Origin of the sequence: Amycolatopsis sp. NPDC102389 (genome assembly GCF_044765885.1) — a bacterium.
Taxonomy (GTDB): Bacteria; Actinomycetota; Actinomycetes; order Mycobacteriales; family Pseudonocardiaceae; genus Amycolatopsis.
Map to the genome: position 1 here is coordinate 1 of NZ_JBIWKX010000008.1, position 57,671 is coordinate 57,671.

The 57,671-nt window shown below is 68.5% G+C and carries 32 protein-coding genes and 1 pseudogene (1 of these 33 running past the window's edge); 5 read left to right on the forward strand and 28 right to left on the reverse strand.

The window, feature by feature from the left end; all coding sequences use genetic code 11:
- From ACIRGA_RS09665 to ACIRGA_RS09745, 17 genes are all read right to left on the reverse strand, one after another.
- The coding region (locus ACIRGA_RS09665; protein WP_400939056.1) for an amino acid adenylation domain-containing protein at positions 1 to 4,274 on the reverse strand (4,274 nt) is incomplete at its 3' end.
- 2 nt (positions 4,275 to 4,276) lie between these two features.
- Entirely contained in the window at positions 4,277 to 5,848 is a 1,572-nt protein-coding gene (locus tag ACIRGA_RS09670) for a (2,3-dihydroxybenzoyl)adenylate synthase (RefSeq protein WP_400938710.1), read from the reverse strand.
- On the reverse strand, positions 5,845 to 7,047 hold the full coding sequence (locus ACIRGA_RS09675) for a cytochrome P450 (protein WP_400938712.1): 1,203 nt from the start codon (positions 7,045 to 7,047) through the stop codon (positions 5,845 to 5,847). Before ACIRGA_RS09675 ends, ACIRGA_RS09670 begins: the two co-directional genes overlap by 4 nt.
- Positions 7,048 to 7,072: 25 nt before the next feature.
- Positions 7,073 to 8,914 (reverse strand): asparagine synthase (glutamine-hydrolyzing), encoded by a 1,842-nt coding sequence (gene asnB / locus ACIRGA_RS09680; protein WP_400938714.1) that lies wholly within the window; start codon positions 8,912 to 8,914, stop codon positions 7,073 to 7,075.
- Positions 8,915 to 8,942: 28 nt separating this feature from the next.
- Complete coding sequence (locus tag ACIRGA_RS09685) at positions 8,943 to 11,237, reverse strand: methyltransferase (RefSeq protein WP_400938716.1); 2,295 nt, start codon at positions 11,235 to 11,237, stop codon at positions 8,943 to 8,945.
- Positions 11,234 to 12,232, reverse strand: coding sequence for a hypothetical protein (locus ACIRGA_RS09690; RefSeq protein ID WP_400938718.1), 999 nt, complete (start codon positions 12,230 to 12,232; stop codon positions 11,234 to 11,236). Before ACIRGA_RS09690 ends, ACIRGA_RS09685 begins: the two co-directional genes overlap by 4 nt.
- Positions 12,229 to 13,974, reverse strand: coding sequence for an ABC transporter ATP-binding protein (locus tag ACIRGA_RS09695; RefSeq protein WP_400938721.1), 1,746 nt, complete (start codon positions 13,972 to 13,974; stop codon positions 12,229 to 12,231). The genes ACIRGA_RS09690 and ACIRGA_RS09695 overlap by 4 nt, the downstream gene beginning before the upstream one ends.
- Before the next feature lie 448 nt (positions 13,975 to 14,422).
- Positions 14,423 to 16,252: an ABC transporter ATP-binding protein gene (locus ACIRGA_RS09700; RefSeq protein ID WP_400938723.1), complete on the reverse strand. Its 1,830-nt coding sequence runs from the start codon at positions 16,250 to 16,252 to the stop codon at positions 14,423 to 14,425.
- Complete coding sequence (locus ACIRGA_RS09705; protein ID WP_400938725.1) at positions 16,249 to 21,444, reverse strand: amino acid adenylation domain-containing protein; 5,196 nt, start codon at positions 21,442 to 21,444, stop codon at positions 16,249 to 16,251. Before ACIRGA_RS09705 ends, ACIRGA_RS09700 begins: the two co-directional genes overlap by 4 nt.
- Entirely contained in the window at positions 21,441 to 22,961 is a 1,521-nt protein-coding gene (locus ACIRGA_RS09710) for an ABC transporter ATP-binding protein (RefSeq protein ID WP_400938727.1), read from the reverse strand. Before ACIRGA_RS09710 ends, ACIRGA_RS09705 begins: the two co-directional genes overlap by 4 nt.
- Entirely contained in the window at positions 22,958 to 23,746 is a 789-nt protein-coding gene (locus tag ACIRGA_RS09715; RefSeq protein ID WP_400938729.1) for an ABC transporter permease, read from the reverse strand. Before ACIRGA_RS09715 ends, ACIRGA_RS09710 begins: the two co-directional genes overlap by 4 nt.
- Complete coding sequence (locus ACIRGA_RS09720) at positions 23,743 to 24,690, reverse strand: ABC transporter permease (protein ID WP_400938731.1); 948 nt, start codon at positions 24,688 to 24,690, stop codon at positions 23,743 to 23,745. Before ACIRGA_RS09720 ends, ACIRGA_RS09715 begins: the two co-directional genes overlap by 4 nt.
- Positions 24,687 to 26,240 carry an ABC transporter substrate-binding protein gene (locus ACIRGA_RS09725; RefSeq protein WP_400938734.1) on the reverse strand — a complete coding sequence of 518 codons (1,554 nt, stop codon included), beginning with the start codon at positions 26,238 to 26,240 and terminating at the stop codon, positions 24,687 to 24,689. Before ACIRGA_RS09725 ends, ACIRGA_RS09720 begins: the two co-directional genes overlap by 4 nt.
- A gap of 17 nt (positions 26,241 to 26,257) precedes the next feature.
- Positions 26,258 to 26,905 carry a VOC family protein gene (locus tag ACIRGA_RS09730; RefSeq protein WP_400938737.1) on the reverse strand — a complete coding sequence of 216 codons (648 nt, stop codon included), beginning with the start codon at positions 26,903 to 26,905 and terminating at the stop codon, positions 26,258 to 26,260.
- Positions 26,902 to 27,972 (reverse strand): Gfo/Idh/MocA family oxidoreductase, encoded by a 1,071-nt coding sequence (locus ACIRGA_RS09735; RefSeq protein WP_400938739.1) that lies wholly within the window; start codon positions 27,970 to 27,972, stop codon positions 26,902 to 26,904. The genes ACIRGA_RS09730 and ACIRGA_RS09735 overlap by 4 nt, the downstream gene beginning before the upstream one ends.
- Entirely contained in the window at positions 27,969 to 29,306 is a 1,338-nt protein-coding gene (locus ACIRGA_RS09740) for a salicylate synthase (protein ID WP_400938742.1), read from the reverse strand. Before ACIRGA_RS09740 ends, ACIRGA_RS09735 begins: the two co-directional genes overlap by 4 nt.
- Positions 29,303 to 30,058 carry a thioesterase II family protein gene (locus ACIRGA_RS09745; protein WP_400938744.1) on the reverse strand — a complete coding sequence of 252 codons (756 nt, stop codon included), beginning with the start codon at positions 30,056 to 30,058 and terminating at the stop codon, positions 29,303 to 29,305. The genes ACIRGA_RS09740 and ACIRGA_RS09745 overlap by 4 nt, the downstream gene beginning before the upstream one ends.
- A 1,319-nt stretch (positions 30,059 to 31,377) precedes the next feature.
- Here ACIRGA_RS09745 and ACIRGA_RS09750 point away from each other — a divergent pair.
- Positions 31,378 to 32,181, forward strand: coding sequence for a DUF3050 domain-containing protein (locus tag ACIRGA_RS09750; protein ID WP_400938746.1), 804 nt, complete (start codon positions 31,378 to 31,380; stop codon positions 32,179 to 32,181).
- 923 nt (positions 32,182 to 33,104) lie between these two features.
- Here the strand turns inward: ACIRGA_RS09750 and ACIRGA_RS09755 are convergent.
- From ACIRGA_RS09755 to ACIRGA_RS09775, 5 genes are all read right to left on the reverse strand, one after another.
- Entirely contained in the window at positions 33,105 to 33,374 is a 270-nt protein-coding gene (locus ACIRGA_RS09755) for a hypothetical protein (RefSeq protein WP_400938749.1), read from the reverse strand.
- Between the two features lie 865 nt (positions 33,375 to 34,239).
- Positions 34,240 to 35,730 carry a flavin-containing monooxygenase gene (locus tag ACIRGA_RS09760; protein ID WP_400938751.1) on the reverse strand — a complete coding sequence of 497 codons (1,491 nt, stop codon included), beginning with the start codon at positions 35,728 to 35,730 and terminating at the stop codon, positions 34,240 to 34,242.
- Positions 35,727 to 42,683, reverse strand: a complete 6,957-nt coding sequence (locus ACIRGA_RS09765) for an SDR family NAD(P)-dependent oxidoreductase (RefSeq protein WP_400938753.1) — start codon at positions 42,681 to 42,683, stop codon at positions 35,727 to 35,729. Before ACIRGA_RS09765 ends, ACIRGA_RS09760 begins: the two co-directional genes overlap by 4 nt.
- Before the next feature lie 144 nt (positions 42,684 to 42,827).
- Positions 42,828 to 42,968, reverse strand: coding sequence for a hypothetical protein (locus ACIRGA_RS09770; protein WP_400938755.1), 141 nt, complete (start codon positions 42,966 to 42,968; stop codon positions 42,828 to 42,830).
- A 62-nt stretch (positions 42,969 to 43,030) separates the two neighbouring features.
- Positions 43,031 to 43,180 (reverse strand): hypothetical protein, encoded by a 150-nt coding sequence (locus ACIRGA_RS09775; protein WP_400938758.1) that lies wholly within the window; start codon positions 43,178 to 43,180, stop codon positions 43,031 to 43,033.
- 650 nt (positions 43,181 to 43,830) lie between these two features.
- On the opposite strand from ACIRGA_RS09775, the pseudogene ACIRGA_RS09780 reads away from it, so the two are divergent.
- The 4 genes and pseudogenes from ACIRGA_RS09780 to ACIRGA_RS09795 form a co-directional block, all read left to right on the forward strand.
- A pseudogene (locus ACIRGA_RS09780) lies at positions 43,831 to 43,956 on the forward strand (NAD(P)-binding domain-containing protein); the annotation flags it as partial.
- A 21-nt stretch (positions 43,957 to 43,977) separates the two neighbouring features.
- Positions 43,978 to 44,859, forward strand: coding sequence for an alpha/beta hydrolase (locus ACIRGA_RS09785; protein ID WP_400938760.1), 882 nt, complete (start codon positions 43,978 to 43,980; stop codon positions 44,857 to 44,859).
- Between the two features lie 385 nt (positions 44,860 to 45,244).
- Positions 45,245 to 52,264, forward strand: a complete 7,020-nt coding sequence (locus ACIRGA_RS09790; RefSeq protein WP_400938763.1) for an SDR family NAD(P)-dependent oxidoreductase — start codon at positions 45,245 to 45,247, stop codon at positions 52,262 to 52,264.
- Positions 52,261 to 52,914: a TIGR03560 family F420-dependent LLM class oxidoreductase gene (locus tag ACIRGA_RS09795; RefSeq protein ID WP_400938765.1), complete on the forward strand. Its 654-nt coding sequence runs from the start codon at positions 52,261 to 52,263 to the stop codon at positions 52,912 to 52,914. The genes ACIRGA_RS09790 and ACIRGA_RS09795 overlap by 4 nt, the downstream gene beginning before the upstream one ends.
- A 167-nt stretch (positions 52,915 to 53,081) precedes the next feature.
- Here ACIRGA_RS09795 and ACIRGA_RS09800 read toward each other — a convergent pair whose 3' ends face one another.
- The 6 genes from ACIRGA_RS09800 to ACIRGA_RS09825 all read right to left on the reverse strand — a co-directional run.
- Positions 53,082 to 53,636, reverse strand: coding sequence for a hypothetical protein (locus tag ACIRGA_RS09800; RefSeq protein ID WP_400938768.1), 555 nt, complete (start codon positions 53,634 to 53,636; stop codon positions 53,082 to 53,084).
- Positions 53,637 to 53,945: 309 nt separating this feature from the next.
- Complete coding sequence (locus ACIRGA_RS09805; protein WP_400939059.1) at positions 53,946 to 54,350, reverse strand: ATP-binding cassette domain-containing protein; 405 nt, start codon at positions 54,348 to 54,350, stop codon at positions 53,946 to 53,948.
- Between the two features lie 503 nt (positions 54,351 to 54,853).
- Positions 54,854 to 55,135, reverse strand: a complete 282-nt coding sequence (locus tag ACIRGA_RS09810; protein ID WP_400938771.1) for a hypothetical protein — start codon at positions 55,133 to 55,135, stop codon at positions 54,854 to 54,856.
- Positions 55,136 to 55,182: 47 nt separating this feature from the next.
- Complete coding sequence (locus ACIRGA_RS09815) at positions 55,183 to 55,680, reverse strand: bacterial transcriptional activator domain-containing protein (protein ID WP_400938774.1); 498 nt, start codon at positions 55,678 to 55,680, stop codon at positions 55,183 to 55,185.
- A complete protein-coding gene (locus ACIRGA_RS09820) occupies positions 55,677 to 56,597 on the reverse strand; it encodes a hypothetical protein (protein WP_400938777.1) in 921 nt (306 codons plus the stop codon). Before ACIRGA_RS09820 ends, ACIRGA_RS09815 begins: the two co-directional genes overlap by 4 nt.
- Before the next feature lie 609 nt (positions 56,598 to 57,206).
- Positions 57,207 to 57,671 carry the 3' portion of a LysM peptidoglycan-binding domain-containing protein gene (locus tag ACIRGA_RS09825; RefSeq protein ID WP_400938779.1) on the reverse strand. It continues 165 nt past the right edge of the window, so only the last 465 of its 630 coding nucleotides appear in the window; the start codon falls outside the window, past its right edge; its stop codon occupies positions 57,207 to 57,209.

The following is a 57,671-nucleotide window of genomic DNA, read 5'->3' on the forward strand; positions in this document are numbered from 1 at the left end:
CGGGCCAGTTCCCGCAGCACCCACACGGCCGAAACGTCGCGGTGATCGAGCGCGCCCCACAACTCCTCCTGAACCTGGCGCACCCGGTCGAGCCAGCCCCCGTCGAGCGCCGGGCGGCAGGCCACCAAGAGCAGGGAGGTGAAGTCGCCCAGCACGCGTTCGATGTCGGGGTGGACCTCCTTGCGGTCGAAGAGCGTGACGTTGAGTGTCAGGTCCGCTCTCGCGCTCCATCTGCCCAGCACCTCGGCGAACGCCGTCATCAGCACGGCGGACGGTGTGACCCCGTGTTCCTTGGCCCGGTCGGTGATCACGCGCCATCGTGCGGGTTCCACCCTGGCGGACCGCCGGTCGAACCGCGGTACCGCCACTTCGGCCGGGTCCTTCGCCAGCGGCAGCCGCGGCGCGGGGGGCAGTTCGGGCACCAGCCCGCTCCAGTAGGCCTTGGCCTGGTCCAACGCGGCGGGTTCGACGCCGAGAACGTAGTCGCGGAACGACATCCCGATCGCCGGGAGTTCGACGTCCGGGTTCTCGTACAGCGAGGCGAGTTCGGCGTAGAAGACGAGGATGCTCAAGGCGTCGAGCACCAGGTTGTCCATGCCGATCGCCAACCTGGTCCGGCGACCGGCCCGGGCCGTGCGCACGGTGAACAGCGGCCACACGGCAGGGTCGAAAACGGTGTGCGAGGTGGTGGCACGGAGTTCGTCGAATCCGCCGTCGATCAGGTCCACCCGGAACCACGGCACCTCGGGCAGCACCCGCTGGTCGCCTTGCTCGTCGAAGACGGCGCGCAGCATCTCGTGCCGCTCGACGAGCCGGTTGACCGCGGTCTCCAGCCGCGCCAGGTCGAGGTCCTCCACGTCGTACTCGCGATAGAAGTGGCAGCCGACACCGCCGAGGGTGAAGCCCTCGTCGCGCCCGAGCCAATACGCGCGCTGGACTTCCGTCGGCGGGAACGGCTCGTATCGGTTCGCGGGATCGGAGACGAGCCTGACCGGCGCTTCGTCGGCTGAGGTCAGGGAGAGCCCGGCGGCGAAATCGGCCAGCACCGGACGCGCGAAGAGATCGCTCAGCGACACACCCGATAGCCCGGCCGCGCGCAGTTTGCCGATCAGCCTGGTCGCCAGCAGCGAATCTCCACCGAGGGCGAAGAAGTCGTGTTCACGTCCGATCTCCTTGCTCAGCAGCACTTCCGCCCAGGCCGCCGCGACCAGGCGTTCGATTTCGCCTTGGGGCGCGGAGACAGCCGCCTCTTCGCTGGGCCGGTCGTCCAGCGTGCGCGACAGCAGCCCGCGGTTGATCTTGCCGTTCGCGGTCAGAGGCAGCGACGGAAGCGCCGAGAGGACGTCCGGCCGCATCGCCGCCGGCAGCCACCCGACCAGGAAGTCTTCGAGCTCCGCGATCGACACCGTCCCGGTGACGGCGGCGGCCAGCCGCCGATTCGCCGTCACGACCACGGCGGCGGCGGTGACGCCGGGGTGCGCGGTGAGCGCGGCCTCGACCTCACCTAGTTCGACACGGTGACCGCGGATCTTGACCTGGTGGTCATCGCGGCCGAGGAACTCCAGGCTTCCGTCGGGCAGGTACCGCGCGCGATCACCGGTCCGGTACCAGCGCGTACCCGCGAACTCCACGAACTTCTCCCGCGTGCGCGCGGGATCCCCTCGATAGCCCCGCGCGACCCCCGCCCCTCCGATCCACAGTTCTCCCGGGACCCGATCAGGACGGTCACGACCGAGCGGATCGACCACGCGGCACAGGACGTTGTCCAGCGGCGTGCCGTAGGGCACGCAAGTCCACTGTGGATCCACAACGTCGACTTCGCACACCGTGGAATGGATGGCGGTCTCGGTGGTGCCGCCCAGTCCGGCGAAGCGGCACTCGGGCGCGTACTCGGCGAGCCTGGCGGGCAGGTCTCTGGTGACGCGGTCACCACCGAGCAGCACCACCCGCAGCGGCAACGGCTCCTCCGCCACGGTCAGCACCATGTCGAGCAAGGCGGGGACGCAGTTGAGCACGGTGGCCCGGTGCCGCAGCAGCGCATCGACCCACACGGAAGCGTCACGGCGGCCGGAGTCGCGTACGCACACCACCGCGCCGCCCACCGAAAGCGGGCCGAACAGGTCATAGACCGACAGGTCGAATTCGAGCGCGGACAGCGCCAGCGAGCGGTCCTCCGGCCCGATGCCGAACCGGTGGTTGAGGTCGTCGACGGTGTTGACCGCGGCAGCGTGGCCGATCTCCACACCTTTGGGTTCGCCGGTCGAGCCCGAGGTGTAGATGACGTAGGCGAGCGCGGAGTCATCACCGCTCACGGGTTCCGCGAGCGCCGTCGCCCCGCTCGCCGGAGCCAGGTCGTCCAGCACGAGGGTCACCCCGGCGGTCCGCAGGATCCGGTCCCGTCGCACCGCGGGCTGGTCGACGCCCAACGGCAGGTACGCCGCGCCCGCCGCGAGCACCCCGAGCACCGCGGCCACCTGATCGGGCCCCTTGGGCAGCGAAACCGCCACCAGATGCCCGGGGCCCGCTCCCTTGGCGGTCAGGTGCCCCGCGATCCGCAGGGCGTGTTCGGCGAGTTCTCCGTAGGTCCTGGATTCCCCGTCGGAGAACACCGCCGGTGCGTCCGGGCACGCGGTGGCGTGGGCGAAGAACGCGTCGTACAGGCGACGCGCCCGCCTGAGCACCTTCGTGTCGTTCACCTCGGCCCTCACGAGGGCTTGGGCGGGCGGGATCAGATCCGGGATTTCCGACCAGACGTCCTCGTTCTCGATGAGCCGATCGAGCAAGGTGCGGTAAGCGGCGAACATCACGTCCGGCACGCCCTCGACGAAGACGTCCTCCCGGACGTCCCAGTTCACCAGCAGTCCGCCGTCGAGTTCGGTCACCTGCGCGTCGAGCCAGACCTGCGGGCCCTGGGAGATGATCCACGAGGCCTGGCCGAAGGTGCCGGTGACCTCCGGGGCGAACAGCTCACCCAGACCGAGCGCGCTGGTGTAGACGACGGGCGCGAGCACCTGGTCACCGTGCAGACGTGAGAGGTCGCGCAGCACCTCGACACCGGAGTAGGCGGTGTGCGCCACGTCGGCGTGGAATCGCCGCTGTAGCGACCCTGCCCGTTCGGCGAAGGAGCCGGGAGCAGCCCCGTCCCATTCCAGCAGCACCGACGAGGTGAAATCGCCGACCAGCGAGTCCACCTCGTCGTGCAGCGGCTCACGGTCGAACAGCGGAAGGTTGAGCAGGAAACGCGGTTCGGCGCTCCACGCCGTCAGTGTCTCGGCGAACACCGCCGCCAGGGCCATCGCCGTGGTCAGCCCGTGGCGACGAGCCGAGCGCTCGATCGCGCTCACGGATTCCGGTCCCAGCCAACGGTGATGCCGCACTACGGCGGGCTCGCCGCCCACGTCGGTCGCCGGGAGCTGCGGCGCTCCGGGAAGCGTCGGCAGCCGGGCTGCCCAGTACTCGCGCGCGACGTCTTGGCCACCGCTCCCCCGATCGGCCAGGTAGCGCGGGTAGCTGTAGCCCAGTGTGGGCAGCGCTTCGCCTTCGTAGGCGCGGGCCAGGTCTGTGAGCAGCACCCGCAGGCTCAGCGCGTCCGCCGCGATCATGTCCAGGTTGACGTGCATCCGCGTGCGGCCTTCCGGCAGCAGGGAAAGCTGGACGTCGAAGACCTCACCGGAGGAGATGTCCATCCTGCGGTGCGACAGCGCGGTGCGACGTGCGTCCAAAGTGGACTGATCGACCCAGTGGTGGACACGCAGGCCGGCCCAGGGGCTCTCGGGAAGCACACGCTGGGTTCCGTCGTCCGACACCGCCACACGCAACATCCCGTGCCGGGCGAACAGTGCCCGGACGGCGGTCTCAAGCCGCTCCGGATCGACGCCCGTGCCGTCGAACTCGTGATAGAAGTGCGCGTCGACGCCGCCCAGCCGTTGCCCCGGCGCTCGGCCGACCCAGTAGGCGTGCTGCATCAGCGCCAGCGAGAACGGCGCGGACTCGTCGATTTTCTTGTCCGCCCGGGCGATCTGTCCGGACTCGACGGCCAGCATGGCTCGCCACGCGGCGAGCGTGGGCGTGGTGACCAGATCGGCGAACGTGACGTTCGCTCCTGCTTTGCGCCAATTCCCGGCCAGTCGCATCATCGTGATCGAGTCCAGGCCGAGTTCGATCAGGTTCTCGTGTTCGTCGATGACTTCGTCGGACAGGTCGAGGAGCTCGGCGACTTGCTGCGAGAGTTCTTGCGACGAGAAGTTGCCGGGGTGGACGCCAGGACGATGCATGGTCACGATCGGCTCTCCAGAGTGGACAAAGCTTTGCGGTCGACCTTGCCTAGGCCGGTGCGAGGGAACGACTTCACGAAGCGGACCCGATCCGGCAGCTTGAAAGCCGCGACACCGTGTTCGCGTAGATGTGCCAGGAGGTCCTTGCGACTGGGTGGCGTGCCGCGAGCAATCACGTAGGCACAGCTCCGTTCACCCATCACGTCGTCGGGGATTCCGACGATCGCGACATCGTGCACGGCTGGGTGGCTCAGCAGGAGGTTCTCCACCTCTTCGACGGGTATCTTGTCGCCGCCGCGGTTGATCACGTCCTTGACCCGGCCCTCGACGACGAGTTCCCCGCTCGGCAGCCGCCGGACGAGGTCTCCGCTGCGATAGAAACCATCGGCGGTGAACGCACCCGCGTTGTGTTCGGTGGCCCGGTAATAGCCGCGAATGGTGTACGGCCCCCGGACGTGCAGTTCGCCGACCTCGCCCGCGGGCACCGGCTCGTCGTCCGTGGTCACGATCCGCACCTCGTCGTCCGCGCAGAGCGGCCTGCCCTGGGTGTCGTTGACGATGGCGTCCGGATCACCGATGCGCGTGTAGTTAAGCAGGCCCTCGGCCATGCCGTAGACCTGCTGGAGCACGCAGCCCAGCACCGGCGTGACCCGGCGAGCGGCTTCGGCCTTGAGCCGGGATCCGCCCGCCTGGAGCAGTTCCAGGCTCGACAGATCCACTGTGGACTGTTCGGCGGCATCCAGCCACACCAGCGCCAACGGCGGCACGAGCGCCGTCACGGTGACGCGCTCGGCCTCGATCAACGGGAACGCCGTTCCCGGATCCGCGCCGGTGCACAACACGACCGTTCCCCCCGCCCACAACGTCCCCAGCACACCAGGGCACGCGAGCGGGAAGTTGTGCGCCATCGGCAACGCCGCCAAGTAGCGGGTATCGGCGGTGAAACCGCACAGCTTGGCGCTCGCCCGCAGGTTGTACTCGTAGTCGTTGTGGGTACGCGGAATCAGCTTGGGCGGCCCGGTCGTACCACCGGACAGCAGCAGCACGGCGATGTCGTCCGGATCGGGTCCCTCGCCCGGATCACCGTCGGCCGACACGTCGTCGAGTGCGGTGAACTCGCCGGGCTCGCCGACGACGAACACGTGAGCGATCTCCGGGACGGCGTGCGCCAGGTCCCGAAGGTCGGACGCCACGACGTACGCGACCGGGGTCGCGAGCCGGGTGAGGTGAACGATTTCGGTCCGGCGATGTGCCGGCAAGGCGAGCACCGGGACCGCACCGATCCGGAACAACGCGAACACCAGCGACAGGAACTCGGCCACATTAGGCAGATGGACCAGCACGCGGTCGCCGTGCCCGATCCCCCGCGCACGGAGGCCACACGCCAACCGGGCCGCCTTCTCGTGCAGCTCGGCATAGGACCAGCGCCGGTCGCCGTCGACCACCGCGGTCCGCGACGGCCACCTCCGTGCGCCGTCGTCGAGCAACGCGCCGAGGGTACGGTCCCGCCAGTACCCGCGGTCGCGGTAGTACCGGGCGAACTCGTCCGGCCAGGGGACGAAGTCGGTGGTCATCGCAGCCTCAGCTCCAACGATTCGAGACCGTGCATGGCCGTGCTGTCTCGCCAGCGCAGATCGTCCACAGCGGACAGCACCTCGATGTCGGCGAACCGGTCCAGCAGGCGGCCGAAGGCGATCTCCCCCTCCAGCCGGGCCAGCGGCGCTCCCAGGCAGAAGTGCAGGCCGTGGCCGAAGGCGAGGTGACCGCCCATCGGCCGGGTGATGTCGAGCCTGCCGGGGTCGGTGAAGCGGGCGGGGTCGCGATTCGCCGCCAGCCACGACACCATGACGAAGTCCCCGGCCGGGATCACCACGCCCGCGATCTCGACCTCTTCGGTGGTGTAGCGCGGCGAGGACAGGATGTTCGGTGTCTCGTGCCGCAGGAACTCCTCGATCGCGGTCGGCATCAGGCTCCGGTCGGCCCGCAGCAGGGCGAGCTGGCCGGGGTCGCGAGACAGGCTGAGGACGCCGCCGCTGATCAGGTTCACCGTGGTCTCGAATCCGCCGATGAGCAGCACGACGGAAACCGCGATCAGCTCCGACGGCGAGAGGCGATCACCGTCTTCACTGGCGTGCACGAGCTGAGAAAGCAGATCGTCTTCGGGGTTTTCGCGTTTGGCCGCGATCAACCCGTGCAGGTAGCCCGCCATCCGCATCGTCGCCGCGCCCGCGGCTTCGCTCGCCCCGCCGTCGACCATGGTCTTCGACCACGCGGTGAACTGGTCGCGGTCGTCGAACGGCACGCCGAGCAGCTCGGTGATGACCCGGATCGGCAGCGGATAGGCGTAGGCCTCCAGCAGTTCCACCGAGTCCCGGCCGGTCATCGCGTCGAGCAGCTCGTCCGCGATCTGCTCGATCCGCGGCCGCAGGGGCGCGATGGCCCGGCCGGTGAACGTCTTCGCGACCAGCTTGCGCAGCCGGGTGTGATCCGGTGGATCCAGGTTGAGCAGGTTCATCGCGAAGTCCTCGGAAAAAGGACTCTCGTCGTCTTCGCCAAGGGCCATCCGGTGCATCCGGTCATAGACGCGCTGGCTGCTGAATCGAGGATCGGTCGCGACGGCTCTGGCTTCTTCGTACCCGGTGACGAGCCACACGGGCAGGCCGCTGGGCAGTACGACATGGCGGATCGGTGCGCTCTCGCGCAGCTTCGCTCCGACGCGGTGCGCGTCCTGGACGAAGTCCTCGCCGAGTACGAGCGGTCCGGTTGTGGTCATGGTGTTCTCCTTGTGGTGCACCGGTTCAGCCGAGCCGGAGCTCGGGCCGGTACAGGTCGAACCAGTGGTACATGTCCAGTACGCGTTCCAGACCAGTGCGGAGCCTGCCGGTGACCACGCCGGGATCCTGTGCGGCCGCGTCGCGCACCCAGGTGGCGTCAAAGATCTCGAATAGGGGATGTCCGGCCTCGGCGAGCACGTCGTTCACCTGTCGGTGCAACGATTCCGCGTAGCTGGTGTCCTGTGTGGAGGGATAGGGGCTCTTGACGCGCTCGGTGACCGACCTGGGCAGCAGACCGGCGACCGCTCCGCGCAACAGGCTCTTTTCCCGGCCGCCGTCCGCCTTCATCGACCACGGCGTGTTGTAGACGTATTCGATGAGGCGGTGATCGGCGAAGGGCACCCGGACCTCCAGGCCCACGGCCATCGACATCCGGTCCTTGCGGTCCAGCATGGCGCGGACCAGCCGCGTCACGTGCAGATGGCTGCTGCGGCGCATCCGGCGCTCCAGCTCATCCTCGGTGTCGAGATGGTCCACGGCGGCGACGGCGGTGCGGTATTCGTCGGCCACATACGCGCCGATGTCCAGATCCCGGCGAAGCCCGGGACGCAGCATTTCGGTGCGGTCGCCGGTGTAGGCGTTGCTGAACGCCAGCCACGGGAACGTGTCGGCGTCACGGGCCGCCGGATGGTGGAACCAGGCGTAGCCCCCGAACAGCTCGTCCGCGAACTCGCCCGACAGCGCCACCGTGCACTCGGCGCGGATCGCCTGGAACAGCAGGTACATCGAAGAATCGATGTCGCCGAGCCCGATCGGCATGTCCCGCGCGGCCACGACGGCACGGCGCAGCGCGGGATCGGCCAGCGCGCGGGAGTCGAGCACGATGTCCCGGTGCATCGAGCCGACGTGCGCGGCGACCTCACGGACGAACGGGGAGTCCGGGGTCTCGCGCAGTTCGTCCGGGCGGAAGTTCTCTTCGTACCCGGCGAAATCGACCGAGAACGTGCGAGTCTTCTCGCCACGGTCGCGCAGTTCGGCGGCGGCGACAGCGGTGACGGCGCTGGAATCCAGCCCTCCGGAAAGCAGTACGCACTGCGGCACATCGGACACCGTCTGCCGCCGCACCGCCTCACCGAACAACGCTCCGACCTTCTCGACGGTGGCCGGGAGGTCGTCGGTGTGCGGCATGGTTTCCAGGCGCCAGTAGGTGTGGTGCCGGATCCCGGCGCGGGAAACCGTCACGACGGTGCCCGGTTCGACCTCGTGCATGTCCTTCCACAGCGACCAGCCGGGAGCCTTGGTGAAGCCGGTCAGCTCGCGGAGACAGCCGGTGTCCACGACCCGCGCGAACCGGGGGTTGGCCAGGATCGCCTTGGGTTCGGAGCCGAACAGCAGTCCGTCAGTCGTGCGGTGGTAGTACAGCGGCTTCACGCCGACCCGGTCGCGGACCAGGACCAGTTTGCCGTGGCGCTCGTCCCACAGACCGAAGGCGTACATGCCGTTGAGCCGTTCGGCGACCGCCTCGCCCCACTCCAGATAGCCGCGCAGCACCACCTCGGTGTCGCTGCGGGTGGTGAAGCGGTGGCCGCGTCCTTCCAGTGCGGCACGCAGGTCCTGGAAGTTGTAGACCTCGCCCGAGAACGTCAGCGCCACGGTTCCCGACGGCGTCCGGGCCTCCATCGGCTGTGCGCCGCCGGGCAGGTCGATCACCGCCAGCCGTCGATGCCCCAGCGCGACATGGGTACGGATCCAGGTCCCGCCCGCGTCGGGACCACGGTCGCTCAGGGTCTTCGTCATCGCCTCGATGACGGGCACTTCCTCGGTGAGGTCGCTGTCGAACGCGATCCAGCCGGTGATTCCACACATGCTCGTTGTCCTCAATGTCTGTTGGTGCTCAGGTTCGGTTCGGCACGCGCGCGACGAAGACGCGGTGGCCGAGGGGGGTGAGCGGATGACCTTCGCCGGGCAGGCCGAGAACCCGCTCCAGCCCGGCGCCGTCGAGCACCGCGTTCCATTGCGGCAAGGTCAGGAAGGTCGCGCCGGTGGCGGAGCGGCCGTCGTCGGCTTCGGCCATCAGGAACGCCTGGGAGGTCAGGATCCAGAACTCCTCGACGGTCGGTTCGGTGAGCACCAGCCGGCCACCGGTGTCCAGCAGGCCCGCCAATCGCCGCACCGACGCGTCGGTGTCGGTGGCCGCGTTGAGCACACCACCACCGATCACCACGTCGAACGAACCGCGTGGCAAAGCCGGATCGGCGTCGATGTCGAACCGGCCGAACCGCACCCACGGGTAGTCGCGCAACCGGACGGCCGCCTGGTCGAGGAAAAGCTTCGACACGTCCGTGTAGAGGTAGTCGACCTCGATCCCGGCCGCCGCGAGCACGGGCAGCACCCGCTCGGTGGTCGCGCCGGTGCCGGCGCCGACCTCCAGTACGCGCAGCGGCCGGTCGGCGGGCCAACGCCGCGCGAGGCCGCCGATGAACGCGCTGACGGCACGGTGCTGGTAGCGGCCGGTCACGTTCTCCCGGTACAGCGCTTCGGCGAGATCCGTGCGACCTTCGGGGAACAACAGGGTGACCGCGTCGCAGGAACCGTCGAGAAGATCCGGCAGCCGCTCGGCATTGGCACGGGCGTACTCGACGGTGCCCGCGGACCCTGTCGTCTCCTGCCAGGCCCGGGCCGCCTGTGACCAGGCCCGGTCGAGCGCGGCATCGGAATAGGCCTCGGCGTCGGGCACCGGGATCAGGAGTCCGTTCTCCTCCCGCAGCAACCCTTCGGCGGAGAGGACTTCGAGCCAGCCGCGGAGCAGCCGAGGGTAGGCGACACCCTCCAGCACCTCCTGCTCGGTGTTGCCCCGTCCCCGGAAGAGACCACGCCGGTGCAGGGCGTTGAGCATCGACAACAGCGCGGTCCGGCCGAACTCGTGCACCGCGGCCACCGCCGCCCGCAGGTCGACGCCGTCCAGTTCGAGGTCTGCCTCGTCGGCGATGCCGGCGAGGAAGTCGTCGCCGACATCGACCGGCTCGATCCGCGCGAGTTCGACGCCGAGCGCGGCGCGCACCGCGTCACCGACCTCGTCACCGTGATAGCGGATGACCTTCAGCGCCGACAGGTCGGCGAGCAGGAGCGAAGGCTCGTCGGCCAGCGCACGCACCATGGCTGCCGGCAGCACCACCTCGGTGGTGCGAGAGCGTTCCAGGTGGGCCAGCACCTTGGCCGCAGGCCAGTCACCGGGGATGCCTGCCGCCGTCGCCGTGAAGAGCTGCTGTCCGGCGGCCGCCAGCGGTGACGACGGCTCGGGCAGCGTCGTCCCCGGTTCGAAGCCCGCGGCCACCAGAGCCGCGTGCCACTCGCCGAGATCCAGGAACGGTGTGCGGTCCCGGTGTTCGTCGCGGGACAACAGGAACTGCACGGAGGTCAGGGTCGTCGCCGTGTCACGGACCGACTCGGTGAACACCACCTTGCCCCCCGGAGCCAGCACGCGGCGGATCCGGCGCAGCGCCGCGCCGATGTCGGTGGCGTTGTGCAGGACATTGCCTGCCGATACGACATCCACGCTGCCGTCGGCGAAGCCCTGCCCGGCGAAATCGGCATCGAGATCGAGCACCCGGCAGGAAACCCTGTGGTCGTCGCCGAACCGTGCCTCGGCCGCGCGAACGGCCAACGGTGCCATGTCGGTGAACGTGTAGCTGTAATCCTTGCCGCGCAACGCCGCCAGCGCGGCGGCGGTGCTCAGTCCCGCTCCGCCACCGAGTTCGAGCACGCGCGGACCCGCCTGCCGGACGGCCTCGGCGCACGCGGCGTTGAGGTATCCGGTGAACACGTTGTCCTGGTAGGCGGTCCGCACGTCACCCGCACGCACCAGCAGATCCCGCAGCGGGACTGTGTCGTCGAGAAGGTGCGGAAGCCATGCCAGCGTCTCGCGGTGGAAGCGGGCCATCACCGGCGGGAACCCGAGAGCGGCGTAGGCGGCCTCGAACTCGTCCCCCGGCTCGCGGTACGCACCGGGCGTGCGCCCCCGCAGCGCCTGTTCCCATCGGTCCGCCAGCCAGCGGTGGCGCGGAGCGACGACGCCGGACACGGCCGCCATCGCCTGCAGGCTGACCCGCTCCAGCACCTCCATCGCGGCGGCGAAGGTGCCTGGGTCCAGGTCGCCGAGCGCCGTGAGCCCGGCCTCGTGGAGGCTCACAGCACACCCGCCTCGAGCGCCGCTTCGCCCTCGGCCACGAACGGTGCCGCCACGCCGCACTCGCCGAGACGGGCGATCGTGACCTCGGGGTCGAGCACCTCGGCCGCGAAATGCCTGCCAGGCGGCACTTCCCGGCGGAGCACCGCGAGTACGGCCAGCGCGGTCAGCGCACCGGTCAGCGCGCCGTTGCCCCGGCCACGCAGGACAGCGGTCCTGGTGACCGGGTGACCGGCGCGCACGCCCTCCATGCGCATCAGGAGGACCACGTGCGGTTCGCGTCCGGCGAGGTCCAGTTCGCTGGCATGGCACAACGCCGTCACGGCGTCGGCCCGGTCCAATGAGCGGACCCGGTCGAAGGCGGCACGGACATGCTCGCCGGACACCGCGGTGAACCAATCGCCTCGGTCGAGCCCCAAGTGCTCGGCCACCTTCGCGCTTTCCTCGGTGAGGTACGGCAGCAGCGACACTTCGCCGGGGAAGAACGGCAGGGTGACGTCAGCGCGCCGGGTGAGCACGCCCGAACGGCGTCCGCGCCGCCAGGCGGCCAGCGCCTCACCGTGTTCGGCGCCCGCCAGATAGTCGTCGGCGGCGGTGCGGGTGAATCGGTCGAGCACCCCGAGGTGGGCGACCAATCCGTGCACGGTGTCGAACTCCCGCCGCGCGAGCCAGCGCGGCAACAGCCCGGTCAGTCCCGGCTGCAATCCCGCCCCGATCACGGCCGTGCCGCCCACCGCGGCGCCTTCCGGATCCGACGCGTCGACGTGGCCTGCCCCGGCATGGGCCGCCGCCCGCGCGACCCGGTCGCCGACCAGGTGGGCCGGTCCGGCGCAGTTCACCAGTACCCGGCAGCCCTGGGCGAACCGGTCCAGCGACGCCTCGTCGAGGACGTCCACGTCCCGGCTTCCACCGGTCCGCAGCGGTCCCGCGTCGAGCGCGCGCAGTACCCGGACGGTGTGCGAGCCGACCTCGCCGGTGGCTCCGACGACCCCGATCATTTCGGCTCCTCACCGGACACCAGCCGCCAGCCTTGGGTGCGGCGGCGTTCGTTCCAGAACTCGGTGTAGCGCCCGTTCAAGACCAGTAGCTCCTCGTGCGTGCCGGACTCGGCGATCCCGCCGCCGTCGAGCACCAGGATCTGGTCCGCGGCCACCACGGTCGGCAGCTTGTGGGCGATGACCAGCAGGGTCGCGCGGTCCATCAGCGTGCGGAGTGCTCTCTGCACGTACCGCTCGTTTTCCGGATCGAGCGCGGCCGTCGCCTCGTCCAGGAGCACGATCGGCGCGTCCTTGAGCACGGCCCTGGCCACGGAGACCCGCTGGCGCTCCCCACCGGACAGTGAAGCCCCGCCCTCGCCCACCCTGGTGGCCCAGCCACCGGGCAGCCGGTCGACGATTTCGTCGACGCCGGCGATCCGGGCGGCCTCACGGACCTCTTCGGCGGTGGCCTCCGGCCTGCCCACGCGGATGTTCGCCTCCAGCGTGTCGTCGAACAGGTACACGTCCTGCATCACGACGGAGAGCTGCCCCATCAAGTCCTTTGTGGACTGTTCGCGCACGTCGACGCCACCGACGGAGACGGTGCCCGAATCGACGTCGAAGAACCGCATGATCAACCGCGTGATGGTGCTCTTGCCGGAACCGGACGGCCCGACGATCGCGGTCATGCCGCGTGCGGGCACCCGGAACGAGATACCGTCCAGCACCGGATGGCCCGGCTCGTAGCCGAACCGCACGTCGGTCAGCTCGATCTCGCCGGGTTCGGTCACCGACCGGGAGACGGCGGGTTCGGCCGACGGCTTCTCGTCGAAGATCGCGGCGAGGCGGCGCAGGTCGTTCGCGGCCATCCGCGTCATGCCGCTGTGCGCTGCGACCTCGGCCAGCGGGCCGGTGAAACGGGCCGTCAACGCGATCAGCGCGATCAACGTCACCGGGTCGATGGCGCCGTTCACCGCCAGCGTCAGTCCGAACGCGATCACCGCCGCGAACGCGAGTTGCACACCGAGTCCGTTGGCCAGCAGGCGTGGCGCGGCCATCAACAGCAGCGTCCGGCCCGCCGTCTTCTGGTTCTCGATCGCGTCCTCGAGGGGACGGTAGCCCTCGGTGGTGCGTCCGAACGCCCGCAACACCTGCTGATCGCGGGCGAACTCCACGACCCGGTTACCCGCGGCCGTGGTCGCCGCGTCGGTGAGTTCCTCGCCTCGGCCGACGGCGTTCACCGCCCACCGATGCGTGAGCCACAGCAAGGGCGCGCACACCCACGTCGCCACCCCCAGCCGCCAGTCGAGCGCGAGCATGGCCGTCGCGACGGTCGCCGGGGTCACGACGGCGCTGACCAGTGGGGTGAGCAGGTGCGCGGTCACGGTGGTCACCATCAGCGTGCCATTGGTGGCACTGCGGGAAAGCCTGCCCACCTTCTCGGAGGAGAACCAGCCCAGCGGCAGCGAGGCCACGTGATCGCCGAGCCGGCGGTGCAGGCTGGTCAGGGTGATCAGGGAGAGCGCGAAACCGTGCATCGCCTGCTGGTAGCGGGCGACGCAGGTGGCGACGACGACGGCGAGCACCACGGCCAGCCAGCGCCACGCCGCGTCGGCGTCCCCGGTCAACACGGCTCGCAGCACCGGTACGAGGGCGACCATCGCCAAGCCCTGCAACAGGGAGTAGGCCACCAGCCAGGTCAGGTAGATCTTCACGGCCCGATCATGTTTCGGGCCGAGGATCTTCATCAGATCCCGGATCATCGAGTGCTCCCCTCGGTGTAGGCGATGCTGTTGGGCAAGTCAGGACTGGGGTTGATCGGGCGGGCAGAATCCGCAGCGTCGGTACAGGTGGTCGTGAGTGGCGTGTCGCGAAAGCCACGTTCGCGACGTCTGATGTCCCGAAAGTGGCTTTCGGGACACGAACGCGGCCGGGTCCGCCACGAGTCGTCCGCCTGATCACGCGTGTCGTCCCTGCAGTCACGCGAAACCGCCCGACTACAGGTAGCTGAGACACGGTTGGTTCTCTCGACCCGTCGAGCGAAGGTGGCGTCGTGATCGACGGCGCTCCGGCGACCCGATGCGCCCACACGGCACCACCAGCAAGACGCGAAGGGGCCCATCACCGCATCAGACGCAGCGAAAGCCCCCTTCAGCCCAGCTGACGAGCACGTCACCTTTGCCTTACCCTCAAGAGAACCCGAAACGCCACTCACGACCCCGGCCCAGTCGTGACTTGGCTGACAGCACCACCGGCATCGGTGTAGGCGTCCCACATCCGGGCGTAGCGGCCGTCCGCGGCGATCAGTTCTTCCTGCGTCCCTTGTTCCACCACGACCCCGCCGTCGAGGACGACGATCTTGTCGACGCCGGCGATCGTGGCGAGCCGGTGCGCGATGACGAGGACCGTCCGGCCCCTGGCGAGCACGGACAGCGCGTCCTGGATCTGTGCCTCGGATTCCGGGTCGGCGTAGGCCGTCGCCTCGTCCAGTACCAGGATCGGGGTGTCGGCGAGCAGGGCCCGCGCGATCGAGATCCGCTGTGCCTCGCCACCGGAGAAGATCGCGTCCTCGCCGATGACGGAGTCGTAGCCCCTGGGCAGGGCCAGCACGCGGTCGTGGATACGCGCGGCGGTGGCGGCGGCGATCACCTCGTCTTCGGTGGCGTCCGGGCGGCCGAGGCGGAGATTCTCCACCACCGTGCCGTGCAGCAACCGGACGTCCTGGAGGACGAAGCCGACCTTGCGGTAGAGCACTTCGGGCGCGATGTGGCGTACGTCGACGCCGCCGACGCGGACGGCGCCGGACGTGACGTCGTAGAACCTGGGCACCAGCTTGGCCAAGGTGGACTTGCCCGCGCCGGAACCACCCACCAGCGCGGTGACCGTGCCGGGCAGGCAGTGCAGGCTGATGCCGGACACGACGGTGTCGGTTCCCTCGTAGGCGAACGACACGTCGTCGAACTCGACGTCGTGTCCCGCCGGTTCCCGCGGCTGCCCGGGAATCGGCAGCGGCGGGATGTCCAGCAGGGCCACGATGCGGCTCGCCGCGGCGGTCGCCTTGCGCTGCGCGGTGATCCCCTGGTTCAGCACCAGCAGGGTGGTCGGGATGATCATCGCGACGAGAACCTCGGCGAGCGCCTCGATCGGCGTCACCCAGCCCTCGGCCACGAACCAGATCCCGCCCGCGAGGCCGACCAGCGCGACCACCGGGGCGGACAGTGCCATCGAGGTGAGGGCTTCGAGTTTGAGCATCGGCCGCACCCAGCCCGCGTATTTGTCACCGAACTCACCGACGGCGTCGTCGTAGGCGCGGTGCGCGCGCTTGGCCTGTCCGAACACCTTGACCACGGTGATGCCGTGCACGAATTCCACGATCGCCGCGCTGACCCGGGCCACCCCGGCGTCCAGCTCGACCATCTTCTGCACGAATCCGCGCATCATCGAGCCGTAGGCCACCAGGTAGACCGGCAGGGTCGCGATGGCCAGCAGCGCGAGCCGCCAGTCCAGCCAGCACAGGTAGGCGACGCCGCCGAGCGGCAGGACGATCGCCCCGGTCATCTCGACGTCGTGGTGCGCGATCAGGTGGTGCAGATCGTCGATGTCGTCCTGGGCTGCCTTGCGCACCAGGCCGGAGTTCGTGTCGGAGTACCAGCCGAGCGGTACCCGGCCGAGCCGGTGCACGATCCGGCGGCGCAGGCTCGCCTGAAGCCGGTGGTCGGCGGCATGCGTCACCGACAGCGCGGCCCCGTTGGCCGCCCAGCCGATCACCAGCGCGAGGGCGACGACCCCGGCGATCGGCCAGACTTCGGCACCGTCGACCGGCCCGGGTTCGAGCAGGACGCGACCCAGTTCGGCGATGCCGACGAACGGCAGCAAGGTCGCGAGAGTGCCCAACGCGGAGAGCGCGACACCCAGCCTGGTCAGCGAAGCCACCGGCTTGCGCAACGCGCGCAACGCGGCCCCGGCGGCCTTGGGGTCCATTGTGGACTTCTGCCGGGTCTCCGCCTCCGACGGCGCGGATTCTTCGATCACCGTGCTCACGAGTGTGCTCCCCGCTTGATCGACGCGCCCAGATGACGGGCCACCACCTCGACGTGTGGTTGCTCGATGACGCTGAAGTGGTTTCCGGGCACGTCGGTCACCGTGAACTCGCCGAGACAGAGGTCCGCCCAGAACGGTGCGGCGAGGTGACCGACGCCCGCGGTGACACCGAACGACTGCTGTTCGGAGGCACGCAGGAAGGTCATGTCACCGGCGTAAGGCTCGGGGTCGAACCGGGCGGCCCGCATGCTGTGCCGGCAGACCTCGAACAACGCGGGCACCAGTTCCGGGCCGACCGGGATGCCTGCCTGGCTCGCGGCGGCCTCCGCGTAGGAAGCGAGCCGCTCGGCCTGCGTGCGCTCATGCTGTCCGCGCACGGCGGCGGCGACCGCCTCCAGCCCGGGATCGCCGGTCAGCGAAGCCATGGCCCCGGCGGGCACCTTGCGGTCGTGCTCGGCCATCAGCCCGTCGATCGCCCGGTAGACGTCCGCACCGTCCACCTCGGGACCGAACACCGTGGCGACCGGGTCGAGGTTGAGGTTGGGCACGAAAATGGCCTCGAACGCAAGCTCCTCGTCGGTTTCGAGGAACATCGGGATGCTGTCGACGAGCGTCAGATCCGCGACTTCGGCACCGCGTTCGAGCAGTCGCCGGGCCACCTCGGTCGCCAGCAGCCCGCCGAGGCAGTACCCGATGAGCTGGAACCTGGTGTGCCCCTCGGCAAGCAGCCGGTCGGTGTAGTCGTCGGCGACCCGCCCGATGAGTTCCCTCGCGTCGATGGACAGGTAGGTGTCGGTGTCGGCGACCGCGATTCCCAGCACGGGCCCGAGGTCTTGGGCCACCAGTGCGCTCGCCAGCGAATGGAAGTAGTCCATCGTGCCGAGTGCCGCGTGGAACAGCACCCGGGCCGGGCCGTCGCCCCCGCCGAACGGCACCAGCAGGGAGTTGCCCCGGTCGTCGCGTCGCGCGATGGGCGCGGGGCGATCTCGGGCACGCAGTGACGCGGCAAGAGCCGCCACCGTCGGCTCGTTGAGCATCTGCCGCAGCAACGTGTCGTAGGCGACGTCCGCCGCTTCAGGCACCTGTTCGCGCAGCTGTCCGGCGACCCTCGCGAGGATCAGGGAGTCGGCGCCGCGGTCGTAGAAGCTGTCGTGCCGGCCGATCCTGGCCAGCCGGAGCGCCCGCGCCCACAGCCCGCACAGCCTGCCCTCGAGCTCGTCCTCGGCGGGACCGTCGTGAGCGCCCGCGTCGTCGGTGGCGGCGGGGCGCCAGCCGGCCAGCGTCTTGCGGTCGATCTTGCCGTTGCCGGTGAACGGGAGTCCATCCACCACCTGAAGGTGCGACGGCACCATGTGCGCGGGCAGCCTCCGGGCGAGGAACGAGGTCAGCTCTTCGGGGGTGACGGACGCGCGATCGGCCTTCACCCGCTTCGCGAACAGCTGGATCCCTTGAGCCGCTTGGGGATGGTCGTCGCCCGGCAGGCACAGATCGGCACCGCCGATCAGGTCGAGCCAGTCCTGGCGGGACCGCAACGCCGGGCCGTCCATCATGAAGCCCTGCGTCAGCATGATGTGCGGATGCTCGACGACGGGTTCGGTGACCACGAGCCACCCGCCGGGAGCCACCAGATCCAGTACCGTTTCCGGCCGCCGCACGCTGTTCAGCACGCCGCCGCAAACCACGACGTCGAACGAGTTCGGCGCGAAACCCTGCGACCGGTGGTCCTGGTCGAGGTCGAACAGCCCGAAGCGGACGCCGGGGTGCTCACCGAAGCGTTCCCGTGCCTCGGCAAGGAAGAACGGCGAGACGTCGGTGAACAGGTAGTCGATCTCGTGGCCCGCGAGCATCGGCAGGACGGCGTCGGTGGTCGCCCCGGCCCCCGCGCCGACCTCCAGGATCCGCAGCGGCCCGCCGGTGTGCGCGGCGGCGATCCGGTTGAGCACCGCCGCGGCGGCGGCGTTGAGGTACCGGAAGATCGGATTGTCCCGATAGACCGCACGCGCGCGGGCCATGTCGCCCTGGGGGAACAGCAGCTCGAATGGGTTCTGCTCGCCGTCGAGCAGTTCGTGCACCCGCTCGACATGGGCACGATGAAACGCCAGGAACTCAGGCGTGCACAGGGGGTCGTCGTCGAGCAGCGACCAGGCCTCTTCAGCGCTGATCCCCATGGCATTGATCTCCGGGGCGCCGGCGACCAGGTCGCGCCAGTGACGGGCGAGCCAGCGGTGCCGTTCGTGCACTTCGGGATGGCACGCGAGCGCTTCGCGCATCGAGGTGAGCGCGGCCTGGTGCAGCAGCCGGACGTGCCTGGCGACCTGTGCGGCGTCGAAGTCCGCGACCTGCCGGTCCGCGAACCGGCCTGCCATGGCGAGATCGGGTGAGGTGGCCGGTTCGAGAAGGCGAGCGGGTTCGACGAAACCGAGAAGCGCCCGCTCGCCGTGGCGCTCACCCGCCACCACCGCGGCCGCCGCGCCCACAGCGTCATGGGCCAGCAGCGCCGCCTCCACCTCGCCCAGTTCGACCCGGTGGCCCCGGATCTTGACCTGGGTGTCCTCCCGGCCGAGGAACTCGATTTCCCCACCGGGCAGGTATCGGCCGAGGTCGCCTGTGCGGTAGAGCCGCTCCCCCGCGACCGTGACGAACCGGGCCGCGGTCAAGGCGTCGTCACCGAGGTAGCCCGTCGCCAGCCCTGCGCCGCCGATGTACAGCTCCCCGGCCGTCCACACCGGACAGTCGCGGTGGGCCTGGTCCAGTACGCGGAAGGTCTGGTTGGTGAGCGGGACGCCGTACGGGATGGAGGTCCAGTGTCCGGGCACATGGTCGATGGGATGGTGAATGGACCAGATCGCGGCCTCGGTGGCGCCGCCGAGACCGATCACCTCCAGGTCCGGGGCGAACGCGCGGATCTCGCCGGGCAGCGTGACCGGGATCCAGTCACCGGAGAGCAGCGCGAGCCGCAACGTCCGCAGCGACACTGGTTCCGCGGGCAGGTAATGCGCCAGCATCTGCAGCTGCGCGGGCACCGAGTTCCACATCGTGACGCCGTGGTCGGCCACGAGCCGGGCCCAGTGCGACGGGTCGGCGGGCCGGGCGGGGTCGGGCAGGACGAGCGCCCCGCCTGCCGAAAGCAGACCGAAGATGTCGTAGACCGAGAGGTCGAATCCCAGCTGTGCCAAGCCGAGCACGCGGTCGGCCGCGGTGACGCCGAAGCGGCGGTTGACGTCCTCGACGGTGTTGGCGGCGGCCCGGTGGGTGATCATGACGCCCTTGGGCTCACCGGTCGAGCCCGACGTGTAGATGACGTAGGCGAGCGAATCCGGGTCCCCTCCGGCGACCACGGGAATGTCCTCGACCGGTGTTAGGTCCTCGAACCACGCCTGGGTCACGACGTGGCCGGCGGCGGCGACGAGCTTGTCCCGTCGTAACGGCGGCTGTGTGGTGTCCACCGGCAGATAGACGCCGCCCGCGAGCAGGATCCCGAGCACCGCGGTGATCTGATCGGGCCCCTTGTCCAGGTTGACCGCGACCAGCTCGCCCGGAACGATCCCCTTCTCGCGCAACGCTTCCGCGACACCTCCTGCGCGGCGAGCCAGTCCGCCGTAGGTCAGCGTGCCCGCCGGGCCGTCGACAGCGACGGCTTTGGGTGTCCGGGCGGCCTGGTCGAACACCCCGGCGTGCAGCAACGCAGACGTGAGCGGCGCGGCGGTGTCGTTGACCCGGGCACGTTCTTCGGCCTGCCACGCCGGCAGCGGCACCAGATCGGTGACGAGCCACGCTCCCGGTGACTCCGCCAGCCGGACAAGAGCGGCTTCCAGCGCCGCGAACATGTCCTCGATCAGGCCGTCGGGGAAGATACCCTGCCGGACGTCCCAGTTCACCTGCAGACCATCGGCGTCGTCGGTGACCTGGCAGTCGAGGAAGACCTGCGGGGTCTGGGTGATGCCGGATCCGGTCCGGCCGCCGAGGCCGATCGCGCTGGTGAACACGATCGGCATCAGCGCGGCGTCACGGTCGCGGCGGCGGGTGATCTCGCGCATGACCTCGACGCCGGAGAACAGCCGGTGATCGAGGTCGTCGAACATCCGCGCCCCCGTCCGGGCGGCCCACTCGTGGAAGGGCAGCCCCGCCGAGTCCTCCACGGCCAGCAGGCTGACCGACGTGAAGTCGCCGACCAGCGCGTTCACCTGCGGATGCAGGGGCTGCCGGTTGAGCAGGGTGAGGTTGAGGCTGAACCGCGGGCGACGGGACCAGCGGCCCAGCACGGCGGCATAGCCGGCGAGGACCGCCGTCGAGGGGGTGATTCCGTGCTGGCGGGCTTGCTCCCGCAGCCCCTCCCATTGTGGTGCGGAGAGCCTGGCGTGGTGACGGCGGAAGCCGACCGGCCCGGATTCCGCGCCGCTGAGCGACGGCAGTTCGGGCGCGCTTGGCAGGTCGTCGATACGTGCCCGCCAGTAGTCGCGGTCCGCGCGGTAGCGAGCGGTGTCGCGCAGCCCGCGTTCGGCGAGCAGGTAGTCGCGGAAGGTGATCTCCAGCGGTGGCAGCACCACGTCCGGGTTCGCCAGCAGCTGGTCCAGTTCGTCCAGCAGCACGCCCGCGCTGGCCCAGTCCGCGATCAGCGAATCCATCGAGATGTGCAGGACGTCGCCATCCGGGCGGTGGGTGACCCGCAGGTCGAACAGCGGCCACACATCGGTCTCGTAGTGGCGGTGCCCGAGTTCGGCGCGGACGGCCTCCACCGATTCGGCCACCGGGACCGGGCATCGCGACACCTCGGGCAGGACGTGCTGGTAGCCGTCGCGTTCGACGACCGCGCGCAGCATGTCGTGCCGCTGCACCAAGGTGTTCCACGCGTCCTCGACCCGAGCCGCGTCCAGTTCCGGATAGCGCACCTCGAGGTAGCCGTGGCAGGCCACGCCCCCGAAGCCGAACGACTCGCGACGGCCGAGCAGATACGCCGTCTGCACGTCGGTCAAGGGAAACGGTTCGTGGCGTGCCTCCTCGTCGTGGGTGACGGCGGCGGGTTCGCCGTCGCGAGCGAGGAGTTCCACGATCTCGGCTTTGTGCGCACGCAGCGCGGTCCTCCACTCGTCGGTGAGCACCCCGTGAGGGGCACGGAAGCGGATCTGGCCGCTGTCCTGCCAGAGGTCCACCCCCAGAGTCCGCAATTCGGCAACGATCTCGGGTGCGCTCATGCCGGTAGAACTCCTTCAGCGATGGGGGAAACGAGCAAACGGGTCACGAGCTTCTCCGGATCCTCGCCGACCGGGAGCAGGCCCGCGGTCGGCCCGGACGCGACGGCGCGGCCACCGGCGAGCACCAGGACGCTGTCCGAGGCCGACGCGGCGACCCACGGGTCATGGGTGATCAGCAGGACCGCGACGCCGAGCTCGGCGCGCAGTCCGGCCAGCAGGTCCAGAACCCCGGCCTGGGACGCGGTGTCCAGCGCGGAGGTGGCTTCGTCGCAGATCAGCACCTCGGGTCCGGCGGCGAGCGCACGGGCCAGCGCGACCCGCTGACGCTGGCCACCGGAGAGTTCACCGGGCAGCCGTGACGCCAGTGCGGACGGCAGCCGCACGGCCTCGAGCAACCGGGGGACCTCGGCGTCCTGCCCCGACCGCGACGTGATTCCCCGTAGCCTCCGCAGGGGCCGGGAAAGAGCGGTGCGAACGTCCTGGTGCGGGTGCAGTGCCTCGGCCGGATTCTGTGCCACCAGGGCGATCGCGGCGCGTTCGGCGTCGGAGCGCCCTCGCACGCCGGGCGCCAACGCGGTGCCGTGCAGCAGGACGGACCCGCTCTTCGGCCGATGCAGCCCGGCCAGGCACCTGGCCAGGGTGCTCTTCCCGACTCCGGACACCCCGAGAACCGCGAGACAGGCGCCGCGGTGGAGGTCGAAGTCCACATCGGACAGAATCTCCCGCTCGCCGAAGGAGGCGGTCAGCGAACGTCCACTGAGGACAATAGCGGGATCTTCCGCCCTGGCTGCCGCGCGTGTGACCGGGACCGCCGGGGCGGCGGTCACCTCGACGGCGGAACGGTCTTCGGTGACCTTGCCCACGTCCAGCACCACCACCCGATCGACCAGTTCGCGCACGGTGCTCAGGTCGTGACTGACCCAGAGCAGGGCGACGCCGGTTTCGGTCTGCCGCCGGATCTCGCGCAGGACCTCGGCTTTGGCGACGAGGTCGAGTGCGGTCGTCGGCTCGTCGAGCACGAGCAGCCGCGGTTCGCGCGCCAGCGCCGCGGCGAGGACCACCCGCTGTTGCTGACCGCCGGAGAGCTGATGCGGGTAGCGGCGCGCGAACGCGTCCTCACGCGGCAGCCCGACGCGTTCCAGCAGATCGCGCACGCGTCCGGCCCGGGCGGCGCGCGGGGTGGGGCCTGCCGCGGAGAGGAGGATCGAGGAGATCCGCGCGTAAGGATTGAGGGAGACCCCGGGATCCTGGCCGACGTAGCCGATCGTGCCACCCCGAACTCCCGGCGCCGGTGTGGGCAGCATGTCCTTTCCCCGCACCGAAACTCTTCCGCCACCGTGCCGGACACCGGACCGCAGATGGCCGAGCACCGCCAGCGCGAGAGTCGTCTTTCCGGAGCCCGACGTGCCGACCAAGCCGACCGATTCCCCTTCGGCCAGCACGAGATCGACACCGTCCAGGACAGGGCGGCCGCCGGCCAGCAGGCGCAGGTCCCGCACTTCCACGAGCGCGGTCATCCGAGCACTCCCCTCGACCGCCGGGCCAACGCGTCCGAAGCGAGGTTGGCCGTCACCGCGACCAGCGCGATCCCGGCCACCGGGGCCAGCAGCGCCCACGGCTGCAAAGCCGCTCCGGGCAACGCTTCCACGATCAGCAGTCCCCAATCCGAAGCCGATGTGCCGAGTCCCAGGAAGCCCGCCGCCGCGACCAGATAGACGGCCGTGACGAAACGGATGCCGAGATCGGCCAAAACGGTGCTCGCCACCAAAGGGAGGATTTCGCGGCCCAGCAGCCACGCCCAGCTCTCGCCGCGGGCGAGAGCCACCTCGACGTGGGCTCGGCCGATCACCTGTTCCGCCGCCGCGCGGGTGATCCGGGCCGAAAGCGGGACACTCGACAGCGCCACCGCCAGCACGATCCCCGCCCGGTTCGGCAAAGCCGTGAGTACCAGCAGCAGCACCAGAATCGGCGGGACGGCGGCGAGCAGGTCCAAGGGGCGCACGAAGATCGCTTCCACCCAGCGCCTGCCGGAAGAGGCCAGTGCCGTGAACAGTCCCGCCGTCACCCCGGCTCCCGAACCGATCAGCGCGGCGAGCGCGCTGGTGAGCAGCATCGGCGCGCCGCCGTGCAACAGCCGCGAAAGGACGTCGCGGCCGAGCTGGTCGGTGCCCAGCGGACCGGCCGTTCCCGGTGGGGCGAACGGCGGACCGATGGGGGCCGTGGCCGGATGCGGCGCGACAAGCGGTCCGAAGAGGACGGCCAGTACCGCGAGACCGAACAAGGTCCACTTGAGCCTGGTCACCGTGTTCCCGTCCGCAGCCTCGGGGTCAGCAGCACCACGGCGAGATCGGCGAGTACGAGCGCGGCCAGCATCGCCGCGCCGAGGATCAGCACGAGTGCCTGCACCACCGGCAGATCGCCGGACTGTACGGACGCGACCAGAAGTTCCCCGATGCCCGGGTAGCCGAACACCTTTTCCACCAGTACCGCCCCGCCGACGAAGGCGACCCCGGTCACCAGCCACACCTGCGCCGCGACCGGCAACACCGCCGGGACGACGGCCCTGCGCAGCACCGTCCTCCCGGAAGCCCCGCCGAGCCGCAGGAACTCCACGTGCGGGCTCGCCAGTACGGCACACGCCGACGCGCGGATGACCCGCACCGCGTAAGCCAGTCCGACCAGCAGCAGGCTCAGCACCGGCAGCACGAGTACTTCCGGATACGCCAGCGGACTCGCGCCCACCGGCAGCAGCGACACGGCGGGGAACATCCGCAGGCTCACCGCGAACAGCAGCACCAGCGCTCCCGCCACGACGAACTCCGGCACCGACACCAGGAGCAGCGCGCCCGTCGACACGACCCGGTCGGCAGGCCCGCCTCGGCGCCACGCCGCCCACAGACCGAGCACGAGCGACAGCGGCGCGAGCAGCAGCACCGCCATGGCCGCCAGGAGCGCGGAGTTGCCGACCCGGTCGGACAGCATCCCGGTGACCGGCCGACCGGACGCCGAGATGCCAAGGTCACCGCGGAACAGACCGGCGACCCATTCGCCGTACCGGGCGAGCACCGGACGATCAAGGCCGAGGTGGTGCCGGAGTTCGGCGATCCGCTCGGGCGGGGTGTTCGGGCCGAGCCTGCTGGTGACCGGATCCCCTGGCAGCAGATCGACCCCGACGTAGACGACGAAAGTCAGCAGTGCCAGCAGAACAGCGCCTGCCGAGAGCCGTCCCGGGAGAGAACGGATCACGCGAGCCCGGCCTTGCCGAGGTAGGGGTACTTGGCCTGGTCACGGACCGTGATGCCCGCCACCGCCTTGCGGGCGAGGCTCAGCACGTCGGCCTGCCCCCACACCACGGTGTTGCCCCGGTCGTACATGATCTCCTGGGCGTCTTTCCAGGCCTTGGCCCGTTCGGCCTCGTTGGCACTGCCGATGGCCCGGCCGAACGCCGCGGTGAACCCGTCGTCCTTGAGCGCGAGCGGCGGGTAGGCGGCGAGCCTGCCGTAGATCACGGCCAGGGGTACCGCTCCGCTGGAGAAGGCGACCGCGTTCGCGGCACCGACAGCGTTCGGCTCGAAGAACTCCGGCGGGCTCACGATATCCGCGCGGACCTTCAGCCCGGCTTCCTTGAGCTGCTCGACCAGCAGCTGAGTGGAGGCGTTGTAGCCGATCTCCCACTCCGCGGTGCGGATCACGATCTCCGCCGCGTCGGCACCGGACTCCTTGACCAGTTTCCTCGCCTGGTCGAGATCACGCGCCGGAACGTCACGCGGCGTGAAGTACTTGGCCCCAGCGCACAACAGGTCGTTGCCGGGCACGCCGTAGCCCAGCAGCACGGTGTCCAACAGCGCCCGCCGGTCGATCGCCAGCCGCACCGCCTTGCGGGCCCGCGGGTCGTCGAACGGCTTGCGGGTCGTATTGAGCACCCAGCCGTAGGCCGTCCGGTTCTCCTCACCGGCGGTGCGGACCTCGAAGTCGTTGCCGGCAACACCGGCTTTGCCTGTGGTGAAAGGGATATCGCCCGCGTAGTCGGCCTGGCCGGTGACGACCGCGTTCACCTTGGCCTGCGGATCGGAGAGGCTGAGCAGCACCAGTTCGTCCGCCGGGGCCTTCCCCGACCAATGTCCGTCGAACCGCTTGAGCCGCGACTCACGGCCGGCCTCGAACGCCGTCACCTGATAGGCACCGGTACCGATCGCGGTGGCCCCGGTGAACGTCGCACCGTTCTTCACCATCTTGCCGGGGAAGGCGGCCAGGAACAGTGCGGGGTCGCCCACCGGCCGGCGGGCGGGAACCACGAGCGTGAACGGGTCGCGGATCTGGAGCTTGTCGAAATCGAAGTACGCGGAGAGCTGGCTCGGATAGGCCCGCTCCGGGGAACTCATGAACCGGAAACCGTAGGCGACGTCGTCCGCGGTGAACGGCGACCCGTCGTGCCATTTCACGCCTTCGCGCAACGTCAGCACGAACGACGTAGCTCCTGGTCCTACCTCGATCCCGGTCGCGAGTGCGGGCACGACCTCACCACCGCCCAGCGTGAACAGTGAGTCGAACACGACATCACCGCGCACGAAGTCGACGGGCGAACCACTGCCGAGCGGGTCGAGACTTTCGGCCGCTCCGCCACCGGTGAACACCGCGCGCAGGACGCCTCCTGGCCTCGCCACGGAGGGACCGGTGTGCCGCACCGGTCCCGAGGCGGGGATCGACGTGCCACACGCATTGAGCAACGCGCCCGCGCCGGCGACGCCGGCCGCGAGTCCGGCCGTCCGGAACAGGACACGACGATTGATGGACATGATCTCCTCCGGGTGGTTCAGCAAGGCAGAAAGACCGCGCCGTGCAGCAGAGCGGGGTCGAGCGGGCGGTTCAAGCCCGGCAACACGACGGCGCGGATCTCGGTCACGTCCGCGTCGCGAAGCTCGAAATCTCCCCCGCCCGCGGTGATCCGGTCGAACTCCGCGCGTTCAGTGGGTGTGACGTCCACGAGGACACGACTCACCCTCTCGGCACCGTTGGCGTGCCACACGTTCGCGGGATGTTGCGGAGGGTCGTACGGGGTGACCAGGAACGGGGTCCGGTCGTTCCGCGGGTATGTGAACGCGAACGCCGTCGTGGAACCGTCGGGTTTGGTGCGTTTCCAGTTCACCACCCGTCCCGCGCGCCGGAGTTCCTCCCGGCCGGCGAGCACCGCGGCGTCGCAGAATCCTTCGCCGGCACGAGCCCAGCGAGTCATTCTCGCCCCCGCGCCCCGGCCGAACGCCAGATTCAGTGGCACCGTCATCAATGACGCGCCAGGCGGAGTGGAGAGCAGTTCCACGATCGGCCCCGAGCTGAACCAGATGTGGGCGTGCCGGGCCTTGCGTCCGGCCGAGGCGTAGTCGACGGTGAACCCGAGTTTCCGGAAATCCCGGACGGCTTGGTGCAGGTCGTCGACCTTCAGCAGAACGTGGCTGCAGTTCATGCGGTGCCCTTCACGGCGAGGAGATCGGCGAGCGGAATCGGTCCGGGCTCCGGTGGTTCCACCAGTTCCGGCATTCCGATCCGGGCGGTGAGGGCGCTCCACATCCGGGACACGCCCAGCGCCCACTGGCCGTCGGTCATCCGCCGGTTCGGCTCGGCGGCGGCCCTGTGCAGTGCGCGCAGGCTCTCCGCGACCGCATCGGGCCACAGTTCCGCGAACACCTGGTGGTAGGTGCCAGGTGCCTCCTCGCCGAGTACGACGGTGCTGGGCACGTCCAGGCGTTCGGTGCCGGGTCCGGCCATCATCAGCCGGCCGGTTTCGTCCCGGGGCGAGTGCAGGCGCGGATTCCACAGCACCGGACCGTGCGTGTCGGCGAGGGACAGCACACCACCCTCACAGCCGGCCGAGATCCGGTGCAGGAGGTACGAATGGTTGTCCGGGTCACCGGGATGCACCTGATTCTGGATTCTCAAGGTGACCGGCACACCGCCGACTTCGGCGTGCATGCTCGAGAACGGTTGCCGCTCCGCGCTGTGCGCCTCACCGAACGCCCACGGCCGCAGGCCGCCCGTCATCCGGCCGAGCACGTCCAGCAGGGGATAGGCGACCTGGCTGTTGCAGGCCGCGTCGATGAAGTCGAGCCTTTGCCTTCTCCGCAGCACATCCACGGCGGCCAGGAACCTGCGCACCGGCCGGAGACGCGGATACAGGGTGTTGACCGCATACGCGACCTCGTTCGCCCGCGCGATCCGCAGGTTCGCGGCGATTTCGTCGGCATGCACCGGATGTTCCTGCAGGACGTGTACGCCCCTGCGCAGGAACGCTTGCGCCAGTTCGGTTCCCTGACCGCCGAGCGCACCGGACCGGACGACCACGCAAGCCGTGCCCACGTCGCCGGGCACGTCGTCCACCGACCCGAACAACGGAACCCCGTAGCGCGCCGCACAGTCCCGCGAATAGTCGCTCCCGTTCGCCAGGATTCCGTCGAGGGTGAGGTCCGGGGCCGCCGACACCGCGTCGAGGTAGATCCGTCCGAACGCCGTCCCCGCCACCACCACACGGGTCACGACGTCGCCGCCGGGACGAGCGCGGGGACCGGCGGCACCAGAAACCGCGATACGCTGTGCAGCTTCTCCACCGTCTCCTCGAACTCCCTGTCCGGAGTGGACTGCGCCACGATCCCCGCGCCCGCGCGCAGCCAAGTGCGCCCATCGCGACGGAACACACTGCGCAGCACCAGTGCGGCGTCCATGGCGCCGTCGGAATCCATGGTGAGCACGGCTCCGCTGTAGAGGCCGCGGGTGCCAGGCTCGACCCGGTGGATCACTTCGCAGGCCTTTGCCTTGGGGATTCCCGAGGCCGTGACCGCCGGGAACAACGCTGCCAGCGCGTCCAAGGCCGTCCGGTCGTCCGCAAGCGTGCCCGCCACATCGGACGCCAGATGCTGTACGGTCCCACGCTCCTTGACCGACATGAAATCAGCCACGTGCACCGATCCCGGCACGCACACCACTGCCATCTCGGCGGCGGCGAGCCGCACTGAAATGGCGTGTTCGAAGACTTCCTTGGCGTCGCAGTACAACTCGTCACGACGTGCCGCGTCGAAGGGCGCGTCCCCCTCGAACGCCCGCGTCCCGGCCAGTGGCTGGGTTCTGACCGCGCCGTCCGCGCCGACTCCCGCGACGATTTCCGGACTGAACCCGGCCGCCTCCCAGCCGCCGAGGCGCAGCAGGAACGAGCGCGCAGGGGTGTTCCCCTGGCGACCCGTCACGTAGGTGGCCGGGAAGTCGATCTCCTCCTTGATCGGCACGACACGGGAGAGGATCACCTTGTCCAGCAGGCCTGCCCGGATGTCGACCACGGCGGCCGCGACCGCGTCCCGGTACCCGAACAGGTCTTCGCGGTCATCGACCGCCACCCGGTCCGAAACCAGCGGAGAGATCGCTGACAGCACCGCGCCGGAGAGCCGCTGTTCGAGTGCGTCCAATTCGGACTCGGTCGCCGCGCGCAGGATCGCCGCGCCGTTGGCGAGCCGTATCTCACGGAGCGGCACCGCGAGATACGCCAACGGATCGTCCGTGTCGGCGCGAACACCTCCGTGCAGCAGGTGGCTCCACTCGAAACTTGCCCAACCATAGGCTCGCCACCCCGATGTGGCGATGGCGCCAAACGCATCCGCGACCGCCGCCGACGGTCGCTCTCCGGGGAGTTCGGTCCGCTTCCCGTTCTCGGTCAGCGTCACGCCCGTGGCGTGCACGGTGAAAACGGCCGCTTCACCTTCGGCCCAGCAAACCGAGCCCTGGTTCTCGTAGACCATATGGGGTTCGGTGGAACCTGCTGCCAACGCGCCCGCGACCCGGATGTAGTCCGAATCGAGCGGGATCCGACGTTCGACTGTCACGAACTGCCTCTCATCACCGGGATGGGACGGGCGAGGAGATCCAGTACGGCCTCAGCCTCGTCGATCAGGTAGAAGTGCCCACCAGGCAGCAGGATCAGGTCGAACGGTCCGGTGGTGTGGTCGGCCCAGCGTGCCGCCTGCGCGGCCTTCACCTCGGTGTCCTCGTTCCCGATCACCGAAGTGATGGGGCAGCTGAGGTCCACGCCGGACACGTGCCGGTAGGTCTCGGCGAGCCGGAAGTCCTCACGAATCGCGGGCAGGAACACCGACCGCGCGTCCGGGTCGGCCAGGAGAACGCCGTCCGTGCCACCGAGTCCGACCAACTCGTCCACCAGAGCATCGTCGGACATCAAGTGGACCGACCCGCCTGGCGGATCGGACGGCGCTCGCCGTCCGGACACCACGAGTCGTGCGGGCATGATTCCGTCGCGAAATTCAAGAGTCCGTGCCACCTCGTAAGCCACAAGCGCACCGAGGCTGTGTCCGAAGAGGACGATCGGACGCTCGTCCAGTGAGACGAGGACTGAAGCGATGTCCTCGGCGAGAGTGGACATCCCCACGGTGAACGGCTCGACCAGACGGTCCTCCCGACCGGGGTACTGCACGGTCACGACCTCGAAGGCAGGCGAAATCGCGGCCGCCCATGAGGCATAGAAACTGGCCGCGCCCCCAGCGTGCGGCAGGCACACCACGCGAGCCTCAGCCCTCGGCCTTGACTCGTGGCAGCGCAACCACGTGGTCGATGAGCTCACAAACCCCTCCTCCGAAGGTCACTGACAGCGATCGGAATTTCACCGGTTCGATACATCAAGTCACTATCGACAACGGTAGTCACTTTCATTAGTCCTAGGCAACCGGCACCCCGGGGCCGCCCACTTGCCAGCCCTTCGACCCAATCCCTTTGCATGCCAAGGGACGCTGACCCAAACAAGCAGGTCAAGGTCGTCGAGAGTAGCTGAGGTTAGGCTAGCCTTTGCTCAACCCTGGTGGCAGTTGATCACTCATCCGGCCCAGCAAATAGGAACTTTCAGGCAGATCTTCAAGACTCAAGGACACGGTCGCCGGAGCCGCTGACCAAAGTCAGCCGAGCTCAGCCGACCGCAGCACCCAGGTGGTCTCGGCGAACGGCTGGTTCAGCCACGGCCGGATCTCCCAACCCCCTGGGAGCCTGGGGATCTGCTTCCCCGACGGTCGTCCGAGATCTCGGTCACTCCAGCGTGGACGATCATGCACCTCGACCGGCCGAGCGTCCCACAAGCGCCGATACCCATATAGTGCGCAGCGCGCGGACCAAACCGTGGCCGAAACACACGCCGGCCAGATCGCCCGCACTCTCACCCCGGTCAGCGGGCGCGCCGAGCGCATGGCCGGAGCCATGCCGGCCGTGTCCTCGGCGTGGAACGGAGACAGGGAATGACAGCCGACTCGTCGGGACCATGCCGGGCTTCGAAGGCTGCTTCACGACTCCACACCAGCTTCGCACCGTAACTGAGGATCACCATCCGGTTCGTACTCATCAGTGAATCCACACCGATTGCGTCCGGCCAACACGCCAATGATCCGACTTCTCCTGATTCTGATCACGCACAGCACAACGGCATGATGCCTCCAGACGAGATCGGTGCGCAGGCGGGTACTAACGGTGGCTACCTATTTCCGACCGATAGTGCACGCCACTACGGTACAGATTGAAATTGATCACTACCGCCGAAGAAGGGCGTCAAATGCGTCAAGCTGAACACCTTTCACATAAGCTTCCGTATGCTCATAGTGTCGCGAGGAGTAGTGCGTGTTCCCCGATGTTGTCGTACTTGGTCTCGAGCATGCGCCCGCCGTGACTGCCGGACAGTCCCGCCACGCGCCGCGCCGCAGCCCGGACCGATGGCGCCCACCTGCTCCCCGACATGCAGGTCGCACTCAGGAGCGCCACCTGTTCAGGCGCCTCTGGCGAAAGGGAACTGCCGATCCCGGAACCCACGCCTTCGGACCGGAAGCGCCCCGACGACCGTGAGCGGCGTGACGCCGGACGAACTTGCCGCTTTTCACCACTACCCCTCAGACAAGGAACGCGATGTCCCGGTACGAATGGGAAGTCGACCACCCCGGAATTGAAATGATCCGCACCAAGAGCGAACCGGAACGCGATAAGGTAACCACCCACAGAATTTATGACAGCTTCGAGTCACCCTCCGACATCGCTGTCTTCATGGAACACCACGTGTTCGCCGTGTGGGACTTCATGTCTCTGCTGAAAAGCCTGCAACGTCAGTTGACCTGCGTGGAGGTGCCCTGGATTCCACAGGGGCACGCGACCAGCAGGCGACTCATCAATGACATCGTCCTTGTCGAAGAGAGTGATGAGCTGGATTCGGGATTCAGTAGCCATTTCGAGCTCTATCGCGCCGCCATGGCGCAAGCCGGCGCAAACACCCGAGCCATCGACGAGTTCCTCGCGGCCCTTCGGCTCGGGAAAACCGTGCCGGATGCACTGACTATCCCCCGGATTCCAGAGCCATCGGCGAAATTCGTTTCGGCGACCTGGCGGCTCATCACCGAGGCGCCCGTGCATTGCCAAGCCGCCGCATTCGCCTTCGGCCGAGAGGATCTCATTCCGGAAATGTTCGACAAGGTGATCTCAGATGAGCCCGCCGACGACCGCTTCCGCTTGTTCCGCAGCTACCTCGAACGACACATCGAAGTCGACGCCGACGAGCACACCCCGATGGCGATGCAGATGCTCGCCGACCTTTGCGGCGACGACGACGCCAAATGGGACCAGTGCGTCGGCACCGTTCGCTCGGCGATGCGCGCCCGAGCCCGCCTTTGGGACGGCATCGTCCTCGCGATGGAGTCCACCCTGACCGGCGTCCGGTGAACGTAACGCCTGCCCGGACAAGCGTTGCCACAGGAATTCGAAGGGTTCCGGGAGGACAGTGACCCACCGACGAACGGGCAGCGTTCGATGCGCACCCTTGGGATTTCGGCCTGTGTATGGCCTCCTGCGCGGGTAGCTCGATCACGGCTTCGAGACACTTCCGAAACTCACGTCCCTGCCGGGGATCTATCCATAAAGGACCCACAGGTGTGCAGGACGGTGCGGCGTGGGATGAGGAAGCCCCCGACTAGGGCAGCGACTCCCTAACCGATCGACACGGGGGCTTCCTCACTCGCCACTCTCCGGCGCCACACACGGGGCAGTCAAGAGGAAACCGACCCGGCTGCCCATAATGATCAGCGTTTTGCACTGGCACTCCCTCGTGAGAATGTGGTCACCCCAGCCTGCAACTGGCCGTTACTCCACCGGGACGAGGGGCCACCGATTCAGACCGGACCATTGCCGGTGAAGCAACACCGTGCACAGCCGGAAATATCCACCGACGGACCATGGGAGAACGGCAGCGGCCCGCTCTACCAGCCGGGGCCTTCCGGCGGGAGCGGACCGCTGCCCTCCTATCTCCTCCACGTGGCAACCCCGAGTGTGGGTGTGCAGGGGGTTCATGACCGCCACGCAACGACCAACATAACCCAACCGTCAGCGTCAATGTGGGCAGAAAATCATGACAGAAGCACCCTTACCGGCAGCAGCAGATCCCGCGCTATCACTGCGATCAGGTGAGCAGCCCGCTCACCACACCGGACACTGGCCAAAGCCGGAAGCCCGGGCTAGTGTCCTGAGCCGGAAGTTCGTGCGGTGATCCGGCGTGGTGTCGAAGGATCTTGTTTCTTGTTTCGTGCGGTGAAGATGCTGTCGGCCGAGGCCGTGAGCACTTCGCTGACTTCAAGGTAGCCAGGAGGCCTTCATAGCGAGGTTCCGAACCGGCCACGGGAGCCGGCCCCGTCCTGCACCCGCACGGGCAGCACGTTCATCGGCGGCGAACCGATGAACCGCGCGACGAACGCGTTGGCGGGACGGTCGTAGATCTCCTTCGGCTTGCCGTACTGCTGGACCACGCCGTCGTTGAGCACGACGATCCGGGTGCCCAAGGTCATGGCCTCCACCTGGTCGTGTGCGACGTAGACGAAGGACTTGCGCACCCGCCGGTACAGCGCGGCGATCTCGGCGCGCATGGACGTGCGCAGCTTGGCGTCGAGGTTGGACAGCGCTCGTCGAGCAGGTAGTGAAGGCTCCCTTCGTCGTGTCTGATGCGGTGATGAGAGCCTTCGGCCCTGGTCTGCGGTGCGAGCCCGTTCGTCGCGGGGGCGGGTGGAGCGAAGCCGTGACTCGCGTGCTTGGACACGTAACTCGCGTGTTGGGATGCCGCACTCGGGTGCCCAGCGTCCGAACACGCGGGTCAGTGAGGGGTAAGGCAAAGTTGGGAGCGTCGCGAAAGCCACTTTGGCAACGTTCAACGTTGCGAAAGTGGCTTTCGCAACGTCGGGTACAGGGTGCGGTAGCGAGGAGGGGCTTTCGCTACGCCGGTGCCGTCGCTGAAACCCATGGTCGAGATGCGTCGCGAAAGCCACTTTCGCGACGCCTGGGGTCCCGAAAGTGGCTTTCGCGACACGGCCACCCCACGGCCGCGAGCGAATCCCCGCCACCCGACACCTTTGCCTTACCCCTCAATAGGTGTCAGGGATCGGCGCACCAGTAGCCATCGTGCCCAGCCTGGCGGGGTGCTGTCCTCGCACACCGGTAACGAGGCGACCGCCCAGTCGTTCTTCCCACCAGCGGCGCCAGCAGACCACGCACGTGGGTGCCCGGTGATCCAGACAGCAAGATCCTCATCAGTCAACACAAGACCGGCAGACCAAGGACTGTTCCAAGATCGGTGTTTCCCGGCCCGGCACGCCGGGTTGAGGCTCCGCAAGAGTGAGTCCGGGCCGGCGGCGGGAGCAGGCCGCCGCGGTGGCGATGGCGTGGGATACGGCCACCGGTAGCGCCCAGCCGCAACGGGGCGAGACATTAGTCGCTGTCGACTCGTTGTAGCACGGGTCAGGTGTCACGGAACGTGCCGACAGATTCCTGTGCGTGCAGGAATCTGTAGTCATCCCTGCAGAGGGTGCGCAGGCGCAGGCGATAGTGCAGGGTCGAGCTCGGCCAGAGGACCGTTCCGCCCGGCGAGTCGCTCTGGTACCAATTGCGGCACTTGTCGGGCGCCCAGATCGTCCGGGCGAAACGTGTCCGCATCTCGGCCAGGAAGCGGGCGGTCGCGTCGTGGCGCACTGTCAGAGCTCGAGCGCCGGTCGACCGCGTCGTGCGGATGGCTTGAACCACGTAGCGGGCCTGTGCCTCGATGTTCGGCACGACGCTCGTGTACGGCGCGAACCCGTTGGGCCCCCCGACCATGAACATGTTCGGGAAGTCCGGCACCGCGAGCCCGTGGTAGCCGTGTATGCCGCCCCTCCATGCCTCCTTCAGCGATCGGCCGCCGATGCCGGCGATCTCGATCCGGTCGAACGAGCCGGTGAGGTCGAATCCTGTGGCGTAGACGAGAATATCGGTTTGGTGTTCCCCGCCGGCCTCGTCGACGATCCTGTCCTGGCGTACCTCGGCCGGGCTGCCGGACACGACGTGGACGTCCGGCCGGTTCAGCGTCGCGTAGTAGTCGGTGGAGAACAGGACTCGCTTGCAGCCAAGGGGATAATCCGGCGTCACGAGTGCGCGCAGCGACGGGTCCGCGATCTGCTCGGCGATTCGCCGCCGCACGATCGGCTCGGCGACGCGTAGCAGGTCCGGCCGGGTATGGAAGCCGAAGCCGCGTTTCTCCCGTTGCAGGTAGATCCCCAGCCGGTGCAGGGACTGCGCGGCCGGGAGCCACGCGAAAAGCCGTTGCCGCCAGGCCGGGATCGCCGCATCCGCCTTCGGCAGCACCCACGGCGGGGTGCGCTGGAAGATCGTCAGCGACGCGGCACGTTCGGCCAGGTGCGGCACGACCTGGACCCCGGAGGCGCCCACGCCGACGAGCGTCACGTGCTTGCCCGCCAGGTCGACGTCGTTGTTCCAGCACGAGGTATGCCAGGTGCTGCCCCGGAACGTCGCCGCGCCAGGCAACTCCGGAATCCGGGGCATGTGCAGGCCACCGACCCCGAGTACGAGGAACCGGCTGACGTAGGTGGTGCCGTCCGCGGTCTCGACGGTCCACTCCGCCGCGCCCTCGTCCCAGCGCGCGCTCACCGCCCGGATGCCGAAGCGGATCCGCGGCAGCAGCCCGTGCCGCACCGCGACACCGCGAAGGTACCCGAGGATTTCCTCCTGACCGGCGTAAGTCGAGCGCCAGAAAGGATTCTTGGTGTGCGAGTACGAATACAGGTGCGCTTCGACGTCGCAGGCCGCACCTGGATACGTGTTGGACTGCCAGGTGCCGCCGAGATCCGGCGCCTTCTCCAGTACCACGAAATCGATCCCGGCTCGCGCGAGTGCCACAGCCTGACCGATCCCGGACAGCCCGGCGCCGATGATCAGTGCTTCCGTCCGAGTCGTCATCGCGTACCTTCCCTGAGGAACTGGCCGATCTCGGGCCACAATCCGGTCCACACCCGATCTTCGTGTTCGCTGTCGTGTGCCAACCCGGGCACGGTGATCATTTCCGCGGGCAGCTCCGCCTCCCGTACCCTGGCGGCGAGTTCTTCCGACTGTGCGAGGGGCACGACGGAGTCCGCGTCGCCGTGCACGATCAGCAGCGGTGCGCCGAGCGTGCCGACGCCGGCGAGCGGCTGCCGTTCCGGTGCGCCGAAGTAGCGTTCGACGTCGGCCGAGCTGAACCCTGAACCCGGCGGGAGCAGAGTGCCGGGCTGGGCTTGCTCGGCCGCGACCAGCACTGCCGGGTCGTACAGGCCCATCAGCAGTGCCGCGTGCCGCCACAGATCGGGACGGCGTTCCAACGCCAGCAACGCGGTATAGGCACCGCGGCTGGTGCCCACGATGCTGATCCGGGTGCCGTCGATCTCGGGCAGGTCGGCGAGGTACCGCGTAGCCGCGACGACGTCGTCGACGTCTCCGCCGCCCATTTCGGCCCTGGCGGTGAAATCGGGACCGTGCCCTGGCGCGCCGCGCTGGTCGACGGTGAAGACCGCGAACCCGGCGGCGAGCAGTGGCGCGTGCTCGCTGAGGTGCGCGTAGTCACCGTCGGCGTTCAACGCTCCGCCTTCGCCCGCCGTGCACACCACGACGGCCGGATGCGGTCCGGGGTCCGGGGGAACGCTCAGGTGGCCGTAGATCACCAGCCCATCGGCCGAGGTGATCTCGTGCGGCACAGCGGCCGTTTCGGGCCGTGTACGGTCCAGCTCGTCGACGAGAAGCTCGGCGAGCACACCCACGCTGAGGCCGCGCTGCAACCGCACCGCGGGCACCGCGACCCCGAGATGCCTCTGCAGCAGCACCCGTAGCTCGACCGCGGTGAGCGAGTCGACGTCGACCGCCTGCTCTTCGCCGAGCTGCTGTTCGGTGAGGCCCGTGGTCCGCTGCAACAACGGCATGACGAGCGCGGGCAGCATCGACGCGCGGCCGTCAGGGCCGGCCTCCCGCAGCCGCCTCCCCACGGACTCGTCCCCGCTGTCCGCGGCGCCCGCCGGGACCAGGGTCGCAACCGTCGGCAACGCCGCGAGCTGCGGATTCGCACGCGCCCACCGCGGCCAATCGATGTCGGCGACCGACACCTCCGCAGGCCGCGTGTGCAGCAACGCTCCCAGCTCGGCGACCAACCGTGCAGGGGAAATACCACGATGACCGGTGCGGCGAAGGACATCCCCGACGTAGCCGTCACGGCTCACCGCGACTCCGACCTCGTCGATCATTCCCCAGCCGACGCTGGTCGCGGGAAGCCCCTGCGCGCGCCGGTAGCGGGCGAGGCCGTTGAGGAACTCGTTGGCTGTGGCGTACGCGCCCGCGCCGACCGCGCCCAGTTGCGCCGCGACCGATGAAAACAGCACGAAGAAGTCGAGACTGTCGCCGAGAGTTTCGCGGTGCAGATGCCAAGCGCCTTCCGCCTTCGGCCGGGTTGCCGTGAGCAGCCGGTCAGCGTCGGCGTCGGCGAGCACGACGTCGTCGAAATCGGCCGCGGCATGCACGACACCGGCGAGCGGGGGCAGCTGGGCGCGGACGGCCGCGACGAGTGCCCGCACCTGCGCGTGGTCACCGATATCGGCCTTCTCGACCCGCACCTCGACGCCTTCGGCGGTCAAGTCCGTCACCAGCCGACCGGCGACGTCCGTGGTGGCCCCGCCGCGGCCGACGAGCACGAGGTGCCGCGCGCCTTGTTCGGCGAGCCAGCGCGCCACCGTCCGGCCGAGGCCACCGAGACCACCGGTGATGATGTACGTCCGATCCGGCCGGACCGGCGCCTGGGGCATCGACGCCGCCGGCACCAGCACCTCCTCATCGGCCATGCGCAGCACGATCTTCCCTCGGTGTTCGGGGCTCGCCATGGCCCGGAAGGCCTCGGCGGCGTCCTTCGCCGGCCACTCGGCGACCGGCAACGGCGCGATCACCTTCTGCTCGCAGAGTTCCGCGACCGCCCGCATGCAATCCCGGACGTCGCCAGGGCGCAGGGCCATCATCTGGTCGTAGTCGAAGGAGTGGAACGACAGCGCCCGCCGGGTCGAGGCAAGCCGCACCGCGTGGTCCGCGACGTCTCCCGGTTTGCCCAGCTCGACGAACCTCCCGAAGGTGCTCAGCGCACGGAGGCTGTGGTCGATCATGCTGCCGGGCAACGAGTTCAGCACCACATCGACGCCGGCGCCACCGGTCCAGTCCAGGATGTCGTCCGCGAACGACGACGACCGTGAATCGGCGACGTGCGCAAAGCCCTCCTGTCGCAGGAAATCGCGCCGCTGTGCACTGCCCGCGGTGACGAATACCTCCGCGCCGAGCCACTTCGCGATCCGCGCCGCCATCAGCCCGACGCCCCCAGCGGCGGAATGGATGAGCACCCGCTCCCCGTCACGGAGGTCCGCGAGCCGGACGAGCGACAGGTGCGCGGTGACCACGGGCAGCAGCGACGCGGCCTCGGCGGCGGACAACGCTGCGGGTTTCTTGACCACGCGTACCGCGTCGAGCGTCACGTACGAGACGAACAGGTCCCGGCTGTGCGCGAACACTTCATCTCCGATTTCGAGATCGGTCACGCCGTCGCCCACCGCCACGACCGTTCCCGCGCATTCGAGTCCGAGCGACTCGCCGGAATGGCTGCCTTCGATCGCGTAAGACGAGATCAGCCCGGTGTGCTTGAGGACATCCTTGAAATTGAGTCCCACATGGGACACCTGGAGCTCGACCTCGCCGGGACCGGGCGGCCGGCGGGTGGTGGCGAGGAAACCGAGTTCACCACCGGACGACTCCAGCCGCACCGGCGTGACGTCGGTGCTGGTGCGGAGGTGGTCGAGTTCCGAGCCGTCCTCGGCCGGTTTCAACCGCCGCACATACCGGCCGTCGGGGTGGAGCGAGACCTCGTCGCCTCCGTCGTGCAGGATTTCGGCAAGCAGCGCCTCCCCGGACATACCCGGTGCGAGATCCACCAACCGGCATCGCAGCTCCGGCCGTTCCGCGGCGACGACGCGGCCGAAGCCCCACAACGAAGCCGCCGGCGGGTTCACTGTGGAGACGCCTTGTGCACCCGTGGTCACGAGGAACAACGGCACGGCAGGCAGTTCCTGCACGAGCCGCAACGGTGCGGCGATCGGTGCGCACGCGGCCTCGGCGTCGAAGCTGTCCACGTAAACCACGCCGCGGCAGGCCGAAGCCGCCGCGAGCACCCGATCGAGCCAGTCGTCACCGGCCGGATCCACGGCGAGGACGCCTGCCCCGGCTGCGGCGAGGTCCCGGACGAGCCCGGCTGCCGCGGCCGACGCTCCGATGACGATCCACCGGCCGTCCAGCTGCCGCTCGGACGCCTCCGGTAGCGGTTCCGGCTGCCACACGTGCCCGTAGACCAGCGCCGACGGCTCGTCCGCCGCTTCCGCGAGCCGCCTGGCTTGCAGCCCCCTCACCTCGGCGACGACTTCACCGTCGTCGGTCACCAGGGACAGATCGCACTCGATCCGGCCAGGCCCCGCGGCGGTCCGTCCCCGGCCGTGCACCCACAGCCGGGTGGCCGGGCAGCGGAAGAACCACAGCGCATCGATCCTGGCCGGCACATAGGTGCCGGATTCCACGCCATCGCCGAGCATCAGCGCACCGGCGATCACCGCCTGTAGCGCCGCGTCGAGCACCACGGGGTGCAGCCGGTGGCCCGTCTGCTCGGCGGTGTCCAGCCGCAGTTCGGCGAACACCTCACGGCTCTCCTGCCGCCACCACAGCCGCTCTACGGCACGAAACGCCGGACCGTAGTTCAGCCCGGTACCGCCGAGGCGTGCATACACCTCTTCATGCCCGAGCTCCGGCAGTCCTTCAGCCAGGCCCGCGAGTATTCCGGTACGACGTTCCGGCAGCCGCGCCTTGGCGAAGTGGCCGCGGCGCAGCTCGGCGTGCAACGTCCACACAGGATCGTCGGGCTGGGTGCGGCTGTGCAGCGTGAGCAGCTGACGTGCCGGGTCGAATCCTGCACGCAGCGTCGGGATCGACGAGGGCGCCAGCACGAGCGGCCGGTGGAACACGACGTCTTCGAGCAGACACGGCTCGTCGTCCGGGAAGGCGGCCAGCGCGGCTTCCAGATAACCGGAGCCGGGGAACACCACGGACTCGCCGATCCGGTGATCATCGAGGTAGGACAGCGCCGAGGTCGACAGCTCGATGTCGTGGACCGGCGTGACCCCGGCGACCGGCTGTCCGCCGAGCAAAAGGTCGGTGGTGCCCAGCCGCTTTTGCCGCGACGCCACCGATTCCAGCCAGTGCCGTTCCCGCTGCCACGGATACCGCGGCAGATCGAGGTGCTCACGCGGCCCCGGATGCACCCGGTCCCATGCCGGATCGGCGCCGGCGGCATACCGCTGACCGAGCGCGGTGAGCAAGTACTCGCGCTGTTGTTCGCCGCGGCGCAACGACGCCAGGCGAATGATGTCGTCGGACCGGTCGGCCAGCGCCTCGTCGATCGCGGACGCGAGCACCGGATGCGGCCCGATCTCCAGCACGGCACCGGGAGCCCGGGTGAGCACGCGCCGGAACGCGTCGGCGAACAGGACCGGCTCGCGGACGTTGCGCCACCAGTGACCCGCATCGAGTTCCGGGCCCTCGACCTGGTCACCGGTCACCGTCGAGAAAAGCGGGACTTCCGCGCGGCGCGGGCGAATCTCCCGCAACGCGGCGAGCAGCGGTTCGCGGATCTCCTCCATCTGGTGGCTGTGGTACGCCACCTCGACGCGGAGCGGTTTCACCGATGCTCCCGCGTCTGTCAGCTCCCGGCTCACCGCTGCCAAGGCGTCGTGGTCGCCGGCGAGCGTTGTCGCGTACGTGCTGTTGACCGCGGCGACCGCGACGCCATCCCGCAGATACGCGGCAACCTCGTCCGCGGGCAGGTCCACGGCCGCCATCGCGCCGCGGCCGGCAAGGCGTGACTGAAGGTTCGCACGGTGGAAGCTGATGGTGAGGGCGTCTTCGAGCGTGTACACGCCCGCCGCATAAGCGGCAGCGACCTCGCCGACACTGTGGCCCACGACGAAGTCCGGCTCGATTCCCCACTCCCGCCACAACGCGGTGAGCCCGGCCTGCACCACGAAATTCGCGACCTGCGCGTACAGAGTTTCGGTCAGCCGTGACTCGGCTTCGTCGCGGTCGAGCTCGTCCGCGACGCACACCCCGAATTTCGCCAGCACCTTGTCGCAAGCCGTGACAACCTCGGCGAAACGCCGCTCCGTCGCCAGGAGCTCACGGCCCATACCCCACCACTGCGGGCCCATTCCGGTGTACACGAAGGCATTTCCCGGCCGCGTCGTCCGCCTCGGCTCAACGGTCAGTTCCCGTAGCTTGGCTGCCGCCTCCGCCGCGTCCCCGGCCACCACGAACGTCCGCAGTGGATGGTGCTCACGCTGCCGCGATGCCGCCCTGGCAACCCGCCACAGGGAAGGGCTTCCCGGACTTTCCAGCGCCGTCGCGTAGGAATCCACCAACGCACGCAAGGCTTCCGGGCTTCGCGCCGACAGCGGCACGAGAACCGGCCCGGCCTCCTCCTCGGTCACCGCGACCGGCTCGGATCCCGTCCACTGCTCCAGGATGGCGTGTGCGTTCGTCCCGCCGAAGCCGAACGAGTTCACCCCGGCCCGGCGCGGGCCCGCTGACTCCGGGAACGGCATCATCTCCGTCGGCACCCTCAGCGGAAGCCGGTCGAACGGGATCTTCGGATTAGGCCGTTCGAAATGCAGGTTGGGCGGGATCAGCCCCTTGCCGAGGCACAGCACCGCCTTGATCACCCCGGCGATACCCGCCGCCGCCTCTGTGTGCCCGAAGTTCGATTTGACCGATCCGATCCAGTGCGTACGCGACGAATCACCCAGGACCTCACCGATCGCGGTGGCCTCGATCGGATCACCCACCGCGGTACCGGTGCCGTGGGCTTCGAAGTACCCGACGGACGCGGGCTCGACGTCCCCGGCTTGGCAGGCCCGCTCGATCAGCGCGCGCTGGGCATCCACACTGGGCACCGTGATCCCCGGCGTGCGGCCATCCTGGTTCACCGCCGTGCCACGCACGACCGCGTGGATGCGGTCACCGTCACGCACCGCCGCGGGCAACGGCTTCAGAAGAAGGACACCCGCGCCCTCGCCACGGGCGTAGCCATTGGCCCGGTGGTCGAACGACTTGCATCGGGCATCCGACGAAAGGAATTGCCCTTTGGACATCAGAACCGTGGTGACCGGATTGACCATCACGTTCACCCCGGCGGCCACCGCGAGGTCGCAGTCCCCGCGGGCGAGCGCGCCCACCGCGTGGTGCAGCGCGACGAGCGACGACGAGCACGCCGTGTCGAGAGTCAACGCCGGGCCGCGCCAGTCGAACGCATACGACAATCGCGCGGCCAGCATCGTCATGCTCACGCCGGTGGGCGTGGCCGAGCCGACGAGATGCCGGTTCGAGTCGGTGAGCTGCAGCGTCGCCGCGTCGAAGGTGAACCCACCGACGTAGACGCCGACGTTGCCGGCCACGGTCGACTTCGGCGGGATTCCGGCGTTCTCCAGCGATTCCCAGGTGACCTCCAGCAGCAGCCGCTGCTGCGGATCCAGCGCGGCCGCCTCGCGTGGCGACATCCCGAAGAAGCCCGCGTCGAATTCGTCGACCGGATTCCGCAGGAATCCACCCTGCCGCACGTACATCCGGCCCGGCGCAGCCGGATCCGCGTCGTAGTGGTCATCAATCCGCCACCGGCCGGCCGGGATATCACCGATCGCGTCGGTCCCGGACGCGATCAGCTCCCAGAAACTCGGCATATCCTCGATCCCGCCCGGAAAACGGCAGGCTATCCCGACGATAGCGACCGGCGTGCCGGTCCATTCCGCAACCCCTGTCGCCATCAATGCGCCTCCCAGACTGAACTCCCGCGCTTTCCAAGCAAGCGCAATTCTGGCCCGCCAAAGCCGATGACGAGAACAGACCGTGTCGAATCTGCTGCCGACTGTGCGCGAAGAGGCAGGCCCGTGACCCAGCCAGATGTTCTCTTACGAAGTGGTGGGCGGACTGCGGACAATGAGGACGCGCTCGGGAAGCCGCGCCGCCCCATGTTCGGCGCCCCGGCGGCGGCGCTCGCCGACGACGGAGAGCCCGAAGTGACGTCTCGTGCGCTGGAAGACCTGCGGCATCGCAACATGGTCCAGCCCGCCCCGCGTGCCACCGGCGCACCCCGCTACCGGGTGCACGATCTTCAGCGCGCGTTCGCGGTCGAGAACTGGTCAAAGTCAGCCGGCGCCGGCCAGGGGACAACATCCTCGGCCGGGTCATTCGCGAGTATGGCGACGCGGTCACCGACGAGGAACTGATCGGGATCGGAAACCTGCTTGTCGTCGCTGGCCATGAGACCACCGCGAACATGCTGGGCATCGGCACACTGGCGTTACTGCGCCATCCCGAACAGCTGCGGCTGCTGCGGAACGATCCGCGGATCGTTTCCCGCGGGGTCGAGGAACTGGTCCGATAGGTCTCGATCCCGCACCACGGTGACATTCGGACAGCCCTCACCGACGTCACCATCGGCTCGACCGTTATTCGCCGCGGAGAGCAGATACTGGTCTCGATCCCGTCCGCCAACCGGGACGAGCGCCGGTTGACCGATCCCGACGCCCTGGATCTCACCAGGCCGCAACGCACCCATCTTGTTGGGGAGAGACCCACACAGCAAACTCTCGACAACCGTACGGACCCGCCCGTGCGGGCGCGATACTGCACACGAGCCAGTGTCTGGCCACCAGCGTCACGATCAAGGGCGGCAAAGATACCTTCGGAATGCTCGCTGCCGCGGCGCGCGACAACCACGCTGCTGGTGAAACATTCTTCGCGGACCTGCGCCCCTACCACGCCCCCGGCGGCAAGCCGCACACCGAGAGCGATGCTGATCGGGCCGCGCTCGAGCAGCAGGCGTCGATGTGCCGCACATCACCGTGGGCCGCAGGTCGGAATCGGGTGAGGTCGCTTAGATTCCGGATGACATGACGACGATCGGGCTTCATCGGCAGTGGCAACATCGGAAGCACCGTAGCGCGGCTGGCGGTGGCCGCCGGGCATGACGTGGTGTGGAGCGACTCGCGTGGCCCGCACACCCTTCAGGACCTATCCAGCTTTATCGACAGCCAAGTTGTCCATATGAGGAGCGACATGCCGGTCATCACACCCGTCGGCGCCACCATTCCCGGCGTCACCCACCACTTGGCCGAGGTCAACGGCACCCGGCTGCACTACGTCGCGGCCGGCGCCTCCGGCCCGCCGATCCTTCTGGTGCACGGCTGGCCGGAGACCTGGTGGGCCTTTCGCGCCCTGATCCCGCTGCTGGCCGCCGACCACCGGGTCTTCGCCGTCGACCTGCGCGGGTTCGGCGACTCGAGCCACGACGGCGAGGACTTCTCGGCGGCCACCTCGGCGGAGGACCTGCACCACCTCATCGCCCACCTCGGCGCCGGCCCAGTGCACTTGGTCGGCCAGGACATCAGCGGTGGCGTCGTCTTCCGCGCGGCGGCCGAGCATCCCGGTGACGTGCTCAGCCTGACCGCCATCGAGAGCACCCTTAGCGGCTACGGCTTCGAGATGATCGCCGACGTCAACAACGGCGGCTCCTGGCACGTCGGTTTTCTCGGCGCCCCCGGCATCCCCCAGCTGCTGCTGTCCGGGAACGAACGGCGCCTGATCGCCGACTGGGCCTACCCACTGATGAACGGGACCGAGGGCGCGGTCACCGAGGCCGACTTCGACGAGTTCACCCGCTCCTATGCGGGCCCGGACGGGTGGGCCGGCACCGCGGGGCTCTACCAGTCGATCTTCACCGATGGCGGCGCGACCAAGGCCCTGGCCGAAGCCCACCCGCTGGCCGTCCCGGTTCTCGCCGTGGACGGCGTCAACGTGCCGTTCACCGCGCAGACCTTCCGGCAGGTGACCGCGGGCGAGGTCACCGCCGTCCACATCGAGGGCGTGGGGCATTTCGTCGCGCAGGAGGCCCCCGAAGCCCTCGCCGCCGCCCTGGTGGAATTCGTCGGGTCACACTGAGGCAGCCAGGCGGATCACTTCGAGCTCGCCGGGGCGCGGTGTCCGGACAATGGGAGGAAGCTCGCCGTCGCCAGAACAGCCCGACCGCGTGAAAGCATTCTTCGGCAAGGAAGAAGCCTGCTACGCGGCAGACTGACACGCCACATTTGACTTACGGGCCCATTGCCCGACTTGCCATTCATGCCCACTCCGAACAACGCCCACCTGTCCCACGAACACTACCCGCTCGCCACCCTGCCTTATCCCTCGATTGTGAACCGGGACGCCGTGCGACCTTGGAGCTTCGGGGTATGAAGATTGGCCAAAAGACTGTAACTGAGGTTACCTGCCGGTAAGCGGCCCCTAGCATCGCGGAGCAACAGAGTCGAGTGCTAAGAGGTGCCCTGTGGTCAATCCCGCATCGTCACGAAAGACCTCGGAGCCGGTCGCGATCGTCGGTATCGGCTGCCGGTTCCCCGGCGGGATTTCCGGACCGGACAGTTTCTGGGAACTGATCGGATCGGGCATCGACGCGATCGGTGATATTCCCGAGGATCGTTGGAGCACAAAGGATTTCTTTGACGCGGACCGCTCGACTCCCGGACGGATGTTCGTCCGCCGAGGCGGCTTCGTCACCACTCCGATCGACAGCTTCGACGCGGGGTTCTTCGGAATGCCGCCGCGCGAGGCCGCCGCACTGGATCCGCAACAGCGGATGCTGCTCGAGGTGACCTGGGAATCGTTGGAGAACGCTGGTATTCCGCCGAGTTCGACGGCCGCCGCGAACGTGGGGGTCTATGTCGGCGCGTTCACCTTCGACGCGGCCACGCTTCAGTTGACCGATTCGAACCAGCATCTGCTCAGCTCGACCACCGCCACAGGGGTGAGCATGACCATGCTCGCGGCCCGGCTGTCCTACGCATTCGACTGGCGCGGTCCGTCCTTCACTCTCGACACCGCGTGCTCGTCGTCGTTGGTGGCGCTCCACCACGCCTGCAACGCACTCGCGCTCGGCGACTGCGACATCGCGGTGGCGGGCGGGGTGAACGTCATGGTGAATCCGGCCACCACGGTCCTCATGTCCAAGGGACAATTCCTGTCACCGGACGCCCGCTGCAAGTCCTTCGACCACCGGGCCAATGGCTACGCGCGCGGCGAGGGCGCGGGAATCCTCGTATTGAAGCCGCTTTCCGCGGCGTTGCGGGACGGAGATCGCGTCCACGCGATCGTGCGGGGCACCGCGGTGAACCAGGATGGCCATACTCCCGGCATCACCGTGCCGAGGGTGGAAGCCCAGCGCACGCTGATCGAGCGTGCCTGCCGGGCCGGCGACGTCGCGCCGTCGTCCATCGGCTACTTCGAGGCGCACGGCACCGGTACCGCGGCAGGAGATCCGGTCGAGGCCGCCGCGATCGGCGAAGTCCTCGGTGAATCCACCGAGACACACTGGATGGGTTCGGTCAAATCCAATTTCGGGCACACCGAGGCTGCCGCGGGGGTGGCCGGCGTGATCAAGGCGACCTTGTGCCTGCAACAGGGTGTCATCCCGCCGAACCTCCACTTCGAGAAGCCGAATCCCCGGATCCCGTTCGACAAGCTGCCCATGCGGGTGCCCACCGAGACAGTTCGCTTTCCGGAGCGGGAGAACCCGAGGCGCGCGGCCGTCAACTCATTCGGCTTCGGCGGAACCAACGCGCACGCGATCCTCGAACAATGGCAGGCTCCCGCAGACACCGACGAGACGGCCGTCGAGGACTGGCAGGTGCTGTTACCGCTCTCCGCCCGAAGTGCCCAGGCATTGAACGCTCTTGTCGAGTCCTATGCGGACCTGCTGGGGAGACCGGACGCCCCCGCGTTCCGGACGGTGTGCCGTGCCGCGTCTCGCAACCGCGACCACCATTCGATGAGAACGTTCGTGATCGCCGGGAACTCGTCCGAGGCCGTCGAAAAGCTGCGAAGCCTCAGCATCGATCCGACCAGGGTCACCCGCCCGTCGATAGCCTTCGTCTACACCGGAATGGGGCCCCAGTGGTGGGGGATGGGACGTGAACTCCTCGAGACGGAGCCGATCTTCGCGGAGGTGGTCACCGCTTGCGACGCCCTGCTCGCCCGCCACGACCTGTCGATCACGGACGAGTTACGGCGACCGGAGACCGAGTCGCGGCTGACCAGGACTCTCTACGCGCAGGTCGCCAACTTCGTCGTCCAGGCCGGCCTCACCGCTCTGTGGCGGCACTGGGGAATCCAGCCCGCAGCCATCGTGGGCCACAGCGTGGGCGAGGTGGCCGCGGCCTACGCGGCGGGGGTGTACTCCCTCGAAGACGCGCTCACGGTGAGCTTCCACCGGGCCAGCCTGCAGGCGCGGCTGGCCGGACGCGGCGCGATGGCGGCGGTCGCGTTGCCGGCGGGCGAGGTGGAACCCCATCTGATCGCAGGGGTGACCATCGCGGCGATCAACAGCAAACACGCGACGACGATCGCCGGTGACCACCAGGCCGTCGCGGCCGTATCCGCCGCGCTGACCGCGGCCGGGGCCTCGGTGAAGGAGCTGCGGGTCGAAGTGGCCTATCACAGCCCGCAAATGGACGAGATTCGCGAACCGCTGCTCGAAGCACTGGCGAATGTGGACCCGCGCCCGGCAGAGATCCCCTTGTTCTCCACGGTGCTGGGCGATCAGGTCAAGGGGACCGAGCTGGACGCGGGCTACTGGTGGCAGAACGTCCGGCGGCCGGTGAGCTTCGCCGACGCGTTCCGCAAGGTCCTCACCAAGGGTATCGGCGCGGTGCTGGAGGTCGGGCCGCACCCAGTGCTGGCTTCGGCGATCGACGAGGCCCTCGCCGACCGGTCGGACGCCGCGGCCCGGTTCGCCTCGTTGCGCCGCGACCGGCCGCAGCGTGAACAGCTCCTGGAGACGCTGGGAGGACTTTACGAGGTCGGCACCGATCCCGATTGGCAGCGCGTCCAGCCCGGCCCTCGGACGCATCCGGCACTGCCGACCTATCCCTGGCAGCGTGACCGCCACTGGGTCGAATCGCCCGCGGCCCGCCGCAGGCGCTTGGGCGCCGACGGACTTCGGATGACCGGACGGGCCGTCGCCGCCGTCACCCCGGTCCACGACGTGGAACTGTCCGCTTCCGCCTTCCCCTATCTCGAAGACCACAAGGTGGCCGGGGCCATCGTCTTTCCCGGCTGCGGGTACCTCGACGCCGCGCTAGCCGCCTTCGCCGAGGACGACCCGTGTGTACTGGAGGACGTCGTCTTCCACCGTCCACTGGTTCTGCCGTCCTCGTCGGTCACCACGTTGCGCGTCGGCTACGACCCGGATCGGCGGCACGTCACCATGCACAGCCGAGCCAACCCTGACGACGAGACCTGGACATTGCACACCGAGCTCCGCCGTGCCCACGTGGCGAACGCCCGGAGCCCGTTGCCCCACCCGGCGGCGCCGGAGGCGCTCGTCGACGGGCTCCCGAACCTCTGTCACGAGGAGATCTACTCGCGCCTCACCGCGGCCGGGTTGCACTACGGGCCCTCATTCCAGGTCGTGGATCGCGTGTGGTGGCGGACCGAGACGCGAGAGATCTTCGCCGAACTCAGGCTCGATACCGTCGAGCGAGCGGGACACAGGCTGCACCCCGCACGTCTGGACGGCGCTTTGCAGGCGGTCGTCGTCGGCGCGCACATGTTCGGGGAAGAGACGGATTTGGGCACCTACGTGCCGACGCATGTCGAGTCGTTCCAGTTCTTCCGGTCTCCCGCAGGCCGGTTGTGGGTGCACGGCCGGGGCAAGAAGTTCACCAAGCCGGGAGTGGTCGAATGCGATCTGACCCTGGTGACCGACCGCGGAGAGGTGGTCGCGGAGATCCGCGGTCTGCGGGCGACCAGGCTTTCGGAGGCCGTCCAGCAGGAGCCGAAGCTCGTCTACCGGCACTCGTGGGAGGCACAACCGCTCGAACGGGTCGCCGACGGCCAGGGCCGTTGGGTCGTCGTGGGCTCGTCGCCCACCGCGACCGTGCTCGCGGATGGTCTCTCCGCGCTCGGCGGCGAGGTCGTCCGCACGACGGTGACCGACGGCGGCTGGGTCGAGACCGCGGTTTCCGCCGCGTCCGGTGACGCGGCCTGCCGCGGCGTGATCTACATCGACGAGACCCAGGCGATCACTTCGCCGCTGTGTTCTCCGGTGACGGAGCCTCTCCGGCTCGTACAAGGGTTGTCCGGCGGCGCGGGCCGGCTGTTCCTCGTCACCACCGGTGCGCAGAGCGTGTCCGCCGACGATCCCACGACCAGTCCGTCCGGCGCCGCGGTATGGGGTTTCGGCCGGATCGTCCCCGCCGAACTGCCGGAACTGCATTGCCGCCTGGTCGACCTGGCCCCGGGTGGCCTGGAGTACGGATTGCTCGACGCACTGCTCACCGAACTCACCTCCGACATGGCCGACGAAGTCGCTCTCCGCGTCCACGGCCGCTACGTCCGGCAGATGGTCCGGGCGGAAGAGGGTTCCGAACTCGACTCCGTCGAGGTGGGCACCGACGAGACACCCGTGCGGCTGTCCCCGGTCCGCACCACCGCGGGTGACCGGCGGTTCGTCGCGGCCATCCGGCGGCCACCCGGCCCCGGCGAGGTCGAACTGAGGATCTCGCACGTCGGCATCACTTTCGAAGACGTGCTCAAGCACGCCGGTCAGTGGACGGCAGAAGGCGGCTTCTCCGGGGAGATGCCCGGGGTGGAGTGCTCGGGCACCGTCGTCGGCATTGGAGACGGGGTCAAGGACCTGCATGTCGGCGACGAGGTTTTCGCGCACGGCAAGGAGCTCTTCGCCTCGTACACCACGCTCGAAGCCGTCCGTGTGGTGAATAAGCCGTCCAGGCTGACAATCGCGCAAGCGGCGTCGCTCTTGCCCGTGGCCACCGCCCACCTGGCACTGACGCGACTGGCCGCGGTCCAGGAAGGTGAACGCGTTCTGGTCCACTCGGCGGCCGGCGGTGTCGGGCTGGCCGCGGCGCGCCTCGCGACCCATCTCGGCGCGGAGGTCTTCGTCACCGCGGGCAGCGAGCAGCGGCGGGACTTCCTGCGCAGCGAAGGATTCACCCGCGTCGCGGATTCGAGGTCCATGTCCTTCGCGGACGACATCCTCGAGTGGACCGGTGGCGACGGCGTCGATGTCATCGTCAACGCGTTGCCCGCGGACATGATCCACCACAGTCTGCGGGTGCTGAACACCTTCGGGCGGTTCGTCGAGCTGCGCAAACCCGCGACTCCGACCGAGCACGCGGCTCGCGCGGCCGCGACCCGGCGGGCCGCGTCATTCCATTCGCTCGATTACGACCGGATGATGGCGCTGCGACCGGAGGCCGTCCGGGAGTGCATGCGCGCGGCCGCGGAGCTCTCCGAGCGGGGCGCGATCGCCTCCTTGCCGCTGACGGAACTGGTCGCGAGCGAGACAGCCGACGCGTTCGGCATCCTGGCGACCCCGGAACACCACGGCAAGGTCGTCGTCCGGATGACGGGGCAGACCGTGCGCGTGCCTGCCACTTCCCTGCCCGGCTCGCCGATCCGGCCGGACGTCACGTATCTGCTTACCGGTGGGCTCGGTGGTCTCGGGCTCACGGTCGCCCGCTGGCTCGCCGACAACGGCGCCCGTTATCTCGCCCTCGTCGGCCGCCGAGGGGTGACTTCCTCCGCCGCGGCGCGGGAGATCGCGGAGCTGACCGCACGAGGCGTCCGGGTGCGGGTCCAGAAGGCCGATGTCAGCGACCGTTCCCAGGTCCGTTCCCTGCTCTCGCGGCTCCGCCGCCATCTGCCGCCGATCGGCGGGATCGTGCACGGCGCGGCCAATTTCGACGACGTCGTGCTCACCAACACCAACGGGGCCAGGCTCGTCGAAGCCACCAAGGCCAAGGCGGACGGTGCCTGGTTCCTGCACGAGGAGACCCTCTCCGACGAGCTCGACTTCTTCGTGTTGTTCTCGTCGGTCGCGGCACAGCTCGGTGCGGCGGGCGCGGGTGCCTACGCGACCGCGAACGAAGCCCTCAACGGCCTCGCCCGCTATCGGCGCGCGCAGGGGCTGCCTGCGCTCAGCATCGGGTGGGGCATGGTCGCGGAGGTGGGTGTCGCGGTCAGCCGCGGCGGGCACGTCGGCAACATCCTGCGGCGCAACGGCCAGGTGGCCATGCCGCCTTCGCGCCTTGTCACCGAGCTGGGCGTGTTGCTCCGTACCCGGCCTGGCGAGGCCTCGGTCGCCGACATCGACTGGCCGCGCTGGGCGCGCGCCAACCCCGAGCTCTCGTCGCTGCCGAAGTTCGGCACGGTGGTGCCGGAGAACATCGCGGATGGCGGCGAGGACGACGGTGGCGAAGAGTCGGTCGTCAAGCGCCTCCGGTCGGCGAGTCCGGCCGAGCGCGCCGCGCTGCTCCAGCCTTACGTCATCCCGTTGATGGAACAGATCACCGGGTTGACCGAACAGCAACTCGGCGAGCAGCAGGCGGTGGACGTCGATTCCCTGACCGCGGTCGAACTGCGGGTCCAGGTGCAGAAGCAACTCGGTATCGCAGTCCCCGCGGGCAGGCTCCAGCGCAGCTTGAGCGCCGATGTGCTCGTCGGGTTGCTCGTCGATGAACTGGACCGCGCACAGCCGGACGAGACCGCGCTCCTCGAGAACATCGTTGTCCACGAGATCACGGCAGACGACGGCCTGACGATCTACGGCCACCTCAGTCTTCCGGCCGGGGAGGCACCACACCCCGCCGTGCTGGTCTGCGCGTCCGGTGACGGAGGAGCACTGAATCGAAACGGCAAATACGCGCACATCACCGAGCACGCGCCGCTGCTCGCTGCCGGATTCGCGGTCTTCACCGTGGATCAGCGTGGCGCGAAAGGGCACGGTGACGACTACCGGGCACTGGCCGAAATCGGCGGTGCGGACGTCGACGACGTCGTGGCGGCGGGGCGGTACCTCGCCGGACTACCCGAGATCGACGCGGAGCGCCTCAACATCCTGGGCACCAGCCGCGGTGCGTATTCCTCGCTGCTGGCACTGGAACGGGCCCCTGGACTGTGGCGGCATGCCGCTCTACTGATGGGTTTCTACGATCCAACGGCGTTCGCGAAGGCGGATCAGGACCGGCAGAGTTCGTTACTGCCATCGAGTTCGGAGGTTGACCCCGCGGAGTATTTCGCGTCACCTCGGCGGCTGCCGCTGATGGCACTCGAAAATGTCGTGGCTCCCTTGCTCATCATCCACGGCGACGGCGACACGGTCATTCCGTGGGAGCAGTCCGCCGAATTGCTGAAGCGAATGGAGAAGGAAGCGCCACCTGCCCGGATGATCACCGTGCCGGGACTCGACCACGACACCCGGCACGAGGACGAAGCCTGGGCCGAGCTGTGGCTCGAGATCGGCCGGTTCCTCCAGGAAGGACCACGATGAAGTACAGCATATTCCTGCCCTCGGGGTTCGCCCGCGACTTCGCCGGCTTCGACGATCCGATCGAGGCCTTCACCCGGCTCGTCGACATCGCCGCGGTCGCCGATGACGCCGGATTCCACGCCTTGTACGCGCCCGACCATCTGACCACGGTGCAGCCTTCGTTCGACATGGTCTTCGAAGCCTGGACGATGATCACCGCGCTGGCGCGAGAGACCCTCAACGTGCGGATCGGCCACCTGGTCACGGCGAACGGATACCGTAATCCGGCCCTGCAGGCCAAAATGGCGTCGAGCCTGGACGTCGTTTCGGGCGGGCGGTTGACCTTCGGGATCGGTGCGGGCTGGCTGGAGAAGGACCACGTGCAATATGGGTATCACTTCGGCACCAACGGTGAGCGGGCGCGCAGGCTTAGTGAGGCAGTCCAGGTGATCTTGGCTTTGTGGAAGGAAAAGCAGGCTACGTTCGAAGGTGAGTTCTACCGGATCCACGACGCGATCAACGAACCGAAGGGTGTGCAGCGGCCGCACATCCCCTTGATGATCGCGGGTAACGGCGAGAAGGTGACGCTGCGGCTCGTCGCGCAGTACGGCAGCGCCTGCAACATCGTCACCTCCCCCGAGTGTCCACATCGGACACATCCGCACGACTGATTGTCCGATTGATGCTTGCGTGCACGTTGTTCGTGGGGCCCGCCGAGATCCAGGTGGTCCCACGCGGCGGCGAGATCCCCTGTGAGCCCAAAGGTCGCGGCGTCAAGAGCAGAGGAGGAACTCGCGGCCACTGATTCCCAGTCGTCGAGAGCGCGCGTGCGGCAGGTTCAGATGTTCAAATTCAGGTTGCCGACATACCAGCTTCCGTCGAGTTTCTGCACATCGAGCGTGAGGCTGAACGACGTCGTATCACCGCTGGAGCCGATGAGTGCGAGGCTGCGCAGCGTGCGGCCGTCGAGGGTGATCGCCGTGTCCGGCACGGTGACCTTGTCACCTTCGCCGGTCACGCCGGTCACGTCGACCTTTCCCTGCGGAGGCAACTTGACACCCGGCTTGGCCCAAGCTTCGCGCAGGGACTCCCCCGTCTTGAGCACATCGGGGCTGCTGCACAGGGCTTCGGGATCCTCGCCGGGGGAAGCCACAGGTGCGCTTGCCAGACAAGCTTCAGCGTAGTGCCCGCCTAGAATCTGGGTGACCCACGATTCCACGGCTGCCTCGGGAGTTTCCGAGCCGGTGGCGCTGCGGGGATGAGAAGGCCCGCTTGTCATGGCAGGCGCCTGGCTGGTCGGGCTGATTGCGCCGCTGGCTTCCTGCTGGGGCTGCTCATTCGGTCGGGTGGCGCCGCAGGCGGCGAAGCCGAAAATCGCCACGGGCAGCAGCACGGCGGGCCATCTCGGCCTCTGCTGCCGAGTATTCACCGTCGAGCCGGTCAATCCGCTGATCACAGGAGTCCTCTCGAACCGGGCAGGCATGTCACACGCGTGAGGCCTTGTCCCGAGCTTCCGGCGCCGCGATGGAGAACGTCAAGTGAGGGCACGCGAACGCTGCCCTTTCTGGCAGCATCTTTGAGCTTCTCGTGTCTCGCAGCTCGATGATGACCGACATCAGGGCAACGCCCTTCGCTGAAAGGGCGTCTCAGTCGACGGCCATCTCCGCGAGATAGCTGCTCTCAAGGAGTTCAGGCTGGGCCCTCACTTCTTCGACCGGCCGCTCAGAGCAATTCGCCCACGCCTCGGCACGAGTACGTGGTCGGCGATGTCGAGCACCAGCGATGCGTGCTGTTCCACCAGTAGTACAGCTATGCCCTCTCGGTCTGCCAGTTCACGGACGATGGCGGGAAGACGCGCCACAACCTGCGTCGCGAGACCAAGGCTCATCTCGTCTATGAGAAGTAGTCTCGGTGCGCGGAGCAGTGCGGAGGCGAGAGCAACCATCTGCTGCTCGCCAGCTGACAGCAACCCGCCCCTGCGCCTCCACAGTTTCCGCAAAGCAGGGAATTGCCTGAGCACAGACCCATCTCGATCGGCTTTGCGGCGTCGCACGATTTTCAGGTTGTCGGCCACGCTCAGTTGCGAGAAACAGGACCCTGTCCTCAGGGACCAGGGAGATGCCCAGCCTCGTCGGCTTACGCTACGGGGCTAGCTACTCCCGGATCGCGTGGATCCCTTACCATTATCGTCCACACCCGGCAAAGCAAGCAGCCAAGACTACGGGAGTAGGCGACAGAACCCGGCATCTGCGAGCCCGAGCGGGCCGAAACAGTCCGACAGCAGCCGACATACCCCGACACTGCTGATGCGCGGTGACCAGACGAAAAGGTCTTGTTCGGCATCACTCGACACCATCCGACATAGAAAGCAGCTCACTCTTAACCAGCGGGTTCGTGGCTGGCCCAGCAGCAGGATCAACGTTCAACCTTGCTCACTACGGTGCGGCAGTGGCCGCCATCGAGCCTCATCAGCGGATGAGGCTCGATGGCGGCCACTGCCTTCTCCCGCCGCTCAAAGCACCTTCGCCAGTAGGTGCTGGCTGCGTTCACCAGGACGTAGCCGTAGTGGACTCTCCCGCCTTGAGTGCTGGAAAGCCCCTACACAGCCCTCTAGCACCAGCCGACGTTCCAGCGGTCGATCCGGTACGCGGTGGTACCGCCCCAGAGTGTTGCCAAGAGCTGGAAACCACCGAAGTCGTACACGTCGTACAGGCCCTGCCCTTTGTTCGCGAATCGGAGAATCACTCCGTTGTACCAGAGTGGCGTATTATCTTGGATAATGCACTGGTAGAGATCTTCTCTCTGCTGAGACGCCGACGCTTCGACATCGCCGAGCCCGAGTGCCGCCACACACGCGAAGCCGGCGAGAAGGATCTTTGTCGTGACAGGCATGGTTTCTCCTAAGGTTCTCTCGCCTCCGGACGAAGGCGAGACCATGCCTATCGCGATGTATTCGGGTGAGTGCAACGTAAATCCCTGGTGAGTCTGCCTTCACCAGAGCCGACCAGGGTGCCCACGAGCGCTGCGGTTTCCTCGTCGAGGTCGACATCGAGCGCGGCCGCGATATCGGTCAACTTGTCGGCGGCGGCTTTCACCGCAGCGCGGTTTCCCGCTCGGTGCTCCACGCGGAGAAGGTCTCGATAGAGGAGTTCACTGACGGGTTCGGCGAGGAGACCTCGGAGGATCGCACGGCGAGCCGCTGGTAGGTCACCGGCCTGTTGGCAGGTTTCAGCCAGGGTGTGGGCGACGTCGACGATGGCGTCGATCATTTCTCGCTGGTGCCACGAGTTCCAGGCGTATCGGCCAGGGCCGATGTTGCTGAACGGCATGCCGGTGACGAGTTCCAGCGCTGCTTCGAGATGTGCCCGCCGATCGGAGGTGGCACGGTTCGGCCCAGCGCCGGCGAGTTGCCGGAACCGATACCAATCGCTGTTCATCGACTTCGACAGGCGGTAGCCGCCTCCATCCCCCGCGACGTTCGGGAGGTAGAGGTCGCCGTTCTCGTCATGGCCGAGCCAGGTCCGCAGGCGGGAGATGTAGCCCTGTCGGGTTGCCGGGACCAGGGGCGGGTGTCCGTTCCGAGTTGTCGGGAGATTTCGTCGGCGGTCGCGCCCGGGTGGAGAAGCAGGAACGCGGCGAGTTCGGTGAGCCGGTTGATCTTCTTGCCCTCGACCTTCGTCGGGTCGACGTTGTGCAGGCCGACCGGTCCGAGAAGTCTCAGCTCGGGTCCTGTTGCCGACGGCGGTTCGAACGGAACATCCGGGTAGTCGCTTGCGGGCACCTGCACGGCCTCAGCCTCGGCAGTGAGCGTCGCGATGAGTTCTTCCGCCTGGTCGGCGTTCAGGCGCTGGAGCTCGACTTCGATGCCGAGATCGTCGATCAACGTGGACTTCGCGGAAGCATCGAGCCTCCAGCCATCCGAGGTCGACGTGCCCGCGGCGACCACGGCGGCAAGGCACTCGTGCTGCTCCACGTCGAAAGGCTCAGCGGACAGGACGACGCCCATCGGCGCGTCCGCCTCCGAGAACTCGTCCACCGACGTGAAGTGACGGAAGCGAGCAGGATGGTGCGCCGCGGTTGAGCGACCGAAGCCGACCAATGTCACGTCGATGGACTCGGACCAAGCTGACGTCGCCAGTTCCCAGGCCATGGCCAACAGGACCGGCTGGACTTCTTCCGCGGTCCCGTCGAGCGTGACCGTGCCGATCTCTGCGAGGTTGACCATGACAAGGTCGCGACGAGGGTCATGGCCGACAGTGACAAGCGCCGGATAGGGCGCTGGAACTCCGTCCAGCTCATCGACATCCAGCGAATCGGCGAAGGATGCACTGTGTCCCAGGGGATACAGGACCACGCCGCGACTGCCCACCACCGCGGACCGGACTGCCGGGAGTGAGGCGCCCTTCTCTCGGGCGCGATGGGCGAGACTGCGTAGCGCGACGTCAAGAGCCTCAGCCGTGGCAGGCTCCTCAGCTTTCCTGAGCGCGGTCTCCAGATCCGTAGGCGGTGGGCGACGGATTCGTTGTCCAGGACGACGACGTCGTTGAGCGAGCATCCTGCGCCGGGCGAAGACAGCCAGAATGCCGGCGGCAAGAAGCCCTCCGAGCCCGACGGCGACGAGGGGTGCGACGCTGTCCTCGCTGTCGGGAGTGACCTCGACCGGCGCCGAAGCAGGGGCGGGTGCCGGTGCTCGCTCTGACGAAGGAGACGGTTCCGGTGGCCGGGGAGGTAACGGCGTGGGCTCGGGCCCACAGCCCGGTGGAGCGACCTGGGCAGAAGCCGAGCCTCCGGACGCTGCTCCCCCACCATGTGCAGGCGTCGCCGCTCCGGGAAGTTGGAGGACATCGCCGGGATGGATCAGATCCGGGTCGTCCAGCACCCGGCCTCCAGACAGCGGCCGACCTCGGTTGAGTTCGAAGATCTCGACGTACCGGGCGGCCGAGCCGAGGTGCTTCCGAGCGATCTAGGTCAGCGTGTCACCTGCGCCGACGACGACTTCGACGCACTGCGGTTCGGCAGGCAGCGCGAGACGCCAACCAGGCTTGATCAGGTCGACGCTGCGGAGAGCCTCTCCATCAGCCTGACGCCGGCCCTGGTTCAGATCGAAGATTTCCTGGTAGCGGCTCTCGTCGCCGAGCTGCGCGGCCGCGATGCTCATCAGCGAGTCGCCGGGAACGACTGTGTACCCATCGGCCACCGGAGGATCGGCCTCGTCCGCGGTCTGGTGGCTTCTCTGTTCGGAGACCTGCTGGACGACGATGGAAGCCGGGGCGGCAGGCTGCGAGGCCTCCGCGGCAGTCGTACCGCCCACCAGTCCGAAGAGGACACCAGCGACGAGTCGTTGAGCCCAGCGGAATCCAGGCAGTCGCGGGGCAGCCACTCCCCGCGCGAGCGCGACACATTCGAGCACGACGGCGACGACAAGCTG

What these genes read in the sequence shown, in the direction of transcription:
- ACIRGA_RS09670 (WP_400938710.1), bottom strand. Translation starts at nt 5,848, where the DNA reads ATGACCACCGACTTCGTCCCCTGGCCGGACGAGTTCGCCCGGTACTAC.
- ACIRGA_RS09675 (WP_400938712.1), bottom strand. Translation starts at nt 7,047, where the DNA reads ATGACCACAACCGGACCGCTCGTACTCGGCGAGGACTTCGTCCAGGAC.
- asnB (WP_400938714.1), bottom strand. Translation starts at nt 8,914, where the DNA reads ATGTGTGGAATCACCGGCTGGATCGCGTTCGACAGCGACCTCACCGAG.
- ACIRGA_RS09690 (WP_400938718.1), bottom strand. Translation starts at nt 12,232, where the DNA reads ATGATCGGGGTCGTCGGAGCCACCGGCGAGGTCGGCTCGCACACCGTC.
- ACIRGA_RS09695 (WP_400938721.1), bottom strand. Translation starts at nt 13,974, where the DNA reads ATGATCCGGGATCTGATGAAGATCCTCGGCCCGAAACATGATCGGGCC.
- ACIRGA_RS09705 (WP_400938725.1), bottom strand. Translation starts at nt 21,444, where the DNA reads ATGAGCGCACCCGAGATCGTTGCCGAATTGCGGACTCTGGGGGTGGAC.
- ACIRGA_RS09710 (WP_400938727.1), bottom strand. Translation starts at nt 22,961, where the DNA reads ATGACCGCGCTCGTGGAAGTGCGGGACCTGCGCCTGCTGGCCGGCGGC.
- ACIRGA_RS09725 (WP_400938734.1), bottom strand. Translation starts at nt 26,240, where the DNA reads ATGTCCATCAATCGTCGTGTCCTGTTCCGGACGGCCGGACTCGCGGCC.
- ACIRGA_RS09730 (WP_400938737.1), bottom strand. Translation starts at nt 26,905, where the DNA reads ATGAACTGCAGCCACGTTCTGCTGAAGGTCGACGACCTGCACCAAGCC.
- ACIRGA_RS09750 (WP_400938746.1), top strand. Translation starts at nt 31,378, where the DNA reads ATGTCCCGGTACGAATGGGAAGTCGACCACCCCGGAATTGAAATGATC.
- ACIRGA_RS09755 (WP_400938749.1), bottom strand. Translation starts at nt 33,374, where the DNA reads ATGCGCGCCGAGATCGCCGCGCTGTACCGGCGGGTGCGCAAGTCCTTC.
- ACIRGA_RS09760 (WP_400938751.1), bottom strand. Translation starts at nt 35,730, where the DNA reads ATGACGACTCGGACGGAAGCACTGATCATCGGCGCCGGGCTGTCCGGG.
- ACIRGA_RS09765 (WP_400938753.1), bottom strand. Translation starts at nt 42,683, where the DNA reads ATGGCGACAGGGGTTGCGGAATGGACCGGCACGCCGGTCGCTATCGTC.
- ACIRGA_RS09770 (WP_400938755.1), bottom strand. Translation starts at nt 42,968, where the DNA reads ATGCCGCAGGTCTTCCAGCGCACGAGACGTCACTTCGGGCTCTCCGTC.
- ACIRGA_RS09775 (WP_400938758.1), bottom strand. Translation starts at nt 43,180, where the DNA reads ATGGCCAGCGACGACAAGCAGGTTTCCGATCCCGATCAGTTCCTCGTC.
- ACIRGA_RS09785 (WP_400938760.1), top strand. Translation starts at nt 43,978, where the DNA reads ATGCCGGTCATCACACCCGTCGGCGCCACCATTCCCGGCGTCACCCAC.
- ACIRGA_RS09795 (WP_400938765.1), top strand. Translation starts at nt 52,261, where the DNA reads ATGAAGTACAGCATATTCCTGCCCTCGGGGTTCGCCCGCGACTTCGCC.
- ACIRGA_RS09810 (WP_400938771.1), bottom strand. Translation starts at nt 55,135, where the DNA reads ATGCCTGTCACGACAAAGATCCTTCTCGCCGGCTTCGCGTGTGTGGCG.
- ACIRGA_RS09815 (WP_400938774.1), bottom strand. Translation starts at nt 55,680, where the DNA reads ATGAACAGCGATTGGTATCGGTTCCGGCAACTCGCCGGCGCTGGGCCG.